The following is a 57461-nucleotide window of genomic DNA, read 5'->3' as shown; positions in this document are numbered from 1 at the left end:
AGGTGGAGGAACACGAGCTGGGAGACGTCATCGACGATCTCCTTGGAGAACTTCAGCGCCCGCAAACGTTTGCGGGCCATCCGCGCGCCGACCACCTCGTGGTGGTGGAAGCTCACGCCGCCGCCCGGCTGGAACTCCCGCGTCGCCGGCTTCCCGGCGTCGTGCAGCAGCGCCGCCAGCCGCAGGATCAGATCGGGTCCGGACGCCGGCTCGTGCGAAGTCTCCAGCTCGATCGCCTGCGCGAGCACGGTCAGCGAGTGCTGGTAGACGTCCTTGTGCTGGTGGTGCTCGTCGATGGCCAGCCGCATCCCGGGCACCTCGGGCAGCACCCGGTCGGCCAGCCCGGTGTCGACCAGCAGCTCCAGGCCCGGCCGCGGGTCGGCGGCCAGCAGCAGCTTCGACAGCTCGGCCTGCACGCGCTCGGCGGTGATCCGGTCGATCTCGCCCGCCATCGACGTCATCGCGTCGACCACCCGCGGCGCGGCGGTGAAGCCCAGCTGCGCGGCGAACCGGGCGGCCCGCAGCATCCGCAGCGGGTCGTCGGCGAACGACTCCTGCGGCGTCGCCGGCGTGTCGAGGACCTGCTCCCGCAGCGCGCTCAGCCCGTCGTGCGGGTCGATGAACGTGCCCGACGCCAGCTCGACGGCCATCGCGTTGACCGTGAAGTCGCGGCGGAGCAGGTCGCCCTCGATGCTGTCGCCGAAGGTGACCTCGGGGTTGCGGCCGACACGGTCGTAGCTGTCCGCGCGGAACGTCGTGATCTCGAGCTGCATGCCCTTCTTGGTCACGCCGATCGTGCCGAACGCGATCCCGACGTCCCAGACGGCGTCGCCCCAGCCGCTGACGATCTTCAGCACCCGGTCGGGGCGCGCGTCGGTGGTGAAGTCGAGATCGCCGGACGGCCGGTCCAGCAGCGCGTCCCGCACGCTGCCGCCGACCAGGTAGAGGCGGTGGCCCGCACTGGCGAACCTCTCCGCCAGTTCCTCGGCCAGGGGGGAGACCCGCATCAGCTCCACCACCGCGTTCTGCTTGACGACCACGTCGTTCACGAAAATCCCACTACGTTCCAGGTGCGCTTGCTCCGAGCACCGCCGGACACGGACACGGAGAGCCAGCCTACCGGGGCAACCGTTTGCTCTAGCATCGCAGCATGTCTGGATCAGCCGGCCGACCCGGCGCCTCGAAGCCGCGCAGGCGGCGCAGGCGTCAGCGCGGCAGGCGCCTGACCACGGTCGACGAGACGTCGGCCGGTGGCCTCGTGGTGGACGCGGCGCGCGAACAGGCGGTGCTGATCGGCCGGCTCGACCGGCACGGCAGACTGCTGTGGTCGCTGCCCAAGGGCCACATCGAGGACGGTGAGACGGTGGAACAGACGGCCGTGCGCGAGGTGAAGGAGGAAACCGGCATCTCCGCGCGCGTCATGCGTCCGCTGGGCACCATCGACTACTGGTTCGTGGCCGAGCGGCGGCGCATCCACAAGACCGTCCACCACTTCCTGCTCGAGGCGCTGGGCGGTGAGCTGTCCGACGAGGACGTCGAGGTCACCGAGGTGGCCTGGGTCCCGCTGGCCGAGCTGGAGACCAAACTCGCCTACTCCGACGAGCGCAAGCTCGTCCGGAAGGCCAAGGAACTTTTCGCGCGCCCGGACGTCCACGGACGAGACGAGCACGCCCCTGAGGGAGCCCCCGAGTGAAGCGGTTCGCCGCAGCCTTCCTTTCCGTCCTCTTCCTGGCCGTCCCCGCCCTCGCCGGCGCCTCGGTGGCCCAGGCGGAGGAAGGTGCCCGCCTGCGCGTCGACCTGAACGAGCTCGCCCCGCGCGTGATCACCGGGTCGACCACGACGCTGACCGTCGCGGGCACGGTGACCAACACCGGCGACCGGAAGGTCACCCGGCCGCAGGTCCGCCTGCAGGTCGGTGACCGGGTCACGACCTCGCGCGGGGTCAACGACGTGCTCTCCGGCGCCGTCCTCAAGGACAGCCCGCTGACCGACTTCGCCCCCGTCGCGGACGCGCTGGACCCGGGGCAGAGCGCGCCGCTGAACATCACGGTGAACCTGACCGGCCCCCGCGCGGAGCGGTTCAGCCGGCCCGGCGTCTACCCGCTGCTGGTGAACGTGAACGGCACGCCGGAGTTCGGCGGGCCCGCCCGGCTCGGCGCGGTCAGCATGCTGATGCCGGTGCTCACCGGGCCCGGCAAGCAGTCGAGCAGTCGCGCCGGCGCGCCGAGCATGACCATGCTCTGGCCGCTGACCAGCAGCGTCCCGCAGGTGTACGCGGCCCCGTACGGCCAGCCGCTGGTGCTGCGCGACGACCGCCTCGCCGCCGAGATCAGCGGCGACGGCCGGCTGAACGCGCTGGTCGGCGCCGCGACCACGGCCGTGCGCGGCAGCTCGAACCTCGCGAAGTCGATGTGCTTCGCCCTCGACCCGGACCTGCTGACCACCATCGACGCGATGAGCCGCGGCTACCAGGTGCACACCGACGGCGGGAACGTCGACGGCAAGGGCACCGAGGCCGCGAAGGCGTGGCTCGCCGCGCTCAAGACGCTGCTGACCGGCCGGTGCGTCGTGACACTGCCCTTCGCCGACGCCGACCTCGAGACCGTCGCCAAGATCCGCCCGGGCGACGCCACGCTGGTCACCGGCGCGGTGTCGGGCGCGGCCGCGATCCAGCAGCTGGCCGGCGTCACGCCGCAGACCGGGGTGCTCTGGCCGGGCGGCACGCCGAGCGAAGCGGTGCTCACGGCGTTGTCGCAGGCCGGCGTCCGCACGGTGCTGACCGACGCCGCCAAGCTGGCCCCCACCGCGGCCGGCGGCGGTGTCACCGTGCAGGGCAGCGCCGTACGCGCGCAGCCGACCGACTCGCTGGTCTCGGCCGCCATGACGGGCGTGCCGACCGTGCCCGACTCGGTCACCTCGCCGGTGAACACCGAGCGGGCGATTTCGAGCCAGAACGGCCTCGGCGCCCTCGCGTTCCGGGCCGGTCTCGGCCAGCCGGCCGGCCAGGAGCGGCCCGACCACCTGCTGGTCGCCCCGCCGCGGCGGTGGGACGCCCCGGTCGCCGAGCTCACCGCGTACCTCGAGCAGGTCGCCGGCTTCATCACCGCCGGCGTGGTCACCCCGATCGCCCTCCCGTCGCTGCTCTCGGCCGACCCGGCCGCCTCCGGCGCGGTCGGCGACGGCGGCCAGGACCCGAACGCGGCGGTCGACCCCCAGGTCGCCGCGACGCTCTCGGCCGTCGACGGCCAGGCCACCGGCATGGCGTCCTCGATGCAGCTCGACCCGACCAAACGGGTGAAGCCGGACGACGTCGTCGCCCCGGTCCGGCTGGCCGAGCTCCGCGGCGCCTCGACGGCGTGGCGCGGCCTGCCCGCCGACGCGGCGACCGCGAACGCCCAGGCGGAGATCGCGGCGATCAGCGACCGGGTGAGCGTCCAGCAGCCGCGGCAGACCATCGCGCTGGCGTCGGGCAACTCCCCGCTGCCGGTGTACGTGGTGAACGACCTGCCGGTGGGCATCAACGCGCGGTTCACCTTGAGCAACAACACCGGATTGCGCACGGACGACCGCAAGGAGGTGTCCTTCCCGGCGGGCGGCGGACGGCAGTACCTGCTCCCGGTGGAGGCGCTGCGGGCCGGCCGGTTCAGCGTCGATGTGTCGTTGAGCACCCCGACCGGTACCCCGCTCGGGTCATCCGCGCGCTTCGAGCTGACGTCCACGGAGTACGGCGCGATCACCATCATCGCGACCGTCGCCGCAGGTGTGGCCCTGCTTCTGCTCGCCTCGCGGCGCATCTACCGGCGGGTGAAGGACGCCCGCGCGGGACGCGATGTAGTGGACTGATCCCTCGGCCTTCGCGTGTTCCGCGCGGTTCCCGATTACCCTTGGTCCGCACGTGCGCGGCACCCGGCCGCGGCACCGGAGTAGAGCACCGAGGATTGGGCACGCGTTGGAGAGAGACCCGGGCTTACCACCCGAGCGTGCGAGTCGTCCTCGGCGCGAAGCCGCTCCGCCCCCGCAACGGGGCGACGGACCCCCGCGCGCGTCGCAACCGCCCCGCCGGCAGCAGCCGCCTCCACCACCCCCGGAGCGCGGCCGCAGGCAGCCGCCCCGCAACGGCCAAACCCGCCAGATGCCGCCCCCGGACGACGCCCCACCCCGCGCCGGCCAGCCCCGCCGCGAGCAGCCCCGCGGCGACCGGGTGCCCGGCGACGACCGTCCCCGGCGGGCCGCCCGGCCGGGTCGCGAAGAGGCCCCGCCCCGCGCGCCCCGCCGCGACCGCGACGACCGCCCCCGCGAGGACTGGCCCGCGGAGGAACGCGCCCCCCGCGCCGACCGGCCCGCTCGGGGCGACCGTCCGCGCGAAGACCGGCCCGCGGACGACCGCGGCCCCCACGGCGACCGCGCCTTCCGCGACGACCGAGCACCACGCGGCCCTCACGACGACCGCACTGTGCGCGACGAGCGGGCACCGCACGACGACCGCGCCTTCCGCGAAGACCGAGGTCCGCACGGCGACCGCGGCCCCCGCGACGACCGGGCACCCCAGGCCGACCGCGGCCGCCGGGACGACCGGGCTCCGCAGGGCGACCGCGCCCTTCGTGAGGACCGAGCACCCCAGGGCGACCGCGCCCTTCGCGACGACCGGGCACCCCACGCCGACCGCGGCCCCCGGGACGACCGGGCTCCACAAGGGGACCGTCCCCTTCGCGAGGACCGAGCAACCCAGGCCGATCGCGGCCCTCGCGACGACCGGGCTCCACAAGGGGACCGTGCCCTTCGCGAGGACCGGCCGCCCCGCCGCGTCCCGCCGCCCCAGCAGCCCCCGCCGCGCGGGGGACAACCGCCGCGGGGCGGACCCGCGCCGACGCGGGTCCAGCCCGTGCCGCCGCTTCCGCCGCTTCCCGGCGGACCGCCTCCTGGTCAGCCGCCGAGCGGTGCTCAGCCGGGTGGCCTGCCTCCGGGCGGTGCCCAGCCGGGCCCGCAACCGAGCGGCGTACCGCTGCCGGGCCAGCCCCTGAGCGGCGCCCAACCCGTCATCACACAACCGGGCGGCCCCCACCCAGGCGGTCCGCCGCCGGGTGGCCCGCAACCCGGCGGCGCCCCACCGGCGGCACCCCAGCAAGGCGGTCCCCAACCAGGCGTCGGTCAGCCGGGCGGCCCCCCAGGCGGCGCTCAGCCAGGCGGACCGCAAGGCAGCCCCCAGCAGGGCAGCCCCCAGCAGGGCAGCCCCCAGCAGGGCGGCCCCCAGCCGAGCGGCGTCCCCCTGCCCGGCCAGCCCCTGAGCGGCGCCCAGCCGGTCACCTCCCAAGCAGGCGGCCCGCCGGCCGCGCCGCCGCAAGGTGGCCCCGGCGCGCAGCAGGGACGGCTCCCGCAGCCCAGCCCGCCGTCGACCCCGCCACCCGGCATCCCGGCGGCTCCGGGCACCCCGCCGCCCGGCACGCCCGTACCGCCTCGCGGCCGCGGCACCCGTCGTCCGGCGCCGGTGCGGCCGTGGCAGGAGGAGGCCCAGCGCCCGCCCGACCCGGAGGCCACGCGGTTCATCCCGCGCACCGCCGGCGTCCCGATGAACTCGCGCTGGCCGGTCGCCGACCCCGACGTCATGCGGCCGTACGACGCGCTGGCCACCCAGGTCATGCCGGCGCTCAAGACGCCGCTCGTCAAGCCGAAGCCGGGCGAGGACGCGCCGGAGGCACCGGCCAAGGCGCCGTCGCTGGCGAAGGCGTCCGGCCGGATGGCGATCGCGTCGCTGATCAGCCGGATCACCGGCTTCCTGTGGAAGCTGCTGCTGGTCGGCGCGATCGGCCAGGGCATCGCGAACGACTCGTTCAACGTCGCCAACACGATGCCGAACATCATCTTCGAGCTGCTGATGGGTGGCGTCCTCGCCAGCGTGGTGGTGCCGCTGCTGGTGCGGGCGCAGGACGAGCCCGACGGCGGCCGCGCCTACACCCAGCGCCTGATCACCGTGGCGTTCACGCTGCTGCTGGTCGGCACGGTGGTCGCGGTGTTCGCGGCGCCGGCGTTCACGAGCCTGTACGTCGACGGTTCCGGCAAGGCCAGCTCCGGTCTGACCACGGCGTTCGCCTACCTGCTGCTGCCGGAGATCTTCTTCTACGGCGTCTTCGCGCTGCTCTCGGCGGTGCTGAACGCCAAGCAGGTCTTCGGGCCGACGGCGTGGGCACCGGTGATCAACAACCTGGTCGTCATCTTCACGATCCTGGTCGTCTGGATCATGCCGGGCGACATCGACACCGCGAACCCGTCGATCACCGACCCCAAGGTGCTGACGCTCGGCATCGGCGTGACCGGCGGCATCGTCGCGCAGGCGCTGCTGCTGGTGCCGCCGCTGCTGCGGTCCGGCTTCCGGTTCAAGTGGCGCTGGGGCATCGACAAGCAGATGAAGGAGTTCGGCGGCCTCGCCCTCTGGATCCTCGGCTACGTCGCGGTCAGCCAGATCGGCTACACGATCAACACGCGCGTGCTGACCAGCGGCTCGCCCGGCGGTGTGACGGCCTACAGCAACGCCTGGCTGCTCTTCCAGCTGCCGTACGGCGTCATCGGCGTCTCGCTGCTGACGGCGATCATGCCGCGGATGAGCCGCGCGGCCGCGGACGGCGACCACAAGAAGCTCATCGGCGACCTCTCGTACGCGTCGCGGATCTCGACGGTGATGCTCGTCCCGATCTCCGCGGTGATGACCGTGGTCGGCGGCTCGATCGGCATCGCGCTGTTCACCTTCGGCAAGGGCACGGTGGAGACCGCCGAGCGGCTCGGCGACGCGCTGGCCATCTCGGCGTTCGCCCTCTTGCCGTACGCGCTGGTCATGCTGCAGATGCGCGTCTTCTACGCGATGAAGGACGCCCGCACGCCGACGCTGATCATGATCGTGATGACGCTGGTCAAGGTGCCGCTGCTGTACCTGTGCCCGGTGCTGCTGTCGCCGGACAACGTCGTGCTCGGCGTGATGATGGTCAACGCGCTGACGTTCGTGGTCGGTGCGATCCTCGGTCAGGTGTGGCTCTGGGTGACGCTGGGCAACTTGCGGAGCAAGCGGGTGATCGGCGTGATCCTCTTCACGGTGGTGGCGAGCGTGCTCGGTGTCGCCGCGGCGTGGGTCGCGGGCAAGCTGGTACCGGACTCTTTCGGGCCTACTTTCGGGGCCTGGGCGAAACTCCTGCTCCAGAGCGTGGTGGGCATCGTGGTCTCGTTCGGCGTGCTCATGGCGCTGAAGGTGGAGGAGCTGAGGCCGGCCACTTCGAGGTTCACCCGGTTGATCAAGCGCGGGTAACGATTCCGGTACGGATGGCGACGACTCCCGCGTCGTATTCTGGGTAACCTTGGCGGGGGAGCTAACGGGAGAGAGTGCGGGTGGACACGAGGCGGAGCGAACAGGCGGGGGGTGCGAACCACGTGGGCAAGGCCCAGGTCGGATCGCTGGCCCCCGGGCGCGTGGTCGGCGACGGCCGCTACCGCCTCCTCGCGCAGTTCGGCGTGGACGAGCGGGGTGACGCGCACCTTTGGCGTGCGCGCGACGGGCAGCTGAAGCGGGACGTCGCGCTGACCCTGCTGGTCGGTGACCCGGCCGATCCCGAGGCCGCCCGGCTGGCCCGGCGCACCCTCGAACGCGCCACCCACGCGTCCAAGTTCGGCCACGGCGGCGTCGCCCGCGTGCTGGACGTGCTCGCGCTCGGCAGCGGCATCACCTCGAGCGAAGGCCTGCTCGGCGTCGTCGTCGCGGAGTGGACCAAGGGCAGCGACCTGGTCGACCTCGTCGCGCAGCGGCCGGTGGCGCCCGCCGCGGCCGCGCGCATGGTGCAGGCGCTGGCCGAAGCCGTCGAGCAGGCGCACCAGAACGGGCTCGTCCTCGGGCTCGACCACCCGCAGCGCCTCCGCCTGACGCCGAACGGCGCGCTGAAGCTCGCGTTCCCCGGCCCGCTGCCGGAAGCCACGTTGCGCGACGACGTCAAGGCGCTCGGCGCGGTCCTGTACCTGCTGCTGACCGGGCGCTGGGCGCTGCCCGGCGGCCCGCCCGCGATCCCGCCGGCACCGCTTTCGCCGCAAAACCGGATCATCCCGCCCCGCCAGCTCGTGCCGACGGTCCCGGCGGACCTGTCGTCGCTGGCCGTCCGCACCATCGAGGACGGCGGCAATGGCGGCATCCGCACCAGCGCGGCCATCCTCCGGATGCTCGACCAGGTGGCCGAGGAGGAAGAGCGCACCCAGCTGATCAAGGCCGTCGGCGGTGACCCGGCCGAAGGCGAAGGCACCGTCTGGACCACGAAGAAGCCGGTCAAGGACGTCGCCCGGCGGCGCAAGCTCGCGCTCGGCGTCACCGTGCTGGTGGTCGCGACCGTCGTCATCCTCGCCTGGGGCGGGCTGATGCTGATCAACGTCTTCCAGGGCGACTCGAAGGCGAGCGGACCGACGATCAACGTCGCCGCGCCGCCGGCGTCGAGCCAGCCCGCCGGGCAGCCGCCCGCGCCGAGCCAGCCGGCCCCGCCGCCGTCACCCACCGTCGGCGCCGCGGTGAAGCCGCAGGCCGTGGCCGTCTACAACCCCGAGGGCAAGGGCGACAACACCGCGCGGGCGAAGTACGCGATCGACGGCAAGGCCGATACGCAGTGGCGGACCGAGCAGTACAAGCAGCAGTTCCCCGCTGTGAAGCCGGGTGTCGGGCTGGTCGTCACCTTCAAGGACCCGATCACCCTCAGCCAGGTGCAGGTGTCCGGCGGCACCGCGGGCACCAAGGTCGAGATCCGCTCGGCGACCGAGAAGAACCCCGATCTGGCCGACACGAAGGTGGTCGGCAACGGCGACCTGAAGGACGGCGACACCACGATTCCGCTGGCCCAGCCGACCCAGGGTGAGTACTTCATCGTCTGGATCACTCAGCTGGGTGGCGCCGACGAGGAGTTCCAGACCGAAATCGCGGACCTGACCTTTCTGCCTGCGGGGTGACCCACCCGACAGGGTCAGTAGGCTCTCCCGGGTGACAGCTGCAGCTCCCACGGATGCGGATCTGATAGCGGCTCACGCCGCGGGGGACCCCCATGCGTTCAGCGAACTCGTCCAGCGCCATCGGGACCGCATGTGGGCCGTCGCCCTGCGCACGGTCCGCGACCCCGAAGAAGCCGCCGACGCGTTGCAGGACGCGTTCATCTCGGCGTTCCGGGCCGCCGACAAGTTCCGCGCGGAGTCGCAGGTCACGACGTGGCTGCACCGGATCGTGGTGAACGCCTGCCTCGACCGGATCCGCCGCCGCCAGGCGCGTCCGACCGTGCCGCTGCCGGAGACGGGGTTCAACGAGCCGGCGTCGCCGCGGGACTCGATGGCCGAGCGGGAGACCAGCCTGCTCGTGCGCGAGGCCCTCGAGCAGCTGCCCGAAGACCAGCGCGCCCCGATCGTGCTCGTCGACGTCGAGGGCTACTCCGTCGCCGAGACGGCGAAGCTGCTGGGCATCGCCGAAGGCACCGTGAAGAGCCGGTGCGCGCGGGGCCGCGGAAAACTCGCGAAGGTTCTCGGGCACCTGCGGAACCCCGATGCGATTGCGAACGTCCCAACTCACGAAAGCAAACGGGCCGGGCGTCAGCCGGGTAGCGGGGAGGGACGATGACGGACGAAAGCCGGGGGATCGGGGGGACCGTCGGTCCGCCCTGGTCTGTCGACGTGCTCGCCGACCTCCACGCCGGGGTGCTGGACGAAGCTCAGGCGGCCGAGTTGTGGCCGCTGGTCGACGCGGATCCGGAAGCCCGGGCGATCCTGGAGGCCCTCGACGCCACCCAGGCCGACCTGGCGGCGCTCGCCGACGCGCCGGCCCCGCCGATGCCCGCGGAGTTCGCGGCGCGGCTGGACGCGGCGCTGGCCGCCGAAGCAGCCGCCCACTTTCGTGAGACCTCGCCGGCAGCTCCGGCACCGCGGGACGCCCAGGTGGTGGACCTCGCGGCGGCCCGGCGGCGGCGGAACAAGCGGCTCGGCTGGGCCGCGGGGGTGCTGACCGCGGCCGCGGCGGCGGTCGTCGCCGTGACGGTCGCCCTCCCGGGCACGTCGCAGCAGACCGGCACCCCGAACGTCGCCGCGCCGGCGCCTTCGGGTCCGTCGGTGGGCAGCGACGGCGCCGGGGCGCAGGCCCTGGTCGGCAAGGCGATCGGCGTCCGCGACTTCGGCCCGCTGCAGAACGAGGACAAGCTGGACGCCTGCATCGCGGCCGCCGGTCTCGACCCCAAGGTGCGCCCGGAAGGCATCCGCCCGGTGAACGTCGGCGGCAAAGCCGGGGTGATGATCATCCTGACCACCGGCAAGCTCGCCCAGTTCCGCCTGGTCGCCTTCGGCGCCGACTGCGGGCCGGGTGATCCGGCTGTGTTGTTCGACAAGGTCGTTGGGGAGAAGTAGCGGCTGTCACGGCTGGGAACATGGCCACCTACCATCGTGTTGAGCCTGGTACACGGGTCACTACGAGCGGAGGTCACGGGTGGCTGCCGAGGAAATCAGGAACCTGATCATCGTCGGGTCGGGTCCTGCCGGATACACCGCTGCCGTTTATGCGGCACGGGCCCAGCTGGAACCGCTGGTGTTCGAGGGCACGCAGTTCGGCGGCGCGCTGATGACGACGACCGAGGTCGAGAACTTCCCCGGGTTCCGCGACGGCATCATGGGGCCGGACCTGATGGAGGAGATGCGCAAGCAGGCGGAGCGCTTCGGCGCCGAGTTGCGCGCGGAGGACGTCGAGTCGCTGGAGCTGACCGGGGACGTGAAGTACGTCCACGCGAACGGCAAGCGCTACGCCGCCCGCGCGGTCATCCTCGCCATGGGCGCGGCGGCGCGGTACCTGAACGTGCCGGGCGAGCAGGAGCTGCTCGGCCGCGGTGTGTCGGCCTGTGCGACCTGTGACGGTTTCTTCTTCCGGGACCACGACATCGTGGTCGCCGGCGGTGGCGACTCGGCGATGGAGGAGGCGACCTTCCTGACGAAGTTCGCGAAGTCCGTCACCCTCGTCCACCGGCGCGAAGAGTTCCGCGCGTCCAAGATCATGCTCGAGCGCGCCCGCGCGAACGAGAAGATCAAGTGGAAGCTGAACTCGCAGATCACCGGCGTGCTCGGCGACGGCAAGGTCGAAGGCCTGCGGCTGAAGGACACCAAGGACGGCAGCGAGTCGACGCTGGACGTCTCGGGCTTCTTCGTCGCGATCGGCCACGACCCCCGCAGCCAGCTGGTGAAGGGCCAGGTCGACCTGGACGAGGACGGCTACGTCATCACCCAGGGCCGCTCCTCCTACACCAACGTCGACGGCGTCTTCGCGGCCGGCGACCTGGTGGACCGCACCTACCGGCAGGCGATCACCGCCTCGGGCTCCGGGTGCAGCGCGGCGATCGACGCGGAACGATGGCTCGCGGAGCACGGCGAAGCGGACGCGCACGAGGCGGCCGAGCTCGTCGGCGGCGGCTACGGCGCGGGCACCAACTGACTTTCCGGCGTTCACCCATCCCTGAAGGAGCAAACATGACCAACACCGTGAAGGTGACCGACGCGACGTTCGTCGACGAGGTCCTGACCAGCGAAAAGCCGGTTCTCGTCGACTTCTGGGCCACCTGGTGCGGCCCGTGCAAGATGGTCGCCCCGGTGCTCGAGGAGATCGCGGCGGAAAACGGCGAGAAGCTGACCATCGCGAAGATCGACATCGACGAGAACCCGAACACGCCGCGTGACTACCAGGTGATGTCCATCCCGACGCTGATCCTGTTCCAGGGCGGCAAGCCGGTGAAGCAGATCGTCGGCGCCAAGCCGAAGGCCGCGCTGCTGTCGGACCTCGCCGACGTCCTCTGAGCGAAGACGCTCCCGGCGGACCCGGGGCCTGCGGGAATACTCCTGTGGGCCCCGGGTCTCCGTCGTTCGGGGGAATCTCACCGCCGTGGGCGAATCGAGCGTGACGAGGGCCACTAGAGGTTCACCACGAACGGGTTCTTGACGCACCTACCGGGCCTGCGCTGTCACCGAGAGTTCGCAAGGCACAATAGAGGACCTGGGCTTGTCCCAGCGAAGGTTTTCTGCCACGCACCGAGCCCCCGAATCGGTGCCTTAGGAAGAGCGAGGAGTGCATGCGGGTACTCCGCCGCGGTGACGCCGGTCCGGACGTCGCCGAGATCAGGTCCATCCTGGCCGGGATGGACCTGCTCCCGCCGGTCACCGGTACCGATGACTACGACACGTTCGACGTCGCCGTCGAGCACGCCGTCCGTGCTTTCCAGCAGCGCCGTGGGCTCATCATCGACGGCGTCGTGGGTGCAGCCACGTTCCAGGCGCTCAAGGGCGCCAGCTACCACCTGGGCAGCCGTCCGCTGTCCTACATGATCGCGTCGCCGGTCCACGGCGACGACGTCTTCACGCTCCAGGAGCGGCTCACCGAGCTGGGCTTCGACGCCGGCCGTCCCGACGGCTACTTCGGCCCGGCGACCGAGCGCGCGCTCAAGACGTTCCAACGCGACATGCGCCTGACGCCGGACGGCATGTGCGGCCCGGCGACCATCCGCGAGCTGCACCGCCTGTCCTCGCCGCGCGCCCGCGGCGGCCGCCCCGTGTTCCTGCGCGAGCAGGAGCTGGTGCGCCAGGCCGGTCCCCGGCTGCGCGGCAAGCGCATCGTGATCGACCCCGGCCACGGCGGTGACGACCTCGGTGTGGTCGCCGGCGACCTGCGCGAGGCCGACATCGCGTGGGACCTCGCGCGCCGCCTGGAGGGCCGGATGAAGGCCACCGGCATGGAGGCGCTGATCTCCCGCGGCCCGAACCACAGCCCGACCGAGCTGGAGCGCGCCAAGTTCGCCAACGACGCGGGCGCCGACCTGTTCCTCTCGCTGCACAGCGACAAGAACCCGTCGCCGCGCGCGCAGGGCGTGGCGAGCTTCCACTTCGGCACCGGCAACGGCACGACGTCGACGGTGGGCGAGCTGCTCGCCGGCTTCATCCAGCGCGAGGTCGCGGCCCGCACGGGCCTGCAGGACAACCGCACGCACTACAAGTCGTGGGACATCTTCACCCGCACCCGCTGCCCGGCGGTCCGCGTGGAGATCGGCTACCTGACGAACCCGGACGACAGCCGCAAGCTGGCCGATCCGGCGTTCCGCGACATCGTCGCGGAGGGCATCCTGATCGCCGTCAAACGTCTGTACTTGCTCGGCGAGGGCGACCAGCCGACGGGGACGTTCACGTTCGCCGACGTCCTGGCGCACGAGCTCGCGAAGGCCGAGTAGGGCCGACCACAACCCCTAGCGGCTCACCTTCACCTGCCCCACCACACCTGGGGACGCAGCCGCTGCGTCCCCAGGTTTGTGTGCGGTTCTCCACAGCTTTTCCACCGCTCCTATCTGCGCTCTGTGGATAACTCGGCACTTCTTCCACAGCCGTGCACAACGCTGTTTCGCACGTGACGAAACCCAGGCGCAAACGTTTGCGGGGTGGCTCAGGCGCGGCCGAGGCTCGGCTCGGCCGTGGTGATCGTCACCTGGCCGAGCAGGCGCTCCAGCGCCGCCTCGACGTCTTCCTTCCAGGTGATCGCCGAGCGCAGCTCCAGGCGCAGGCGCGGCCACTTGGGGTGCGGGCGGACGGTCTTGAAGCCGACGCTCTGCAGGAACGCCGCCGGCAGCACGCAGCTGTGGCCGCCGTCCGGGTCCGTCTCGTCGGGGCGGGCGTCGCCGAACGCCTCGATCGCGCGGACACCGCGCTTGGTCAGGTCCTTGGCGACCGCCTGGACCAGCATCCGGCCGAGGCCGCCACCGCGGAACTCGGGGAGGACCTGGAAGGCCGTCAGGAGGACCGCGTCCGCGCTCGGCGGGGACGTCGGGAAGGCCAACGCGCGCGGGACGGCGTTCGGCGGGGCGTACAGCACGAACCCGACCGGCAGCGTGTCGCTGTAGACGATGCGGCCGCAGGAACCCCACTCGAGCAGCACGCTCGAGACCCAGGCTTCCTTTTCGACCTCGGTGGCGCCGAACTCCTCCGCCTGGTTCTTCAGGTGGGGAGCGAGCTCCCAGTAGACGCACCGGCGACAGCTTTTCGGCAAGTGCTCGAGGTTGTCCAGTGTGACGCCCACGACGCGACGCGACACCCGCGACCTCCCTGACCTGCGCTCCCGACGGGCTGCCCGGCCGTCAAGCCGCGCGAAAAACACAGCACGGACACGGGAGCCATGGTCGAGGATAGGCCGATGTGACGAGCGCCGAAAGGCCAGGGGTCCCGGATGGGTGCACGGTTACACTCGACAGGATCTGTTAACCGAGCCACGGGTGAATCGTCGATGACCGAGAACCGCCCCAGCAAGCCGCACAGCGGCCGCCAGAACCTCGACCCGCACCTCGAGCGGTACGCCGCCCGGACCGCCGGGATGACCGCTTCGGAGATCCGAGCGCTCTTCGCGGTCGCCAGCCGGCCCGAGGTGGTTTCGCTGGCCGGCGGCATGCCGAACCTGGCCGCGCTCCCGCTCGACACGCTCTCGGCACAGGTGGCGGAGATCATCGCCGAAGACGGCCTCGTGGCGCTGCAGTACGGCTCCGCGCACGGCGTCCCGGCGCTGCGCGAGCAGATCTGCGAGATCATGGCCCTGGAGGGCATCAAGGCGCACCCGGACGACGTCGTCGTGACCGTCGGCTCCCAGATGGGCCTGGACATGGTCACGCGGCTGTTCTGCGACCCCGGTGACGTCGTGATCGCCGAAGGCCCGTCCTACGTCGGCGCGCTGGGCTCCTTCGCCGCGTACCAAGCGCAGGTCGTGCACGTGGCGATGGACGAAAACGGCCTGGTGCCGGAGCTGCTGCGCGAAGCGCTCGTCCGGACGGAGAAGGCCGGCCGCCGGGTCAAGTTCCTCTACACGATCCCGAACTTCCACAACCCCGCCGGCGTCACGCTGGCCGTCGAGCGCCGCGCGGAGATCCTCGAGATCTGCCGCGACCACGACGTGCTGGTCGTCGAAGACAACCCGTACGGGTTGCTCGGCTTCGACGGCCAGACCTACCCGGCGCTGCGCTCGACCGACCCCGAAAACGTCGTGTACCTCGGCTCGTTCTCCAAGACGTTCGCCTCCGGCCTGCGCGTCGGCTGGGTGCTCGCGCCGCACGCCGTGCGCGAGAAGCTCGTGCTGGCCGCCGAGTCGGCGACGCTGTGCCCGCCGACGTTCAACCAGATGATCGTGTCGCGCTACCTGGCCACGCACGACTGGAAGGGCCAGATCAAGAAGTTCCAGGAGAACTACCGCGACCGGCGCGACGCGATGTTGTCCGCGCTGGAGCAGCACCTGCCCCCGGGCTGTTCCTGGACCAAGCCGGACGGCGGCTTCTACGTCTGGGTGACGGTGCCGGAGGGCGTCGACACGAAGGCGATGCTGCCGCGCGCGGTGACCGCCCGGGTGGCGTACGCGTCGGGGACCGGCTTCTACGCCGACGGCTTCGGCAGCCGCCAGATGCGGCTGTCCTACTGCTACCCGACGCCGGAGCGGATCCGCGAGGGCGTCCGGCGGCTGGCCGCGGTGCTGGAGTCCGAAATGGACCTGGCCCGCACCTTCGGTAACGTGGGCTCGCGCCAGATCCAGGGGCCGCAGAACCCGTCCCCGGACACGGTCTAGTTCTTTTAGCTAAGGAGTTTCCACGGTGGTCGACCGTACCGTTGCCGTGCTCGCCGGCGGGCTTTCGCACGAACGCGACGTCTCGCTGAGGTCCGGCCGGCGGCTCTCCGCGGCGCTGAAGTCCGAGGGCCTCGGCATCGAGGAGTGGGACACCGACGCCGGGTTGCTGGAGCGCCTGCGCACCCAGCGGCCGGACGCGGTCGTCGTCGCGCTGCACGGCGGTGAGGGCGAGAACGGCTCGGTGCAGACGGTGCTGGAGATGCTGGACGTGCCGTTCGTCGGCACCGGCTCCCAGGGCTGCCGCCGCGCGTGGGACAAGCCGACGGCGAAGGCGCTCATCGAGAACGCCGGGTTCGTGACGCCGGGCTGGGTGGTGCTGCCGCACAGCACGTTCCGCGAGCTCGGCGCCCAGGCGGTGCTCGACGCGATGGTGGAGCGCCTCGGCTTGCCGCTGATCCTCAAGCCCGACCAGGGCGGCTCGGCACTCGGCACCCAGGTGGTCCGCGAGGCCGCCGAACTGCCGGCGGCGATGGTCGGCTGCTTCGCGTACGGCGACACCGTGCTCGCCGAGCGGTTCGTGGACGGCGTCGAGGTGGCCGTGACGGTCATCGAAGGCGCGGACGGCCCCGAGGCCCTCCCCGCGGTCGAGATCGTCCCGGAGAGCGGCGTGTACGACTACACGGCCCGCTACACGGCCGGCCTGACCGACTTCTTCACCCCGGCCCGCCTCGACGACGCCGCGGCCAAGGCGGCGGCCGAACTCGCCGTCGCCGCGCACCGCGTCCTCGGGCTTCGGGACATCTCGCGCACCGACGCGATCGTCGCGGCGGACGGGACGGTGCACTTCCTGGAAGTGAACCCGTCGCCGGGGCTGACCGAGACGTCGACGGTGCCGATGGCGATCGAAGCCGCGGGCAAGTCGCTCGGCACGGTGTTCGCCGAACTGATCGGACGCGCGATTTCCCGCTGACCCTTCGCACGCGAAAGGCCGCCTCGGAGCTTCCGTGGCGGCCTTTTTCGTGTCGCGATCTCATGATCACTGGATGTGGTCGTCGCGACTGCGTCGAGCAATCATCACCGTGACGAAACACCCTGGGGTGATCCCTAATCGGTTTTCGGTGTCTGATTCGCCCCATTCGCATCGATGATCGCGACGATCCGCTCGAGATCGTCGACCGACCCGAATTCGAGCGTGATCCGTCCCTTGCGCCGGCCGAGGTCGACCTTCACGCGGGTGTCGAAGCGATCCGAAAGGCGGTTCGCGAGCTCCTGCAGTCCCGGCGCCTGGATCGGCTTGCGCGCGGCGGGCTTCGGCTTGGCCGGCTTCTCGCTCTTCTTGAGCGTGACGGCTTCCTCGGTCGCCCGGACCGACATGCCCTCCGCGATGATCCGCGCGGCGAGCTCTTCCTGACTTTCGGGATCCTCCAGCGACAGCAGCGCGCGGGCGTGCCCGGCGGACAGGACGCCCGCGGCGACCCGGCGCTGGACCGGCAGGGGGAGCTTGAGGAGCCGGATCGTGTTGGTGATGACCGGGCGGCTGCGACCGATCCGGCTCGCCAGCTCTTCGTGCGTGACCGCGAACTCGTCGAGCAGCTGCTGGTACGCCGCCGCCTCTTCGAGCGGGTTCAGCTGGACGCGGTGGATGTTCTCCAGGAGCGCGTCGCGCAGCATCGACTCGTCGGCGGTCTGCCGGACGATCGCCGGGATCGCTTCGAGCTCCGCCTGCTGCGACGCGCGGAGCCGCCGCTCGCCCATGACGAGCTCGTACTCGTCGTTCCCGAGCTCGCGGACCACGATGGGCTGCATGAGCCCGAATTCGCGGATCGAGTGCTCGAGTTCGGCGAGCGCGTCCTCGTCGAATACCTGCCGCGGCTGCTTCGGGTTCGGCTTGACCGAACCGACCGGGATCTCGCGGTATACCGCGCCGGCCACCTCGCCGCTGTGCTGCTTCGCCTGACCGTTGGCCGCGAACCAGCCCTTGTCCTCGGCCGCCTTCTTGTCCGCCGCCGTGTCCCCGGCGGTGGGCAGGGGACCGCCGGTGGCGGGTCCGGTCGGGATCAGGGCGGCGAGGCCGCGCCCCAGCCCTCCTCGGCGCTCGGTCATGTCGAACTACCCCTCTCCAACTGTGCGCCGCGCTCGGCGATCTCCTTGGCCGCGTCGACGTAGCTCATCGCACCCCGCGAACCGGGATCGTAAGCGAGGACGGTCTGGCCGTAGCCAGGCGCCTCCGACACCTTCACGCTGCGGGGGATGACGGTCTTCAGCACGGTGTCGCCGAAGTGGTTGCGGACCTCGTTCGTCACCTGGTCGGCCAGCTTGGTCCGGCCGTCGTACATGGTGAGGAGGATCGTGGAGACGCGGAGCTCGCGGTTGAGGTGCTGCTGCACGAGCTCGATGTTGCTCAGCAGCTGCCCGAGACCTTCGAGCGCGTAGTACTCGCACTGGATCGGGATGAGCACCTCCTGCGCGGCGACCATCGCGTTGACCGTGAGGAGACCGAGCGACGGCGGGCAATCGATCAAGACGTAGTCGACGCCGATCTCGTTGAGGACCTCCGCGGAGATCGCTTCCTTGAGCCGGGACTCGCGGGACGCCATCGAGACGAGCTCGATCTCCGCACCGGCGAGGTCGATCGTCGCGGGAACGCAGAAGAGGTTCGGCGACTGCTCGGTCGACTGGGCGGCCTCCGCGAGCGTCACTTCACCGATCAGCACCTCGTAGATGGACGGCGTCCCGGACCGGTGGTCGACGTCGAGCGCGGTGCTCGCGTTGCCCTGCGGGTCGAGGTCGACGACGAGCGTCTTGAGCCCGTGCACGGCCAGCGCGGCCGCGAGGTTGACGGTGCTCGTGGTCTTACCGACACCGCCCTTCTGGTTGGCCACGGTCATCACCCGACGGCGGCCGGGACGCGGGAGCGTCCCTTCCTCCGGGTGCAGCAGACGCGCGGCGCGGGCGGCTTCTTCGGCGATCGGGGTCCAGCCCACGTCAGGGGTGGTCTCCGTGGAGTCGGACGGCGGGGGATTCACCGGTCTCGACACCTCCTCCATGTAGAAGTCTGGTCGGTGGTCGAGTCGCGTCGTTTCACGTGGAACATCGCGGCCCGTTAACGCTTCCTGCTCCGCGCCTTCGGCTTGCTCGTTGCTGGGAGACGACGGATCTTCACAACCGTGCTGGGGACCTCTAGTACTGCGGCACCGCACTCGACGATCAGCGGATCGGCCCCGCCGGCCTTGCGGATGGCAGCGCCGTCCCGATCGATCTCGTCCGCCGCGCTGGCGCCCTTGAGGGCAACCAGGAAGCCGTCGGGACGGACCAGCGGGAGACACCAGTCCGCGAGCCGGGCGAGCGGGGCGACCGCGCGAGCGGTGACGATGTCGGCGCCACCGAGCTGCTCACGCACAGGCCGCTCCTCCGCGCGTCCACGGACGATGGTGATCGGGAGTTCCAGCTTCTCGGCGACCTCGGCCAGCCAGTCCACCCGGCGGGCCATCGGTTCAAGCAAGACGATATCGAGGTCCGGTCGCGCGATCGCGAGCGGTACACCCGGAAGCCCCGCACCCGAACCCACATCGACAACGCGGGCGCCGTTCGCCATCTGCTCGCCGATGACCGCCGAGTTCAGAACGTGCCGCTCCCAAAGCCGCTCGACCTCCCGCGGCCCGATCAGCCCACGCTCTACCCCATGAAGCTCCAGGAGTTCGACGTACCCGGCCGCTCGGTCCAGGTGCTCACCGAACACCCGCTCCGCCGCGGCCCGCACCGCCCCCGCGGCCTGCTCCAAGCTCACTCCGTCTACTCCTCGTCCGCGCGTTTCACGTGAAACGGCGCTCGTTCGATTGTCCCTGATGTCGGAGCGAAAACGAGCCGACAGACCGCAGATGTGGACAACTCCACTCACCCGGCGTCCCCCTGTGGGCGGTTCCACGTGAAACACGGCGTCCGGCGTCAGGTGGTGGTTCCAGGGGCGCGGTCCTCTCGGCGCTGCCGCTCGGCATTCGTCGCGGCACGGCCGAGCTCCAGTAGCGAGACCGGCTCCTGGATCCGCTCGGGGGACCGCCGCGAGGGCCGGTCGCTGTCCAAGTCGAAGCGGCCAAGGCTGTCTCCTGTGTCGGAGCCAGGAGCCGGCTAGCGGGACTTCGAGTCGCCGGTGCGGTGTCGCAGGCATCGGAGGCGCGACTCCGGCACCCCCGGTTCCACGTGAAACATCACCGCTGTAATTCGCTCGGTCGCGGCGCCGCGTTCCGCAGCCGGATGCCGCTGAAGCCGAGCGAGCTCTTCGCCGCCATGTCGACGAAGCTCCACAGGTCCGGCAGCACCCGAAGCTCGATCCCCGTGCGCGTGCTCGCCGAACGACCGGAACGACGTCGCCGCGAACCGGCGGAGCGTCCACGCCAGCGCGGGGAGACACTGACGTGGGAACCAGTAGTCCGGCGCCCGCGCCGCGTCGACCGCCCACACGTACGCCTCCGGCTGCTGGGCCGTCGCGGCGACGTGGTGGTCGAAGCGGGTGGTCATCGGGTCCTCGGAGAAGTGGAGTACCTCGCCGGGTGCCGGGCGCACCAGTCACACCTAGACGAGTAATGCGTAACTCGGTCAGTGGTCGTAAGCGGTCAGGGATCGGGTGATGGGCTGCCTGGTGGCGCGGTTGTGCCAGATGGCGGCGGTAAGTGCCAGGAGGCGTTGGGCGACGCGGACACCGACGCCTTCGATGGTGCGCCCACCGTGTTGTTCGAGGTTGAGCTGGCCTTTGAGGGTGTCGTTGACCGACTCGATGAGCTGGCGGATGGACTTGAGCAACGGCTCACCGGGATGGGGCCTGCGGTCGCGGTAGGACGGCCGGATCAGCCGGACCCCGCGCTCGGTGAGGTAGTGGTCCAGTTCGCAGGAGACGGAACCTTCGTCGGCGATGATCGACAGCCCCGGGCGGTCGGTGAGCAGGTGGGGTTCGTGGCCGCAGATGGCCATGAGCACCTGCCGTTCGTCGACCTTCGGATCAGCCGGCGCCCAGACGATCGGCAGTCCGGCCGGGGTGCAGACCAGGTGCAGCCGCAGTCCCCAGAACCAGCGCGAGTGTGAGCGGCACAAGCCGTACTTGGCCCAGCCGGCCAGCTCCGAACGCATGACCGTGGGCCGGGACCGGCCGCATTCCACCGAGGTGGAATCAACGATCCAGGTGGCGTCGGTCCACAGGTCGGTATCGGCCGCCAGCCAGCGCATGACGAGCTTGATCAGCGGCAATGCGGCACGCAGGCGGCGGTTGTAGCCGGACTGGCCGGGCAGGCAGCGGAACGCGCCGGGCATCCGGGCGGGCAGGAACCGTAGCCAGCGGGCCTCGGAGGCGAACCCCAGCAGGGCCTGGGCCACGGCCAGGGTGACCAGCTCCGCGTCGGTCAGCTTCGGTGGCCGGCCTGGCCGGCGTCGGCCGCCGCGGTGGTCGGCGATCTTGACGTAGAGTGCGGTGAGAAGGGTGTTCAGGTCTGTCGTCACAAACGGATCTTGGACACCCTTCGTCCGTCTCCGGTCACCACCCACACTTACGCATTACTCGTCTAGCACAAAAAGAAGCGGCCCCACCCGGAGGTGGGGCCGCTTCGGAAAGACCGGGTCTCAGGACTCCGGGAAGATCACCACGCGGCGCTTCGGGTCTTCGCCCTCGCTCTCGCTGGTGACGCCGGCGACCGTCGCGACCGCGTCGTGGACCACCTTGCGCTCGAAGGGGCTCATCGGCTGGAGCCGTACCCGCTCGCCGCTCTGGAGGACCGATTCCGCCGTCGAGCGGCCGAGCTCGCGGAGCTCCTCGCGGCGGTCCGCGCGCCAGCCCGCGATGTCCAGCATCAGGCGGCTGCGGGAGCCCGTCTCCTGCTGGACCGCCAGGCGGGTCAGTTCCTGCAGTGCCTCGAGCACCGTGCCGCGGGGGCCGACGAGCTTCTCGAGGTCTTCGCCGCCGTCGATGCTGACGATCGCGCGGCCCGCTTCGACGTCCAAGTCGATGTCGCCGTCGTAGTCGAGCAGATCGAGCAGGCGCTCGAGGTAGTCGCCGGCGATGTCGCCCTCTTGCACGAGGACGTCGTCACCGCCGCCCGCCTTCTGCTCGCCCGCCTCGTCGGCGGCCGGCTCCGGGGTCGCGTCTTCCTGATCGGCGTCGATCGTCTCGATCGTCTCCGACATCATTCGTCTCCTCTCCGAACCGGTCGCGCCTCAGCGGCGCTTCCGGCCCGACTTCCTGGTCGAGTCTTTGAGAAGGCCCGGCACGCCGGTGCCGTTGTCCTTCGAGCCGTTCTGGCCGTTGGTCTCCGTGGGCGTCGTGGCCGGCTCCGCGGAATCGCTCGCAGGAGCCGTCTGGGCGAAGCCGTGGGCCGAGCCCGCCTTCGCGACCTTCTTCTGGGCGCCGCCCTGAGCGGGCTGGTTCTTCTTCTGCTGGACCGGCTTCTGACCGACCTTCGGCGCGGCCGGCTTCTGACCCGGCTTCGGGCCGAGCGTCGCGCGCTTCTCCGCGGCCTCCGCCTTGCGGGCCGCCTCTTCCTTGTCGATCTTCGTGTAGACGAGCCGCTGCTGCATCAGGGTCCAGCCGTTGTTCGCCAGCCAGTAGAAGAGGAGGCCGAGCGGGAACAGCGCACCGAAGACGAGCACACCGAGCGGGAAGATGTACATCGTCAGCTTGTTCATGATCGCGGTCTGCGAGGTGGCCGACGCGGCGTTCTGGCGGGCGACCGAGTGGCGCGCGGTGAGGTGCGTGGCGATCGACGCGACGATCATCAGGGGGAGCGCGACCGGGAGCACGCTCCAGTGGAAGCCGACGTTCGTGGCGCCGCCGCTGACGACACCGACACCGTTGTAGACGGCTTCACCGAGGTTGACGCCGAAGAGCTTCGCGTTGACGTAGGACTCGACGTCGTGCTGGCTGAAGAAGTAGTTCTCGGTCTTCACCCCGCCACCGGGCGGCGGCATGGTGAACGCGCGCAGGACGTGGTTCAGGCCGATGAACACCGGGATCTGGAGCAGCATCGGCAAGCAGCTGCCGAGCGGGTTGACGCCGTGCTCGCGCTGGAGCTTCTGCATCTCCTGCGCCTGACGCTGCCGGTCGTTCGCGTACTTCTTCTGGAGCTTCTTCATCTCCGGCGCGAAGTCCTGCATCTTCTTCATCGACCGGACCTGGTTCACGAACGGCTTGAACATGATGCCGCGGACCGTGAACGTCAGGAAGATGATGCCGAGGATCCAGGCCACCGCGGTCGATTCGCCGAAGACGAACCCGAAGACCTTGTGCCAACACCAGAGGATGAAGGACACGGGGTAGTAGATGAAATCGAGCACTGCTGCTACTCCTCGATCGGTGTTTCAGGTCGTCGGTGGCGCCACGAGAACTCCTCGGGCACGGGGTCGCGGCCGGGTGGCGTCCAAGGGCCGCAGCGCAGCAGCCGGCGCAGCGCGAGGTAGGAGCCGCGGCCGGCACCGTGCCGGGTGAGGGCTTCGACTGCGTACGCGCTGCAGCTCGGGTAGAACCGGCAAGCCGGCGGGAGGAAGGGCGAGATCGCCTTGCGGTAGAGCTTGACGGGGAGGAGCAGGACCCAGGCGACGGGACCGGGCTTCAGCGGCTCGGGTTCGACGTCGTGCGTGTGGTCGTGCTCGGGAGTGGCTCGCATGCCGGTCACACCGCTGATCCGTGGTCGGGGGTCGCGTCCGCGGGACGCGTCGGGCTGGGGACATCCCCGGCCGGACGGCGCGACGACAGAAGCCCCAGCCGACGCAACGCGGCGTCGAGGTCGGACCCGAGCTCGGCGCTGGACGCGGTCGACGACGGCGGCAATGCCCGTACGACCAACGAAGTGCCGGCGGGCAGTGTTCCGAGCTTGGCGGAAACGAGATGACGCAACCGGCGGGAGACGCGGTGGCGGACCACCGAGTTGCCGACGGCCTTGCTCACCACAAAACCCGCCCTGGCCGCCGACGGTACGTCGGCGGCCTCGGACGGGTCCGTGGTCAGTGCGTGGACGACGAGGCGACGCCTGCCTGCCCGGGACCCGCGACGGAGAACCACGCGGAAATCCTCGCTCCGCCGCAGACGTGCGGCAGCCGGCAGCACGGCGCGCCCCGACGTGCCGGATCAGGCGGACAGCGCGGCGCGGCCCTTGCGACGGCGGCCCGCCAGGATGGCCCGGCCGGCACGCGTACGCATGCGCAGGCGGAAGCCGTGCGTCTTCGCGCGACGGCGGTTGTTCGGCTGGAAGGTGCGCTTACCCTTGCTCACTGCTTCTCCTGTGTGTCGCGTCGGGCGGGAAGAATCTCTTCCCCCCACCTGGCGTGTCGTGCGGGCGCACGGCAGTCTCTGGTGTCTCCTACCAACGTGTGGCCTCGTCACGACGAGCGACGACAACGTGGGCACGCGAATAGCACCCGTCGCATACGGGAGACCTTACGAGGGTACGCACCCCGGTCGGGCGGGCGGTAAGCACCCCCTCGGCCACGGTACGCGACCGCTCGCGGAGCCGAGATCATCGACGCCACGGCACCGAATGGCAACACGCCGTGCACCGTGAAATGCTGGCCGCCGAGGATGCCTTGTGGCAGCGGGCGGGGCTTGTTAGCGTGCCTCTCTCGGGTCACCGGTCGAGGTGCACGAGTATCCGGGTGGTGGAGTGCCCACCGGCGTACGACGAGCCCGCAGGTGGCGTCGCCGCGGGTCGCCGTACATTAGTGCACAGCTGTGGACAACTATGTGGATATTCGCTGTGCCGGTGCACACGCGGGTCCGCTGATGAGCACGGGCCGTGTGACCAGGGGCGTTCGGCCGTCCACGCCGACGAGGGGAGGGGAGCCAGTCAGGTGTCGGAGCACCAGCACAATCTGGGTGTCATCTGGGAACAGGTGGTACGCGAACTGTCGGACGGGACCCTGTCCCCCCAGCAGCGCGCGTGGATGCGCGTCACCCGCCCGATCGGCCTGCTCGACGGCACCGCTCTGCTGGCGGCCCCCAGCGACTTCGCGAAGGAAGCGATCGAACGCGGCCTGCGCGGCGCGATCACGGACGCGCTTTCCCGGCGGCTCGGCCGCGCCATCTCGCTCGCGGTGAAGGTCGACAGCACCGAAGCCGTCGCCCCGATTCCCGGCCCCCACTACGTCCCGTCACCCGGCCGGGTGGAAAACGGCGCCGGGCCCGAGCCGGCGCCCGTGCCGCGGCCGGGTCCCGGCCCGATGCTGCCGCCGCCGCGCCCCGAGCCCACGCCGCCGCTGCCCCCGCACCAGTCCGTCGCGCCGAAGCCCGACGACGGTGACGACACGGACGAAGAAGTCGACGAAGAGGGCGAAGCGCTCGCCGCCGTCCACGAGATCTGGCCGACGTTCTCCGGCCAGCCCATCGCCGGCCAGCCCTACACCGCGCCGGCGCAGCCGCAGACGTCGAAGACGAAGCTGAACGAGAAGTACACCTTCGACACGTTCGTCATCGGCGCCTCCAACCGCTTCGCGCACGCGGCCGCGGTCGCCGTCGCCGAAGCGCCGGCCCGCGCGTACAACCCCCTCTTCATCTGGGGTGAGTCCGGGCTCGGCAAGACGCACCTGCTGCACGCGGTCGGCCACTACGCGCAACGGCTCTTCCCCGGCATGCGCGTCCGGTACGTCTCGACCGAAGAGTTCACGAACGACTTCATCAACTCGCTGCGCGACGACCGCAAAGTCGCGTTCCAGCGGCGCTACCGCGACATAGACATCCTGCTCGTCGACGACATCCAGTTCCTGGAAGGCAAAGAAGGTACGCAGGAAGAGTTCTTCCACACCTTCAACACCCTCCACAACGCGAACAAGCAGATCGTCGTCAGCTCCGACCGCCCGCCCAAGCGCCTCGAGACGCTGGAGGACCGGCTGCGGACGCGGTTCGAGTGGGGCCTGATCACCGACATCCAGCCGCCCGAGCTCGAGACCCGTATCGCGATCCTCCGCAAGAAGGCGGCTCAGGACCGGCTCGCGGTGCCGGGCGACGTCCTGGAGTTCATCGCCTCGCGCGTCGAGGCGAACATCCGGGAGCTGGAAGGCGCGCTCATCCGCGTCACCGCCTTCGCGTCGCTGAACCAGCAGCCGGTGGACGCCGCGCTCGCGGAGATCGTGCTGCGGGACCTCATCCCCGACTCGCACGCCCCGGAGATCACCGCGCCCACGATCATGGGCGTCATCTCCGAGTTCTTCGACGTCACGCTCGACGACCTGTGCGGCCCCGGCAAGACGAAGGCGCTCGCCACGTCCCGCCAGATCGCGATGTACCTCTGCCGCGAGCTGACCGACATGTCGCTCCCGAAGATCGGGCAGACGTTCGGCGGCCGCGACCACACGACCGTCATGCACGCGGACAAGAAGATCCGCAAGGAGATGGCCGAGCGCCGGCGCATCTACGACCAGGTGCAGGAGCTGACGTCGCGCATCAAGCAGCGCGCCCGCCAGTAGCAGCTCTCCCTTACCCAGCAACGACTTCGGGGCGTCCGCACACAGTGGACGCCCCGAAGTCGTGTTCGGGGTGCCCGCCCGAAATTCGTGAAACTTCTTTGTACACAGCCAAGTTTCCCCATGGTGTTGGCGGATTGCCCACAGTGCCACCAGATCTCTGATCAGCGACGACGCGGATTCCGTCCACATCCCGCCCACAGGTGATCCACAGCGCATCCACACCCTTGTCCACGCTGATTCCACAGGTTGCCCACATTCTGTGCACAGGACGTCCCGATCACCCGGTAGGGCGAACCGGACCCCGGCAGGCACCCCAGAACCTGGGGATCGATCACCCCACACCTGGGGACAACCGTGGGGACAACTGGGCCTGGCTGTGGACGAATCGGGGATCGCCCGAAACCATCCACCGATGCCCCGATCTACCCACAGGTCCACCACCATGGTTCTCCACATGCCCGCGAGCACTCCGACCTGCGCGAACGAGCTCAATCCACACAATCCACAACGCCTACTACTGCTACTGCTCTTAGATCTTTTCTAAGAGAGAACAAAACAAAAACAGGCGATGGACGAAGTTGGGGACAGCCGCGAGAACGTGTCGTCAAGTCGACAAACTCAAGGGGAGGCCGAGGTGACGGCGGCCCCCGCGACGGCCTAACGTGGACGCCTGCACCTGGTCCGCGTTCTGGCCGCTAGCGCGGAGGGCGGACCGGCCGGAGGGGGCAGCCGGTCACTGTCCTGCGAGAAGAGGCCTGGCCCGAGCCACCGCGGCTCGGTCGTCGAAAGGATGCGCGCATGAAGATCCGCGTCGAGCGTGACGGGCTCGCCGACGCCGTCGCGTGGGTGGCCAGAAGCCTCCCCTCCCGGCCTCCCGTGCCGGTACTCGGCGGTGTCCTCCTCGACGCCGGTCCGGACGGCGACACCGACGCGCTGACGGTCTCGGGCTTCGACTACGAAGTTTCGGCCACGGTCGGCGTCCCGGCGACCATCGCCGACGGCGGCCGCCTGCTGGTATCCGGCCGGCTCCTGGCCGACATCACCAAGTCCCTGCCGAACCAGCCGGTCGAGATCTCCGTCGACGGCGCCCGCGCCACCATCACGTGCGGCAGCGCGCGCTTCTCCCTGCCGACCATGCCGGTCGAGGACTACCCGCAGCTGCCGTCCCAGCCCGCCTTCGCGGGCGAGCTCGCCGGCGACGCGTTCGGCCAGGCCGTCACCCAGGTCGTCGTCGCCGCGGGCAAGGACGACACCCTGCCGATGCTGACCGGCATGCGGCTCGAGATCTCCGGCAGCTCGCTGACCCTCGTCGCGACCGACCGCTTCCGGCTCGCCATGCGCGAGTTCACCTGGCAGCCGGCCGAGGGCCTGGCCGACGCCGCGGTGCTCGTCCCGGCACGCACCCTCGCCGAAGCGGCCAAGACGCTCGGCGCGAGCGGCGCCACGATCCGCCTCGCCCTCGCCAGCGGTGAGGGCCTGCTCGGCCTCTCCGGGGCCGGGCGCTACACGACGACCCGCCTGCTCGACGCGGAATTCCCGCCGTACCGCCAGCTGCTGCCCGCGTCGCACACTTCACGCGCGGTCATCGACGTGTCCGCTCTCACCGAGTCCATCAAGCGCGTTTCACTGGTGGCGGAGCGGGGGACTCAGGTACGACTGGAGTTCGGGGACAACACGCTGCGGTTGTCCGCGGGTGGCGACGACGAGGGAAGCGCCGAAGAGGAGCTTCAGGTCGACTACGAAGGTGAGCCGGTGACGATCGCGTTCAACCCGGGTTACCTCGTCGACGGTCTCGGCGCCCTCCACAGCGACCGGGCGGAGCTGACGTTCACCACGCCGAACCGCCCCGCGCTGATCAAGCCCGCCGACGCCGAGGGCAACCTCGTCCCCGGTTACCTCTACCTCCTGATGCCGGTCCGCCTTCCCGGCTGACCCGCGACTTTCTTAGCACGTAAGGGGATCTCATGGTTCAGCTCGGTCTGGTCGGCCTGGGCAAGATGGGCTTCAACATGCGTGAGCGGCTGCGCGCGGCCGGTCACGAGGTGGTCGGGTACGACCGCAACCCGGACGTCACCGACACGACGTCGCTCGAGGACCTGGTGTCCAAACTGGACGGCCCGCGGATCGTGTGGATCATGGTGCCGGCCGGCGAGCCGACCCGGCAGACCGTCACCGAGCTCGGCAACCTGCTGTCCGCCGGCGACATGGTGATCGACGGCGGCAACTCGAAGTACACCGACGACAAGCTGAACGCCGATCTGCTGGCGGCGAAGGAAATCGGCTACGTCGACTGCGGTGTGTCCGGTGGCGTGTGGGGCAAGGACAACGGCTACGGCCTGATGGTCGGCGGCACGGCCGCCGACGTCGAGCGGGCGATGCCGATCTTCGACGCGCTGCGCCCGGAAGGCCCGCGCGAAGAAGGCTTCTCGCACGCCGGCGACGTCGGCGCGGGCCACTACGCGAAGATGATCCACAACGGCATCGAGTACGGCATGATGCAGGCCTTCGCCGAAGGCTTCGAACTGCTCGAAGCCGCGAAGGTCGTCAACGACGTGCCCGCCGTGATCAAGGGCTGGCAGCGCGGCACGGTCGTCCGGTCCTGGCTGCTCGACCTGCTCGTGCGCGCGCTCGACGAGGACCCGGAGCTGGACGACCTCGAGGGCTACGTCGAGGATTCCGGCGAAGGCCGCTGGACGCTGGAAGAGGCGATCAACAACGCGGTGCCGGCGCCGGTCATCTCGGCGGCGCTCTTCGCGCGGTTCGCTTCGCGCCAGGAGCACTCGGCCGCGATGCGCGCGGTCGCGGCGCTGCGCAACCAGTTCGGCGGGCACGCGGTCAAGAAGGTCGGCGGGTAAAGGAGTTCTGGTGCATCTGCGACACCTGCAGGTCACCGACTTCCGCTCCTGGCCGCAGGCCGATCTCGCGCTCGAACCGGGGCCGACCGTGCTGGTCGGCCAGAACGGTCGCGGCAAGACCAACCTGCTGGAAGCGATCGGGTACGTCGCGACGCTGGGTTCGCACCGCGTCGCGACGGACGCGCCGCTCATCCGGCACGGCTGCGAGCGCGCGCTGGTGCGGGTCGCGGTGGTCAACGACGACCGCGAGCTGACCGTCGAGCTCGAGATCACGGCGGGCCGCGCGAACCGCGCCCGGGTCAACCGCGGCGCGGTCGGCCGGCCGCGTGACGTGCTCGGGATCCTGCGCACGGTGCTGTTCTCCCCGGAGGACCTGGCGCTCGTGCGAGGTGACCCGGGCGAGCGACGCCGGTTCCTCGACGAGCTGCTCGTGCTGCGCGCGCCGCGGTACGCCGGGGTCCGCGCGGACTACGAGAAGGTGCTGAAGCAGCGCAACGCCCTGCTCAAGACAGCCGGGAAGCGGCGCACGGGCCGCGAAGACCCGTACGCGCTGTCGACCCTGGAAGTCTGGGACGACCACCTCTCGGTGGCGGGCGCGGAGCTGCTGGCCGCGCGCCTGAACCTCGTCGCGGACCTGGGGCCGTACGCGGCCGCGGCGTACATGGGGGTGGCGCCGGACTCCCGGCCGGCGAAGATCGTGTACCGGTCGTCGCTGGGTGCGGGCCTGCCGGAGACATACGGCGTACCGGATGGCGAACGCGCGCAACCCGCTGTCCTCAAGGACGTCCTACTCAAGGCGCTCGGTGAGGCCCGGAAGGCCGAACTCGAGCGCGGGATCAGCCTGGTCGGCCCGCACCGGGACGAACTGGAGCTGATCCTGGGCGAGGCGCCGGCCAAGGGCTACGCGAGCCACGGCGAGTCGTGGTCCTTCGCGCTGGCGCTCCGGCTCGGCAGCTACGAGCTGCTGCGCGGGGAGGCCGGCGAACCGGTGCTGCTGCTCGACGACGTGTTCGCCGAGCTGGACCGCAAGCGCCGCGCCCGGCTGGCCGAGGTGGCCGCGAGCGCCGAACAGGTGCTGGTGACCGCGGCGGTCGACGAAGACGTGCCCAGCGAGCTGGCCGGCGGCCGGTTCGTGGTGGCGGATGGTGAGATCACGCGTGGCTGAGCGGGACGGACGAGTACCCCGTGTGACGGGCGGCACAAACCGCACCCGATCTGGGGACAAACCTGTGGACAGTGTGGATAACACGGTGAATGAGTTATCGCCCCGCGTGACCGTGCGGCCAGATGGGTGGCATAAAACGCCCCGCGGCGACTCCAAGCCCACTGTCAGTACTGAGCGCGAGGGTGCCGCTGGGCCGAACGAGGCACCCCCGACCGGGCGCGACCTCGCCCACGCCGCGCTCGAAGCGGCCAAGGCGAAGGCCAAGGAGCGGGGGACTTCCCCCGGGTACCGGCGCCGCACCGTCGGCGGTGGCGGTGGCCAGAACCCCCGGCGGCGCCGCTGGTCAGGACCGGGCGCGGACGCGCGCGACCCGCAGCCGCTCGGCCGGCTCGTCTCCCGGCTGGTCGCCGACCGGGGCTGGAACGAGAGCGTCACGAGCGCCCGCGTCTTCGCCCAGTGGGCGCGGCTGGTCGGCGAAGACGTCGCGGAACACGCCCAACCGGTCGCGCTGAAAGACGGCGAACTCACCGTGCGCGCGAGCTCCACGGCGTGGGCCACCCAGCTCCGGCTGCTGCAGGGAAAACTGCTGCACAAGATCGCCGCGGGCGTCGGGAACGGCGTCGTCAAACGGATGCGGATCCAGGGTCCGACTGCCCCGAGCTGGCGGAAAGGGCCCCGGCACGTGCCGGGGCGCGGCCCTCGTGACACGTACGGCTGACCCGGGTTGCGCGTTGCTCGGTTGAATGCCCCGAGAACGCATCCAGACCTCCCGAGTTACGTCAAGACTCGGCTCGAACCGATTTCGTCCGTCTGTGACGCGTTCAGGGGTGTCCTTGCCGCATGTCAGCGGACGCGGCCAAGTACACTGGAGGTGAGCGAACGTCCGCTCGGGCGAGACGAGGAGAAACAAGGCCTGTGACCGAGAACCAGCACGAGTACAACGCGTCGTCGATCACGGTGCTCGAAGGCCTCGAAGCGGTCCGCAAGCGCCCCGGCATGTACATCGGCTCCACCGGTGAACGCGGGCTGCACCACCTCGTCCAGGAGGTCGTCGACAACTCCGTCGACGAGGCGATGGCCGGGCACGCCACCAAGGTCGAGGTTACCCTCCTCGCCGACGGCGGGGTGCGCGTCGTCGACGACGGCCGCGGCATCCCGGTCGACATGCACCCCAAGGAGAACAAGCCGACCATCGAGGTCGTGCTCACCCAGCTGCACGCGGGCGGCAAGTTCGACAGCGACTCCTACGCGGTGTCCGGCGGTCTGCACGGCGTCGGCATCTCCGTGGTGAACGCGCTGTCGACGAGGCTGCTCGCCGAGGTCAAGTACGGCGGCCGCAGCTGGCGCCAGCTCTACACCGACCAGGTCCCGGGTCCCCTCGAAGACCTCGGCCCGGCGACCGAGACCGGCACCACGATGACGTTCTGGGCCGACGGCGACATCTTCGAGACCACGACGTACAACTTCGAGACGATCTCGCGCCGGCTCCAGGAGATGGCGTTCCTCAACAAGGGGCTGACGCTGTCCCTGCGCGACGAGCGCGTCGCCGACGAGGAGACCGAGGCCGACGCGGAGGGCAAGGTCGCCCGCGTCAAGGAGAAGGTCTACTGCTACCCGGGCGGGCTCGAGGACTTCGTCAAGCACATCAACGGCAGCAAGGACCCGATCCACCCCAGCGTGATCTCCTTCGACGCGAAGGGCACCGGCCTCGAGGTCGAGGTCGCGATGCAGTGGAACACCGGGTTCACGCCGTCGGTCTACACGTTCGCCAACACGATCAACACGCACGAGGGCGGCACCCACGAAGAGGGCTTCCGCGCCGCGCTGACCCGCGTCGTCAACTCCTACGCGCGCGACAAGAAGCTGCTCAAGGAGAAGGACGCCAACCTGACCGGCGACGACGTGCGCGAGGGTCTCGCCGCGATCGTGTCCATCAAGCTGGGCGAGCCGCAGTTCGAGGGCCAGACCAAGACCAAGCTGGGCAACAGCGAGGCCAAGACGTTCGTGCAGCAGCAGTCGAACGAGTGGCTGGCCGACTGGTTCGAGCGCAACCCCACCGAGGCGAAGACGATCATCAACAAGTCGATCTCCTCGGCGCAGGCCCGGATGGCCGCCCGCAAGGCGCGCGACCTGGTCCGCCGCAAGGGCGCGCTCGACATCGGCGGCCTGCCCGGCAAGCTGAAGGACTGCCGCTCCACCAAGCCGGAGGAGTGCGAGCTCTACATCGTCGAGGGTGACTCGGCCGGCGGCTCGGCCAAGGAGGGCCGGGACTCGATGTACCAGGCGATCCTGCCGATCCGCGGCAAGATCATCAACGTCGAGAAGGCCCGCATCGACCGCGTCCTCAAGAACACCGAGGTCCAGTCGCTGATCACCGCGCTGGGCACCGGCATCCACGACGAGTTCGACCTCTCGAAGCTGCGCTACCACAAGATCGTGCTGATGGCCGACGCCGACGTCGACGGCCAGCACATCACCACGCTGCTGCTCACCCTGCTGTTCCGGTTCATGACGCCGCTGATCGAGCACGGCCACGTCTTCCTGTCGCGGCCGCCGCTGTACAAGATCAAGTGGCCGCGGACGGAGCCGGAGTACGCGTACTCCGACCGCGAGCGCGACGCCGTCATCAAGGCGGGTGTCGAGGCCGGCAAGAGGCTGCCGAAGGACGACGCGATCCAGCGCTACAAGGGTCTCGGCGAGATGAACGCCGAAGAGCTGTGGGAGACCACGATGGACCCGGCGAACCGCCTGCTGGGCCGGGTCACCATGGACGACGCCGCGCAGGCCGACGACCTCTTCTCGGTCCTGATGGGCGAGGACGTCGAGGCTCGCCGCTCGTTCATCACGCGCAACGCGAAGGACGTGCGCTTCCTGGACGTGTAGGCGTCCTCCCGCTCTCGTCCGCCGCCAGGACCACCCGCACCCGAGAAGGACCCCATGACGGAAACCCTCCCGCCGGCTCCGGAGAACGACCGGATCGAGCCGGTCGACATCCAGCAGGAGATGCAGCGCTCCTACATCGACTACGCGATGAGCGTGATCGTGTCGCGCGCGCTGCCCGACGTCCGCGACGGCCTCAAGCCGGTCGCCCGCCGGATCCTGTACTCGATGTTCGACTCCGGCTTCCGGCCGGACCGCGGGTACAACAAGTGCTCCCGCGTCGTCGGCGACGTCATGGGCAACTACCACCCGCACGGTGACTCGGCGATCTACGACGCGCTGGTGCGGCTCGCCCAGCCGTGGTCGCTGCGCTACCCGCTGATCGACGGCCAGGGCAACTTCGGCTCGTCGGGCAACGACCCCGCCGCCGCCATGCGGTACACGGAGTCGCGGCTCGCGCCGCTGGCCATGCAGATGCTGGCCGACATCGAAGAAGACACCGTCGACTTCTCCGACAACTACGACGGCCGCACGCAGGAGCCCGACGTCCTGCCGTCGCGGTTCCCGAACCTGCTGGTCAACGGCGGTTCCGGGATCGCGGTCGGGATGGCGACCAACATCCCGCCGCACAACCTGCGCGAGGTGTCCGAAGGCGTCGTCTGGGCGCTGGAGAACCCCGAGGCGACCGACGACGAGCTGCTCGCCGCGCTGCTGGTCCGCATCAAGGGGCCGGACTTCCCGACCAAGGCGATGATCCTCGGCACGGCCGGCATCGAAGACGCGTACCGCACGGGCCGCGGCTCGATCCGGATGCGCGCGGTCGTCGAGGTCGAGGAAGACGCGAAGGGCCGCACGATCCTGGTCGTGTCGGAGCTGCCGTACCAGGTCAACCCGGACAACCTGGTCGAGAACATCGCGAACCTGGTCCGCGACGGCAAGCTCACCGGCATCTCCGACATCGCCGACGAGTCCAACAGCCGCTCCGGCATGCGGATCGTCGTCACGATCAAGCGGGACGCGGTCGCGAAGGTCGTGCTGAACAACCTGTTCAAGCACACCCAGCTGCAGCAGAACTTCGGCGTCAACATGCTGGCCCTGGTCGACGGCGTGCCGCGCACGCTGCGGATCGACCAGATCATCCGCCACTACGTGAAGCACCAGGTCGAGGTCATCGTCCGGCGGACCCGCTTCCGCCTGAAGAAGGCCGAAGAGCGGGCCCACATCCTGCGCGGGTACGTCAAGGCGCTGGACATGCTCGACGAGGTCATCGCCCTCATCCGGCGGTCGCCCTCGGCGGACGAAGCCCGGCCGGCCCTGATGGAGCTGCTGGACGTCGACGAAATCCAGGCCACCGCGATCCTCGACATGCAGCTGCGGCGCCTCGCCGCACTGGAGCGCCAGCGGATCATCGACCAGCTGGCCGAGATCGAGCTGGAGATCGCGGACCTCAAGGACATCCTCGAGAAGCCGGAGCGCCAGCGCGGGATCATCCGCGACGAGCTGATGGCGATCGTCGAGAAGTACGGCGACGACCGGCGCACGCAGATCGTCGGCTTCGGCGGCGACGTCACCGACGAAGAGCTCATCGCGGTCGAGGACGTCGTCGTCACCATCACCCGCACGGGGTACGCCAAGCGAACGAAAACGGATCTGTACCGCTCGCAGAAGCGCGGCGGCAAGGGCGTGCAGGGCGCGACGCTGAAGCAGGACGACATCGTCCAGCACTTCTTCGTCTGCTCGACGCACGACTGGATCCTGTTCTTCACGAACAAGGGCCGCGTCTACCGGACCAAGACCTACGACCTGCCCGAGGCCAACCGCAACGCGCGCGGCCAGCACGTGGCGAACCTGATGGCGTTCCAGCCGGACGAGCAGATCGCCCAGGTCATCCAGATCAAGAACTACGAGGTGGCGCCGTACCTGGTGCTCGCCACCCAGCGTGGCCTCGTGAAGAAGACCAAGCTCACCGACTTCGACTCGAACCGCTCGGGCGGCCTGATCGCCATCAACCTGCGCGAGGGCGACGAGCTGGTCGGCGCGGTGCTGGCCGCGGCCGAGGACGACCTGCTGCTGGTGTCGGCCGAGGGGCAGTCGATCCGCTTCCACGCGACCGACGAGGCGCTGCGGCCGATGGGCCGCCCGACGTCCGGCGTGATGGGGATGCGCTTCAACGACGGCGACGAGCTGCTCGGCATCAGCGTCGTCAAGGAAGGCAAGTTCCTGCTGGTCGCGACGGACGGCGGCTACTCCAAGCGCACGCCGATCGAGGACTACCCGGTCCAGGGCCGCGGCGGCAAGGGCGTGCTCACCATCCAGCACGACCGCAAACGTGGCAGGCTGGTGGGTGCGCTCATCGTCGACGCCGAGGACGAGCTCTACGCGATCACCTCGAGCGGCGGCGTGATCCGGACGCCGGCGGGCGACGTGCGCAAGGCAGGACGGCAGACGAAGGGGGTCCGGCTGATGAATCTCGGCGAAGGGACGACTCTTCTCGCCGTCGCACGCAACGCGGACGAGCCCTCGGACGTCGCCAATGGTGACACCCCCGAGGACGCACCGGCGCCGGAAGCGGACGCGCCGGCTTCGGAAGCACCTGACGCGGGTGAGGAAACGACGGCCACGCCGGAGCAGTAAGTTTGCTCTCGACGGCGGCCCCACGGCACGGGTAAGGACTGACTCTTCGTGACACCATCCGAGAATCCCGACGCAGCGGGTTCGAACGGGACTCCGGCGAGCCCGCCCTGGCAGCGGGTCGACAAGGAAGGCGACTCCGAAGCGACGGTCAAGCTGGCCACGGAGGACGCCGCGCTGTACAAGCCGGAGGCACCGGCCGGGGAGACCCAGCCGGTCTCCCCGGAGCAGCGCCCGGTGGTGACCGGAAGCGCCGCCCCCCGCCTCTTCGGCGGCAGCGGCGACACCCCACCGGGCGGCGAGCAGGCGATCCCGTCGGCCTCGAGCCAGCGAGCCCGCCCGAGCGCGCTGCGTCGCCCGGGTCGCGGCCCGCGTCGCGCCTCGCTGCAGGTGAAGCGGTTCGACCCGTGGTCGGTCCTCAAGCTGAGCCTGGTCCTCGGCGTGGCGATGTTCTTCGTCTGGCTGGTCGCGGTCGGCGTCCTGTACACGGTCCTCGACGGCATGGGCGTGTGGGACAAGCTGAACGGCACGTACTCGTCCCTGGTCGGCGGCGAAGGCGCGAACGCGTCGTCGGAGCCGCTGATCAGCGCGGGCCGCGTCTTCGGCATCGCCGCCATCCTCGGCGCGATCAACATCGTCCTGGTGTCGGCGCTGGCCACGGTGAGCGCGTTCATCTACAACGTGTCCGCCGACCTGGCCGGCGGCCTCGAAGTCACCCTGTCGGAACGAGAGTGACCCGGTTACAGGACCCCTCCGGGGGTCCTGTAAAGTTCTCCTCGTTCAAGGGCCTATAGCTCAGGTGGTTAGAGCGCTTCGCTGATAACGAAGAGGTCCCAGGTTCAAGTCCTGGTAGGCCCACGCAGGTCAAAGCCCGGTTCGCATCGCGCGAGCCGGGCTTTTGCATGACCTGAGTGACAAACTGAGTGACATGCGGAGTTTCTGTCAGCCCGGCGGAGCCTCGGCGTCACCAGTCGTCTGCTCGGCTACGAACCGCTCCCAATGCGGCCCACCGTATTCGCGGAGCCAGTCCACGAGTTGCTGACGATCTGGATGCTCTTCGAGCGCATCCATCAACTTGCCACGGCTCGTCAAGCCCTTGGAGTCCGCGAAGGTCAGGTACTCGTTGAGAGCGGCTCGAACGTCTGAGGCGAACTGCTGAACGTCCGCCCAGCTCACATCCGGCATGCTCGAACCGTGAACTGCGTTGTTTCGGACGTCTTCGTACAGCCACAGGGCAGCTGCCGGATGACGGAATCCTCCGGTTACTGCGTGGCTCAGCGTCGCACGACGGAAGGCGAGTTGCTCGCCCTTCAAGCCGCTGGACTTGTCACCGAGGATCGCTTCGAGCGCGAAGAACTGGTAGAGCATCGCTACCAAGGGATCGTCCGCGAACATCGCACGTTCGATCCAGCGCAAGGCGACGATGGCCTTCACATCGATAGGGCTGGTCGTATCACCAGCCAGTCTGGCCGTTGGCCGATCAGCGAGAGCCTCGACCGTGGGTCTGTTGACGGTTAGCTCACTCGCACCGTTGGCCATAGCGCGCCACTCGCCAGCGCCGTTTTCCAACTCGGCGACGGCACCGACTCGGAACCGCAGCTGCACGGCGCGCACGCTGTAGTTGTCGAGGAAGGCCACGCGCAGAACCCGTAGAGCACGCTCGACCTGGGAGCGCGCTCGTTCCCGCATCAGCTCCAGGTTGGTGCCGGTGACCTCGACCTCAGCCAAACAGCCTGAATGAGTGCCTAGGTTGGGCGCCTGGCGTCGGATGATCGGGACCATGTCTACGGGCGTGAGCCGGATTCCGAAAATATCGACCGGCTGCTCAACCTTCAAGTAGTCGACCTCGACCCGACACATGGTGGTGAAGGGAGTGCGAGAGTGCACCTCAAGAAAGTCGTGCACGTGGTCGGCTTGGCGGTTGACCTGACATTGATCAACAAGTGCCCAAAGCTCATCCTGCGGCTGGTCGAGGTGCTCGAAACGTAGATCAGCAGCGAGCAGCGCAGCAGCGGCCTCAACGGCCTGCACGACACTCTGCCCGTAGCTGACGTACGCACCGCGTTGGCCAGGCACGACTCGCGTCATGCCGTGTGGCTCTCCGGCCTGGCGTGTGCGGGCGACGTTCTGCACCCTCTTCAGGGCTTTCACCGCCGCTCGCTCAGAGATTGTCACCCGGCCAGTTTCGGTCGTGACGCAAGTCACGTCGACTGAATATCCAGGCGTATCACCCACTCTGGTGGCGGGACGTGGGGCTAGGGCGCGTCTAACGAGGTCGTGATCCAGTTGCCCAAGCCCTCTAGCCGCAATTTGGTCAGTGCTGAAGGAACTGCTGGCCTGCCGAGTCGGTCGAGCTGCCTTCTGGCTGGCCATCGCTTGGCGTGGTACCGACGGGTGATCGACGGCCGGCCGTCTCCGTAACGGAAGATCGGCCGGCCGCGTCTTCTCGCGGTCAAAGGATGAACGTGTGCAGGAGCCAGTCGAGCAAGGTGCGGGTGATCCCGGAGAGAACTCCGCGGAGGATGGTGTGAATCAGCGGGCGGGGTCGGTAGTGGCGGGTGCGGGGCATGGTGTGTGCTCCTTCGTGGTTACGGGAGGTCGTGCGGAGCAGGCCTGCTGGTGACCACGATGAGCTTCTGGGCCGATCGGGTGGGCGTTGCGGGTGAAGGTGGGATATCCCGCGCTGTTTTCCCTGTTCAGGGTAGTTTTAACGAGTCGTGAACGGGTGAATCTTGGACCGGTGGCAAGGGGAGGGACAGCTTAGGTGGAGCCGGATCCGCGAGCTCGGTTCGTCGATGAGCTCAAGCAGTTACGCGCGCAAGCTGGCCAACCGACGCTGGACGCGCTGCAGAAGCAGGACCCCACCTGGCTTGTGCAGCAGACTGTGTCTAGGTTGCTCGCCGGAGGATTCATCCTGGTTCCACCCTGGGAGCGGATCGCGGCGTTCGTGGCTGCTTGCGTGCAGATCGGCAACGACAAGAAGCTGACCATGCCGCCCGGGGACGTGCTACTCGACCAATGGCGACACCGGTACGAAGCCCTCACCCTCACCCTCGAGCAGGGCAGGCCCTGTGACTCACGCCCGCCCGCCGATAGCAAGTTCGGCACCGCGACGCGGCGACAGCAGCGTCGTTTCGGGTCGGTGCCGTCACGGGTTGGCGGGTTCCAGCACCGCACCATTGCAGCGACGTTAGCCCGCTCGGTCGAAGGCGGCGGTACCGCCGTGCTCACCGGCGCTGCAACCGCGACGCCGACGAGTGTGCTCACGGGGTTGGGCGGGGTCGGCAAAACCCAGCTGGCCGCCGACCACGCCCACACCGTGTGGGACGAGCGGCAGGTCGAGCTGCTGGTGTGGATTTCCGCCCGAACTCGGGACGCCATTACCGCTCGCTACGCCGAAGTCGCCGTCGAGCTGCTCGGGGAGGACCCGGCCACACCGGAGCGGGCGTGGCGGCGGCTGCTGGAATGGCTGGCCGAAACGCCCGACCGGTGGTTGGTCGTCCTCGATGACGTGCAGCGCCCCTCCGATCTGGCCGGCTTGTGGCCGCCGCACTCGGCAAGCGGCCAGGTGGTAGTGACCACCCGCTGCCGCGACGCCGGGTTGCGTGGCGATCGACGGCGGATCATCGAGGTCGATTTATTCACGCCCGCCGAAGCGTTTGCCTACCTCGAGGAGAAACTCCTCGACCGCGCTGACACTGGCGCTGACGATCTCGCGGGGCTCGCCGAAGATTTGGGGTGGTTACCGCTGGCGTTGGCCCAGGCCGCCGCCTACCTGATCAACAAACCGTTGCTCACGGTCGCGGACTACCGCGCGCGGCTGGCCAACCGACGCGTCAAGCTGCGGGACCTGCTGCCGAAGCACCAGGAATTGCCTGATGAGCACGAGCAGACGGTGGCCGCGACCTGGTCATTGTCGATCGAGGCCGCCGACCAGCTCGATCCCGCCGGCCTAGCCCGGCCGGTGTTCGAGTTGGCATCGCTGCTCGACTCGGCTGGCATCCCAGCCGCGCTGTTCTCCGACGACGCCACCGCAAACTACCTCATGGCTCGGCTAGACCGTGAGATCACCACCGACGAGGTCTTAGGCGGGCTGGAGGCCCTGCACAGGTTCAGTCTGCTCACGCTCGCCCCGGCCCAGCCCGCTCGCGCGGTCCGCGTGCACACCGTGGTCCAACGCGTCGTCCGCGATACTCTCTCTGCCGATGCTCTGAGCGATCTTGCCTGGGCCGCCGCGGATGCGCTTCTGGGGGCGTGGCCGCAGGTCGAGCACAGTCAGGAACTGACCCAAGCGCTGCGGTCGAACGTCGTCACACTGCAGGACATCACCGAGGATTACCTCTGGCAGACCGACGGCGGGCACCGTGTCCTGTTTCGTCTCGGGTCTAGCCTAGGGGAAGCTGGGCTGCTGGACGGGGCTCTGGCGGCTACGAGACGTTTACACCACCAGGCATCCGCCCGACTCGGACCTGACCACGCCGCGACCCGCGCCACCCGCAACGACCTCGCCCAATGGCGCGGGATGACCGGGGACGCGGCGGGAGCTGTCGCCGACTACCAGCAGTTGCTCACCGACGCCTTGAGAGTCCTTGAACCCGACCACCCCGACACTCTCGCCATTCGCAGCAACCTCGCCCAATGGCGCGGGACGGCCGGGGACGCGGCGGGAGCTGTCGCCGACTACCAGCAGCTGCTCACCGACGCCTTGCGGGTCTGGGGACCCGACCACCCCGGTACCCTCGCCATTCGCGGCAACCTCGCCAGGTGCCGCGGGATGGCCGGGGACGCGGCAGGGGCCGATACCGACCAACAGCAGCTGCTAACCGAGGCCTTGCGGGTCTTGGGACCCGACCACCCCGAAATCTTCAACATCCGCTCCAACCTGGCGCACCGGCGTGGTGAAGTCGGGGACGTGGCAGGAGCCGCCGACGACTACCAGCAGCTGCTCACCGAGGCCTTGCAGGTCCTGGGACCCGACCATCCCTACACTTTCACCATTCGCAGCAACCTCGCCCAATGGCGCGGGATAGCCGGCGACGTGGCGGGAGCCATCGCTGACTACCAGCAGCTGCTCACCGACATCGTGCGGGTCCCGGGGCTCGACCATCCCGATATTTTCACCATTCGCAGCAACCTCGCCAGGTGGCGCGGGATGGCGGGGGATGTGGCAGGAGCCGTCGCCGACCAACAGCAGCTGCTCACCGAGGCCTTGCAGGTCCTGGGACCCGACCACCCCGATATCCTTACGTGCCGCAGCAACCTCGCCCAATGTCGCGGAATGGCTGGGGACGCGGCAGGAGCCGCCGACGACCAACAGAAGGTGCTTACCGACGCCGTTCGGATCCTCGGACCCGACCACCCGGACATCCGTAACATTCGCGCCAACCTCGCGGGCTGGCGTAGGGCGTCGGGGGCTGGCTGAAGACTTCCCGGCATCGACGCGGAACCGGTGCTAGGTCAATCTGGCCGAGGGCCAGTCCGCGGATTGCGAACCGGCCCTTTCGTGACCTACGTGACTATGCAACCGAGTTCGGGAAGATCGCGTCCATGGTTTTCGCCCCGCCTTGGATCACCGGCCGCAGCTGGTGCCGGTAGACCAGCTCGGTCACCTTCGTATCGGAGTGCCCCACGAGCCGTGAGATCTCCTCGATTGTGAGTCCGTTGTCGGAGAGAAGCGACCTCATCCAGGCCGTGAAGGCTTAACTTGGTGTCTGCTGCTATCGTTACTGAAGACTGGATCGTGCGCAAAGTTCGCTTCTCGTCGGGGCTGGATATTTCCAAGGAGACCCTTACCTCCACGGCGTGCAAACGCCATAGTCCGATCCAATGTCGAAGTGATTCGACCGACTTGGTGTCTACTGCGCGATCTACTTCGGCTTCGATCTAGTTCAGTTGCGGTAGAAGTGCAGTCAAATTTATAGATCGAACTTGATTCTTGATTTCAATTGTTGCGCTAGTCGCTGCCTCGGCGACACTTTTCGTCTTTCGTAGTTGCCATATGGTTATCCCAAATCCGACCAAGGCTAACGGTATCGAGAGATTCGTCGCAAGGTGGTCAACCCACCAATAGACATCTGATCAATTCAGAAACCCTCATTCCTCTCAACGCCTTGACAGTGATGGCTGAAGAATACTGACCGTGAGCTGCGTAAGCAACGGGTCCCATCTCTTCGGGTGCTCGCAGCTAAGGTGCGATGACCCAAAGGAGTGAAAGGATCACCGCATCCGTGCTGTCTTTGTGGGACGACTGCGGCAGTCGTCATCGAAGCGACATCTAACACGTGCCGAGATCCGGGCATGCTGAGCTTTGTCCGGGTGAAGGATCCTGATCGATTCCTGCGATGGTGCGCATGCTGAAGAGGGGGCCGCATGGTGAGATCAAGCCCCCGCTTCGGGGTCCCGCCGTTCGCGCGGTCCGTGTCGACCGTTCTCAGATAGGGTCGGGCAGAGTCATATGCGAGATCTCGCTCAAAGTGGGTTTCCCGGCAGCCGCAGCGTGAAGTCCTCCCACGCCGCGCGGGCGGTTTTTGCGCGGCCGGTGAAGCTGCTGATCTGCCCGGCAAACCACATGTCTTTCTCTTCGGCCAGGTCCTCAGCGAGGTAGAGGTAGATCTGCTTGCCCAGGCCGCGAGCGAAGCCGAGCTCGACGAGACTGCCGAAGGCGTCACCCTTGTCGATCCATGCGAACACGTGCGTGGCTTGCTCGATCGCTGTCAGGCACCGCTTGGCGACGTCAGGGCGGGAAAGCCCAACGTACGCACCACCACAGGCCGCGTCGCCGGCAGCCACGCCGTGGGTGTTCTGGCCGTGAAAGCAGCCGTGATCGTCGCCCAGAAAGTGCGGTCCCACATAGAGCGCACCCGGAAGGTCGACGATCGGGTTCACCGGCCACGGCGGTTGAATCCCGGTCTGATCGTTGCTGTAGTCGTAGTCCTTACAGACCGGCAGCAGCTGCGTACGCCAGCCGTTATGTTCGATCTTCCCGACTGCGTAGATCTCAATCCCCTGGTATTCCGGCATTCCCGGCCTCCTCATCGTGTGAGGAGCCGAATGGTAGTCGGGGCTCCGGTCACCGCGCCTGCCCAGACTCCGACGTGTCCTCGATCGCGGCACGGCGACCCCGGCCGCGCTCGGACCAACAGCGAGGCGCTGCCGCGTCGACGTTGCTGGCGGTGATGTCGCAGCTGGGCGAGTATGCCGGCGGTCCTGCTCCAGGCCCGGTGAGTGGCATTGTGAGTGACAATCGAGGCGTCAGACTGAGGACTTCCACGGACGTTCGTGGACTGCTTCACCGCAGGCAGGCGCATTGAACCCAAGGTCAAAACGGCCGATCTTGCCCTGATAACGAAGAGGTCCCAGGTTCAAGTCCTGGTAGGCCCACTCGAACAGAACCCGGTTCGCCACTGTGCGAGCCGGGTTTCGTCGTTTCCGCTCCTTAATTCTCGATCAAGCGCGGGTTCTCTTCGCAGCCAACGGGTTTACCGTCGAAGCAGACGAAGGGGGCCGGACATGGGGTGGATCATCGCGGGAATCGTGCTCGTCGTACTGCAGGCGATAGCTGTGGTCGTCGACCTGCGGGACCGGGGGCGCCAGGGGAAGCGGATCGCCGGCGGGCTGCGGCAAGCGCGGCAGGACGACATCGTGCCGAACCCGCAGGTCGGCGACCAGGGCAACTACCTGGGCAGCTGGTAGCGCCTCAGTCCCGCTCCATCGAAAGGACCGCGCCCGTCTGCTGGGCGACGTCGACCTCGACCGAGTGCGCGGGCGGCGTCGAGGAGCTGCCCGAACTCGCGCTGTCCCGGATACAGGTCAGCCCTGCCGGGAAGAGAAGGCCGGCAGGGCTGAGCAGTCACGGTCGGCACGCACCACGGTCGCCTCTCGGCGAGGTGGCGCTTCGCGGCTCCAGCCGGACGGAACTCCGCGAAGGCAGTGGTTGAGGCCCGGGGGACACGGTGGGCGAACCGACCAATGGGTACAACAGGACGCCCGGCCGCGGTATTTCCGTGGGCGTGTGACGTCGATTACCCGTGGTTCCACGTGGAACCACCGGCACCCGGCAACCACGCCGAGCCGGTGCAGTAACATCGCGGGGTAAGGGAAGCAAGCTGAGAAGGGGGCTTCGGTGAAGAAGCTGCTGGCACTCGCGGTCATCGCGGGCGGCGTCCTGTTCGTCGTGAAGCGCAACAAGGCGGCCAAGGCGGAAGCCGACCTCTGGCGCGAGGCGACCGCGCCGGTCCCCTCGAGCAACGGCACCACGCCGGCCAAGCCGGCGGGCGCGTCCCACAACTGACGCTGTGCGCGGGCGGCCGTGCGCCGCTCGCGTCCGGGGGCTGTAGCTCAATTGGTAGAGCACCGCCTTTGCAAGGCGGGGGTCAGGGGTTCGATTCCCCTCAGCTCCACATCACGTCCGACGAAGGCCAGGTCCGCGAGACCTGGCCTTCGTCGTCCCGGGAGGTTGTCGAAATCCCGGAGCCGGCTCCGTCCCAGGGGTGTGAGCGGCTGCGGAGGCCGCCTGACTCGGGAGGCAATCATGGCGATCCACCGGCTGGACCACACCGGTTACGTGGTCGAGGACCTCGCGGCCGCTGTCGCGTTCTTCGTCGAGCTCGGGATGGAGCTCGAAGGCGAAGCCACCGTCGAGGGGGACTGGGCCGACAAGCTCATCGGGCTCGACGACGTCCGCGCGGACATCGCGTTCCTGAAGACGCCCGACGGCCACGGCCGGGTCGAGTTGTCGACCTTCGAGAAGCCCACGGCCACCGGGGCCGCGCCGTGGGCGCCCGTCAACACGCCGGGCATTCCGCGGATCACCTTCGTCATCGATGACGTCGACGACCTCGTCAAGCGCCTGCGCGAGCACGGCGGCGAGCTCGTCGGCGAAATCGCGCGGTACCAGGACTACTGCCGGTACGCCTACGTCCGCGGGCCCGCCGGCGTCATCGTCGGGCTCGTCGAAGAACTCAGCTGAAGGGAACTGCCATGGCCGTCGCCGATGACCTCGACCGCGCCACCGACTCGGCTTGGGACTGGGTCGCCGAGCAAACCCGCACCTACCTGGACTCCGGGGGAACCGAAGGGCACGAGTCGAACGGTCTGCACACGCTGATCCTCGCCACCACCGGCCGCCGGACCGGGACCCCGCGACGTTGTTGCCTGATCTACGGGACCTCGGGGGACGACTTCGTCGTCGTCGCCTCGAAGGCCGGGGCCGACGAGGATCCGGCGTGGTTCAAAAACCTCGAGGCGAACCCGAGCGTCGGCGTCCAGGCCGGGACGCGCCGGTTCACCGCCCGTGCGCGGGTGGCGTCCGCGGCCGAGCGCGAAACGCTCTGGCCGATGATGGCCGGCATCTTCCCGCTGTACGACGAATACGCGCGGAAGACCGAGCGCGTGATCCCGATCGTGCTGCTCACGCCACAGGACTGACGTGACAGCGCCCGTGTCAGGGTGAGGTCAGGTCGGTGTCAGGCCGGCCGAACACAGTGCTCCCATGACAGAAATGGCGATCACGGCTTCCGGGCTTCGGAAGGCCTACCAGGACAAAGTCGTGCTCGACGGCATCGACTTGCAGGTACCCGCGGGGACGATCTTCGCCCTCCTCGGCCCGAACGGCGCCGGGAAGACGACGATGGTGAACGTCCTGACCACGCTGCTCAAGGCGGACGGCGGCGCGATCAGCGTCGCCGGTCACGACATCGCGGCCGAGACCAAGAAGGTCCGGTCCGCGATCGGGGTCACCGGGCAGTTCGCGGCCGTCGACGAGCTCCTCACCGGCGAAGAGAACCTCCAGCTGATGGTGGACCTCAGCGGGGCCAAGGACGGTAAGCGGGTCGTGGCCGACCTGCTCGAGCGCTTCGAACTCACGGAGTCGGCGCACAAGCCGGCGTCGACCTACTCCGGGGGCATGCGCCGGAAGCTCGACCTGGCGATGACGCTCGTCGGCCACCCGCGGATCATCTTCCTCGACGAGCCGACGACCGGCCTGGACCCGCGCAGCCGCCGGACGATGTGGGCGATCATCCGCGACCTCGTCGCCGACGGCGTCACCATCTTCCTCACCACGCAGTACCTCGAGGAAGCCGATCAGCTGGCCGACCGGATCGCCGTGCTCGACCAGGGCCGGCTCGTCGCGGAAGGCACCGCCGACGAGCTCAAGCGCCGGCTGCCCGGCACCCACGTCCGGCTCCGGTTCGCCACCGCCGCCGAGCTCGACGCCGCCGCGCGCGTCCTCGTCGACGGCACCCGCGACGACGAAGCACTCGCTCTGCGCGTTCCCGGCGACGGCAGCTCGAAGTCGTTGCGCACCTTGCTCGACCGGCTCGACGAATACGCGCTCACCGCCGAAGAGTTTTCCGTGCACACCCCCGATCTCGACGACGTCTTCCTCGCCCTCACCGGCCACGCCACGGAGGTTGTTTCCCGATGAGCACCCACGCCACGGTCATGCTTCGCCGCAATTTCAAGCACATCGCCCGGAACCCGACGTCGGTCTTCAACGCCGTCCTGATGCCGATCGTGATCATGCTGATGTTCGTCTACATGCTCGGAGACGCGTTCGACGTCGGCGTCGATTACGTCGACTACGCCACGCCGGGCCTGATGCTCCTCGCGATTTGCTACGGCCTCGGCGCCACGGCGACGTCGGTGAACTCCGACATGACGAAGGGGATCATCAACCGCTTCAAGGTCATGGACGTCTCGCGCGGCGCGGTGCTGACCGGGCACGTCGTCGCGAGCGTGCTGACCAACCTGATCGCCATCGCCGCGCTCGTCGGCGTCGCTTTCCTGCTCGGCTTCAGCCCGTCCGCGGGTTTCCTCGACTGGCTCGGCGTGGTCGGCATGATCGTGCTGCTCGGTTTCGCGGCCGGCTGGTTCACCGTCGCGCTGGGACTGGCCGCGAAAACGCCGGAAACGGCGGGGATGGCCGCCGTGCCGCTGGTGATGCTGCCGTTCTTCAGCAGCGCCATCGTGCCCGCCGAAAAGATGGGACCCGGCCTCCGGGAATTCGCCGAGTACCAGCCGTTCACGCCGATCATCGAAACCGTGCGCGGACTGCTCACCGGCACTCCGTCCACCGGCTACGCGATCGCCGCGGTCGCCTGGTGCGTCGGGATCGCCGTGGTCGGTTACGTGTGGGCGCGGGCGAAGTTCACGAAGCGAGCGTGACGCCCGCCAGCTCGTCCCAGCTCGCCGCCGTTCCCTCCCGCGTCGCCTCGGTGAACCCCTCGTCACCGAGGCGATTCCGGGTGTCCGCTTCGATCCGGGCGAAGTCCGGGTGGGAGCGGTCCGCCAGTCCGCGCAGGCCGGCGCTCGCCGCGAGCAGGCGGGCGGCCTGCGCGGGTTCTTCGGTGCGCAGCGCCAGATCCGCGATTCCCACGAGGACCTGCGCGAGCACGAGCGGGTGGCCCGTCTCGGACGCCGCGGCGAACGCCGCGGCCCGGTGTTCACGGGATTCGCCGACGTCCGTGGCCAGGTAGCCGAGCAGGTCGCCGGTCACCGCGCGGACGGTCGGCAGCCCGGCGCCGTCGCCCAGCATCGTCGTCGCGACGTCGAGCTGGCGGCGGGCCTGCTCGAAATCACCGCGCCAGCGCGCGAGTTCCGCCTTCGACAGCGCCAGCTCGGCCAGCGCGTTCGGCCAGGCGACGCGTTCCGCGGCTCGCTGCGCTTCGGCCAGCGCCACCGCGCTCGCGTCCTCGTCGCCGAGCAGCCAGTACAGCTGGGCCTGCCGCATCCGCATCCGGACGACGTCCTCGATGGCCCCGACCTCGGTGACCACCACGACGGCTTCTTCGTAGTACGCGCAGGCGCCGGCGAACTCGCCGCGCACGGCGATGCGGTCGGCCAGCTCGGTCAGCGCGAACGACGTACCCCACCGTTCGCCGATCGCGCGGAACTCGGCGAGCGCCGTCTCGAGGTGCGCGTCCGCCTCGCGATCGCCGTGGCCGAACTGGATCCGCATCTTGCCGAGCTGCAGCCGGGCCACCGCGCGAGCCCACGGGTCTTCGTCGGCGAGCAGCGGTTCGAACGCGGTCAGTGCCGCGTCCGGCCCGTGCAGCAGGCGTTCGAGCGCGGGGGCGAACCGCAGCTCCAGGTCGCCGTCCGGGGTCTGGAGGCTGATTTCGTAGGCCTTCCGGATCCAGTCCACCGCCTGGGACTCGTCGCTCTGCTGCCCGGACGTCACGAACTGGACGACGAACGAATAGACGACGCCGCGGAGCTCGTCCGGCACGTCGCCGGGCACGGCCGTGGCCGCCAGGACCAGCTCGTTGCCCTCCGCCCGGTGCCCGCCGAGCCACCAGTACCAGGCGGCACCGGCCGCCAGGCGCATCGCGGGCTCGGCTTCGGCGGCCGCGAGCGCACCGCGCATCGCCGCCGCGATGTTCTCGTGCTCGGCTTCGAGCTTGGCCAGCCAGTCCAGCTGTTCGCCGCCGCGCAGGTGCGGCTTCGCGGTCTCGGCCAGTTCGGTGAAGTACGCGAGGTGCGCGTGCCGAGCCCACGTCGTTTCCTCGGCCTCGGCGAGCCGCTGCTCGGCGTACTCCTTGATCGTGCCGAGCATCCGGTACCGCTGCGCGCCGTCGCGCTCGCTGACCACCACCAGCGACTTCTCGGTCAGCGCCGTCAGCAGTTCGAGGACTTCCCACTCCTCGACGACGTCGCCGCCGCACACCCGCTCGGCCGCTTCCAGGCTCGCGCCGCCGGCGAAGACCGACAGCCGGCGCAGCACGACGCGTTCGGCGTCGGTGAGCAGTTCCCAGCTCCAGTCGATGACCGCGCGCAGCGTCCGGTGCCGGGGCAGCGCGGTGCGGCTGCCGCCGGTCAGCAGGCGGAAGCGGTCGTCGAGCCGGTGGGCGAGCTGGTCGAGCGACATGGTGCGCAGCCGCGCGGCGGCGAGTTCGATCGCCAGCGGCATCCCGTCCAGCGCGCGGCAGACGCGCGCCAACGTCGGCAGCGCGGTGTCGTCGGTCGCGAGCTCCTTGCGCACCGCGCCGGCCCGGTCGCGCAGCAGCCGGACGGCCGGGGCGGCCTCGATTTCGGCGGGATCGGCGTCCGGCGCGGGCAGGACCAGCGGCGCGAGCTGCCACAGCGCCTCGCCGGTGATGCCGAGCGGTTCCCGGCTCGTCGCCAGGATCCGCAGCCGACGGCACTCGCCGAGGACGCGGTGGGCGAACGCCGCCGCGGACTCGATGACGTGCTCGCAGTTGTCCAGCACCAGCAGCATCGACCGCTCGCGCAGCGCCGCGATGACCCGGTCCGTCGGCTCCGCGTCCGGTGCCTCGCCGAGGAGCGCGTCCCGCAGCTTGAGCGCGCCGAGCGTGGCTTGCGCGACGTCGCCGTCGGCGCCGATGGCCGCGAGCTCGACCACCCAGGCGCCGTCCGGCAGGTCGCCGAGCAGGTGCCGCGCGGTTTCCGTGGCCAGCCGGGTCTTCCCCGAGCCGCCCGGGCCGATCACGGTGGTGAGCCGGTGGCCGGAGCTGAGTTCGCTGACCGCGGTGACGTCGGCGTCCTTGCCGACGTAGCTGGTGAGCTCGGCCCGTAGGTTGGTCTTCCGGTCCGCTTCCGGCCGCGCCAGCTCGCCCCGCAGCAGCGCGACGTGCAGCGCCGAGAGTTCCGGCGAAGGATCGACGCCCAGCGAATCGGCGAGCGCGTCCTTCGTGCGCTGGTACAGGAGCAGCGCTTCGGAGTCGCGGCCGCTGGCGACGAGGGCGCGCATCAACGCGGCGACGAGCCGTTCGCGCATCGGGTTGGCGGCGACCAGATCGGTCAGCTCGGTGACGACCTTCGCGCCGTGACCGAGGTTCAGCTCGGCGTCGAAGTACTCCTCCACGGCCGTCAGGCGCAGGGCTTCGAGTCGGGTGACGGCGGCTTCGAGGGCCGCGCTTTCGGGCAGGTCGACGTCCTGCATGGCCGGACCGCGCCACAGCTCGAGCGCTTCCCGGAGCCGGCCCGGTTCGCCGGCGAGCCGTTCGAACCGCACGGCGTCGACGTCGTCGGGGCCGAGCAGCAGCCGGTAGCCGGTCGGCTGCCCGTCGACGGACCCTTCCGGCAGCGCTTTCCGCAGCCGGGAAACCAGGCGTTGCAACGCGTTCGCGGCATCGGCGGGCGGGTGCTCACCCCAGATCCAGTCGACCAGCGTCGCCTTCGGGACGACGTGTCCCGGGTCGAGCGCGAGGGCGGCCAGCAGGCCGCGCAACCGGGCGCCCGGCACGTCGGCCAGTGCGCCGTCGTCCGTCCGGACCTCGAAGGGGCCCAGTATCCCGATCTGCACCAGGCCGATCTTGCCACGGACGCCGGTGTCCGAGCGGTGTCAGGCCCGTGTCAGCCGGCCCGGCCATCGTGGCGGCAACCACCACGAAAGGAAATCCGATGAGCCAGAAGGTCGACGTCCCGCACGGTCTGCCCATGGAGCGCGACGCGGGCCCCTTCGACCCGCCGAGCGGGATCAGCCGGCTGCGCGACGCGCGCCCGGTCAGCCCGCTCGTGTTCCCCGACGGGCACGAGGGCTGGCTCGTCACCGGCTACGAAGAGGTCCGGCAGCTGATGGCCGACACGCGGTTCAGCTCGCGGCTGGACCTCGACGTCATCCACGTGCCGTACGAGACGGGCATGCCCGCCGCGACGGAGCCGTCCCCGCAGCTGCCGGGCATGTTCATCGCAATGGACCCGCCGGACCACGGCCGGCTGCGGCGCAAGCTCACCGGCGCCTTCACCGTCAAGCGGATGAAGACGCTGGAGGACCACATCGTCGACATCGTCGAGCGGCAGCTGGACCACCTCGCACAGCTGACGCCGCCGATCGACCTGGTGAAGGAGTTCGCGCTCCCGGTGCCGTCGCTGGTGATCTGCGAACTGCTCGGCGTGCCGTACGAGGACCGCGAAAGCTTCCAGGCCGACTCGGCGCAGTTCATGGTCCGCGACCAGCCGCTCGAGACGAAGATGGGCGCGTACATCGCGCTGAACACGTACCTCACCGAGCTGGTCACGAGCAAGCGCGCCGAGCCCGGCGACGACATCCTGTCCGACCTGGCCCGCCACGAGGACCTGACCGTCGAGGAGCTGACCGGCGCCGCGTTCCTGCTGCTGCTCGCCGGCCACGAGACGACCGCGAACATGCTGTCGCTGGGCACTTTTGCGCTCCTGGAGCACCCGGAGCAGGCCGCCGAGGTTCGTGCGAACCCGGACCTGCTGCCGGGCGCGGTCGAGGAACTCCTGCGCTACCTGTCGGTGGCCGACATCTTCTTCCGCTACGCCACCGAAGACCTGGAGCTGGGCGGCGAAACGATCCCGCGGGGGTCGACGGTCGTGGTTTCGCTGCTGGCCGCCAACCACGACCCCCGCCGCTTCGAAAACCCGGACACCCTCGACGTCCACCGCAACGCCCGCGGCCTCCTCTCCTTCGGCCACGGCGTCCACCAGTGCCTCGGCCAGCAGCTGGCCCGCATCGAGATGCGCGCCGGCTTCGAGGCCCTGCTGCGGCGCTTCCCGACGCTGGCGCTCGCGGTGCCCGCGGGGGAGGTGAAGCTGAGGACGGACATGAACATCTACGGCGTCCACGAGCTGCCGGTCACCTGGACGGCTACCGCAGGAAGCTGATCACCGCGTCCCGGCCCGCGTGGCCGCGCTCGCGGTTCTGGATCGAGTGGGACTCGCCCGGGACGATCACCAGCTGACCACGCGGAGCCTGCGCCGCTTCCTCCCGAGCCCACTCCAGTGGCGTCGACAGGTCGCGGTCGCCGTTCACCAGCAGCACCGGGACGTTCGGCAGCCGGCCGGCCGGGTTCGAAGCGGGGCGCTCGGCCGGCCACGGGAGGCAGCTCTGGATGAAGCCCTGCTGCGTAGCCACTTCCGTCGTGTACGGCCAGGTCGCGCGAGCCGGCAGCGTGCGGGCGGCCAGCGATAGCAGTGGTTGGCGCAGTGACACCGGCGTCGCCGCGGAGCCCCACGGGAAGCGCTGGTCCGCGCACAGCGTCGCCGCGTGGAGGCCGGCGCTGAACGATGCCGGGTCGTCGCCGCCGGACTTGTACGCCTCCAGCAGGCCGTCCAGGTCAGCCGGGGCGCCCGCGCGGGCCTCGTGGACGGCGCCGACGAGGTCGCCCGCCGCCGCGTTGCGGTACGTCGGGTCGACGAACTCGTACGTGACGACCAGGTCGAAGATCCGCACGCCGTCGGCCGGACTGCGGTGGCGGACCACCCACGCCAGGTCGTCGGCCGGGTCGTAGCCGCACGCGGGAGCTACCGCGCACGCCGCTCGCAGCACCCGCGCTTCGGCCGTCAGCCCCGTCAGGTACAGCGAGGCCGATGCCGAAGCGTGGTGCGGCAGCACCGAATCGAGGACGACCTTGCTGACGTTGCCCGGGTGCGCGAGCGCGTACCGGGCCGCCGTGAAGGAGCCGTACGAGACGCCGTCGACCACCATCTTCGGCACGTCGAGCGCGCGCCGGAGCTGGTCGAAGTCCGCGACCGTCTGGTCGGTCGAGTACAGCGGTGCCGTGTCGCCGAGGATGTGTGCGCATTCGAGCACCGCGTCGCGGGAAGGCGTCGCGATGTCCGAGCTGCCCATCTGCGCCTGCAGCCCGGGGCACTTCAGCGCGCCGGACGGGCCGGTGCCGCGCTGGTCGAGCATGACGAACCGGTAGTCCTTCGCGACTTCCGGCAGCCGCTGCTTCGCGATCCGCGTGATGGTGCCGACGCCACCCTGGCCGGGGCCGCCGGTCAGGAACAGCAGGACGCCCTTGGGCGCGTCGGCGTTGTCGGCGGTCGCCACGGCGAGGTCGAGCGTGCCCGGCACGCGGCCGGTGTGGTCGAGCGGCACGGTCAACGTCGAGCAGGTGAAACCCGGTTGGCCCGGGCACGGGTGCGGATCCGTCAGCTTCGGTCGTCCCCCAGGACGCGCGTCGGCCGAGGCCACACCCCCGAGTGCGGCGGTCAGCGCCAGGACGAGCCCGGCGGTCAGGAGCTTCGAACGCATGGGTGCATCATGCGCACAGCCGCCCGGGCCGCGGCTACCCCCGATCAGGGCTTCTCAGGGCCAGAGGCGTTCGCGGACCCAGCCGCCGCCGGTCTTGCGGTACCGCAACCGGACGTGCCGGCGGTCGTGGCTCGCCTGCCAGAACTCGACGACGTCCGGGTCCACGAAGTACCGCGTCCACGTTTCCGGGGCGGTGCCGGGGTTTTCCTCGACCCAGCGCTCCGCTTCCGCGGCCGCGGCGACGAGGTCCGCCGGGTCGGCCAGCACCTGGGACTGGCGCCCGATGAACGCCTCGACGCGGGACGCCGGCGGCCGGGCGAGGAAGTCCTCCGCCGAAACTTCGGGCGCGGCCGGGGAAACCGGCCCGCGCAGCCGGACCTGGCGGCCGCGGCCGGGCCAGAAGAACGTCAGCGCGGCCCGCGGGTCCTTGCTCAGCTGCAGGCCCTTCGGGCTTTCGGAGCTGGTCGCGACCGCCCAGCCGGCCGGGCCGACGTCCTTGAGGATCACGACGCGGGCGTCGGGCGCACCATCGGCGTCCACTGTGGACAGTGTGACGGCGTGCGGCGCGAGCACGTGCTCGCCGGCTTCGGTCAGCCAGTCCAGGAACAGCGCCCGCGGGTCCGGCGGCGCCGTTTCCGGCGTGAACACAGGGAGTTCTTCGGGGAACGACGGCCACCCGCGCAGCTGCACCATGTCAACGACCGTACGGCTGGTGCCCCGGCGGCGGGTAGACGGGCGGCTGGGGACCGCCCGGGCCGACGGCCGGCGGGGGCGGCACCTGCGGCATCGGCGCCTGCTGCTGCCAGCCCGGCGGCGGCTGCTGCGCGGGCGGTTGCTGCTGGACCGGTGGTTGCTGCTGCTGGTGCTGGGCCTGCTGCCACTGCACCTGCTGGTAGACCTCGGCGGGCTGCGGGAAGCAGTACGTCAGCTTGGCGTTGACCGAACCCTGCACCGCGGCGCCCCAGAACTTCCCGCCGACGAACGCGAACATCTGCCCGGCCGAGAGGTCCACCGCGACCATCCGCGTCTCGCCGCCGAACTGGTTGCCCGACTTCGCGGACGCGGCCTGAGCGGCGTCCGGGTACACGCGCTGGCCGACCAGCCCGGCGATGACCACCGACGCCGCGGTCCAGCCCATGGTGCCGATGAGGTTCGCGCGAGCGTGCTGCGTGGCGCGGCCGGTGAAGTCGTACAGCGCCGCGGCGCTGACCTCGGGCACGGCCGCGGCGATGACGCAGTAGTTCATCGTCGAGAGCATCACCGACTCGGTGAACAGGCCGACGACGGCCGTCGCGGGCCCGATCTGCACGGAGTTCAGCCGGCCGCCCGAGCGCTGGATGCGCTCGGCCACCGCGCCGAGGTACTGCTCGGGGGTGAGCACGCCGGACCTCCTCGGGTCGTGAACCGGACCACTCGCCGCCATCGTCGCACGCCTCGGCGTCCCGGCGTCTTCAGCCAGCGGTTTTCACACACGCCGCATGGTTGACTGTGCGCGCTATGCGACGACTCGTACTTCTCGCGCCCGCCGCGGTCCTCCTGGCCGGCTGCGGCCCCGCCATCGTGTCCGGCACCGCGACGCCCAGTTCGCCGTCCGCCTCCTCCGCCGCGGCCGCCGGGCTGCCGCCGGAGCCGCAACCCGGTGCGACCGAGGACTGCCCGTACCTCGGCAGCGAATTCGTGGCCGACTCGAACGGCCAGCACGTGTCGAAGGTGCGCGTGTCCGCCGACCAGCCCCACCCGGCGTGCTTCTTCTATCGCCCGGACGGGAAGGTCCAGCTCACCGTCCGGGTGTACGTCGGGGACGCGAAAACGGCGACGGCGCTGGTCAACCAAGCGGCGCCGGTGGACTCGTCGAACCCGGCGAGCGACCCTTCCGGCTGGAAGGGCGGCTATTTGTCCACCGACGACGGCGCTGTCTACGCTGTCGCCAAGGGCTCCGCGGCGGTCATCGCGACCACGAACCAGAAGCAAAGCGTGAAGGCACGCACAGTGGTCAAGAAGGCTATCGCTGCCCTGAAGCTCTAGGTAGCGGGCTCCACACGGGTGAGTGATGTTGATCTTGTATTACCCTGTGCGTCACGCGCAGGCTTCGTGGACTCGCGCACCGCAGCCACCGGGGCATCCCCACCCCGGGGCGGGGCACCAACTCTGCAACGACAAAGGACAAGATTCGTGGCTGACACCCTCAAGGAAATCCTGCTCGACTCCAGCCGTCGCCCGGCGGTCGTGACCGACTTCGAGACCCTCGTCGACGCCGAGGTCTCGGACAAGGGCGGCGTTTCGGGTGCCGTTGTGAAGACCGGCTTCGCGGCCGTCAAGAAGATCAAGCCGGGCATCATCCCCTCGGCCGTCGACACCCTGCTCCCCGACTTCGTGGTCGCGCTCGAGCCGTTCTACGGCGACTACCGCGCCAAGGGTGGCAACGACTTCGGCGCCTACCTGACCAGCCGCTCGGACGAGGCTTCCGACGCGCTGCTGAGCGTCACCGACTCGCGCGCGGAGCGCAGCAGCCGTGACAGCATCAAGAAGGTCTACGGCAAGCTGCGCCCGAACGGCAAGAAGAACGTCGAGGAGGCGCTGCCGCGGCTCGGCGCGCTGGTCGACAAGCACGCCGCCAACGCGTGAGCTAGCTCGGAGCACGACTGAAGAGGCCCCCGGTGCACCCCCGGGGGCCTCTTCGCGTCGCTATCAGTTCTTCTTTTCGGCGGGCGCCGCGGAGGGCGCCTTGCCGTTCGCCTGCGGGGTCGGCTTCGCCGCTTCGGCGGGCTTCGGCGCGGGCGGGGTGGCCTTCGGCGGCGCGGGCGCGACCGGCGGCTCCTGCTTCGAACGGAGGGCGTAGGCGGCGCCGGCGCCGACCACGACCAGGCCGAGCAGCCACGGCCACTTGCGACGGCTGCGGGTGCCCTTCGCGGCCGACTTGGCCTCGGTCACGGCAGCGTAGAAGTCCTTCTTCGCCGCCTTGAAGTCCTTCTTGCCGCGGCGCTTCGAGTCGCCGGCCGCTTTCGCGGCCTTGATGGCGGCCTTCTTCGCCTTGCGACCCGGCTTGCGCAGCTCGGACAGGCGCGCGAGCGCCTCCTGGCGAGCGGCCTTCGAGCTCTTCTTGAGCTCCTTGCGGGTCAGTTCCGTCTTCTTCGCGAGCTTCTTCTGCGCGCGCCGCCCCTGCTTGACACCCTCGGTGACGAGTTTGTCGGCGGTCTCGACGGCCTGGGCTGTCGCCCGGGACATGGGCTTCACCTCATCATTCGTTTTGACACTGCTCTGTTACCCGTAACCTATCGTGCCCCTTTTCCGCGCCGCCCGCCGCAGATGGCACGATGAGTCTCGTGAAAGCTACGCTGCACACCAACCAGGGTGACATCCACCTGAACCTGCTCCCCGACCACGCGCCGAAGACGGTCGCGAACTTCGTCGGGCTCGCGGAAGGCACCAAGGAGTACACCCAGCCCAACGCGGCGGGCACGAACTCCGGGCCCTTCTACGACGGTTCGATCTTCCACCGGGTCATCGACGGCTTCATGCTGCAGGGCGGCGACCCGACCGGCACCGGCCGCGGCGGCCCCGGCTACAAGTTCGGCGACGAGTTCCACCCGGAGCTGCAGTTCAGCAAGCCGTACCTGCTGGCCATGGCGAACGCCGGGCCGGGCACCAACGGCTCGCAGTTCTTCATCACCGTGGCGCCGACCGCCCACCTGAACTTCCGCCACACGATCTTCGGCGAGGTGGCCGACCAGGAGTCGCGCAACGTCGTCGACGCGATCGCGCGCACCGCGACCGGCCCGGCGGACCGCCCGCTGACCGACGTCGTGATCGAGAAGGTCACCGTCGAGCACTGACGGCTGACTCGGCGAGGTTTCGGTAGGTTGGTCACATCGTGAACCAACCGCCGAACCCCGCCGCCGAACAAGCCGCGCTCCCCGGGTGCTGGTGGCACCCGAACCGCCCGACCGGATTGAGCTGTTCCCGGTGCGGGCGTCCGGCGTGCCCGGATTGTCTCCGCGAAGCGCCCGTCGGCTTCCAGTGCACCGACTGCGTGCACGCCGGGGGCCAGCAGCAGCGCCGTCAGCACCGCGAACACCAGGAAGCCGGCTTCGGCCAGCGGACGGTCTTCGGTGCGCGCCTGTCGAAGTCCGTGCTCGTCACCCAGGTCATCCTCGCGGTGAACGTCCTGGTCTACCTCTTCACGGCGTTCCAGGCGCAGAGCCTCAACGACAACGACACCTCGGCCGTCTTCCAGCGCGGCAGCCTCTACGTCGCCGCGACCCTGGGCAACGACGAGTGGTGGCGGGTCCTGACCAACGGGTTCCTGCACTACGGGCTCATCCACATCGCGGTGAACTCGTTCTCGCTGTGGATGATGGGCCGGGCCCTGGAGCAGGTGTGCGGCCGCGGCCGCTACCTCGCCCTCTACTTCACCTCGATGCTCGGCGCGTCCGCCGCCGTCCTGATCTTCGACCAGAACGGTCCGCCGACGGTCGGCGCGTCCGGCGCGCTGTTCGGCCTGATGGGCGCCTACGCGGTGCTCGTGCTGAAGCTGCGGCTGAACCCGACCGGGCTGATCATCACCCTCGCCCTGAACGCCTTCATCACGTTCGGCATCCCGGGCATCTCGATCTGGGCCCACGTCGGCGGCCTGGTGACCGGGGCGGTGGTCACCGTCGCGCTGCTCTACGCCCCGCAGGAGGGCCAGGCGCGCTGGCAGGCCATCGGCATCGCGATCATCGTGGTCGCCATCGTCGGCCTGCTGGCCTACCAAGCCACCCGGTTCGGGACGGCGACCTGCGGTTTCCTCCCGTACCGCGGCGTCCAGACCTACGTCTGCGCGGCCTAGCCGCGCGCACGCAGCGTGCTGAGGACGTCCAGGACGTCCCGCGGGTCCTCGCCGAGGTCCAGCCACCCGAAGACGTAGAGCTGCTCGTCGTGCTC

General features: G+C 69.7%; 52 protein-coding genes, 2 tRNA genes and 1 pseudogene (2 of these 55 cut by a window edge). 33 read left to right on the top strand and 22 right to left on the bottom strand.

Annotated elements, in window-relative coordinates:
* On the bottom strand, window positions 1–1049 hold the 5' portion of the coding sequence (locus tag AB0B33_RS23905; protein WP_247016313.1) for a CCA tRNA nucleotidyltransferase. The gene continues 394 nt to the left of window position 1, outside the view; only the first 1049 of its 1443 coding nucleotides appear in the window; it begins with the start codon at window positions 1047–1049; its stop codon lies beyond the left edge, outside the window.
* Between the two features lie 101 nt (window positions 1050–1150).
* Between AB0B33_RS23905 and AB0B33_RS23900 the strand changes: the two genes are divergently transcribed.
* Together AB0B33_RS23900 and AB0B33_RS23895 are read left to right on the top strand one after the other, a co-directional pair.
* The gene (locus AB0B33_RS23900) at window positions 1151–1693 is read left to right on the top strand and encodes an NUDIX hydrolase (RefSeq protein ID WP_163046934.1); all 543 of its coding nucleotides are present in this window, start codon (window positions 1151–1153) and stop codon (window positions 1691–1693) included.
* The gene (locus AB0B33_RS23895; protein WP_360775420.1) at window positions 1690–3843 is read left to right on the top strand and encodes a DUF6049 family protein; all 2154 of its coding nucleotides are present in this window, start codon (window positions 1690–1692) and stop codon (window positions 3841–3843) included. The genes AB0B33_RS23900 and AB0B33_RS23895 overlap by 4 nt, the downstream gene beginning before the upstream one ends.
* Before the next feature lie 124 nt (window positions 3844–3967).
* Here AB0B33_RS23895 and AB0B33_RS23890 read toward each other — a convergent pair whose 3' ends face one another.
* A complete protein-coding gene (locus AB0B33_RS23890) occupies window positions 3968–5311 on the bottom strand; it encodes a hypothetical protein (RefSeq protein ID WP_360775417.1) in 1344 nt (447 codons plus the stop codon).
* Between the two features lie 174 nt (window positions 5312–5485).
* Between AB0B33_RS23890 and murJ the strand changes: the two genes are divergently transcribed.
* The 7 genes from murJ (at window position 5486) to AB0B33_RS23855 (ending at window position 13244) form a co-directional block, all read left to right on the top strand.
* Window positions 5486–7291, top strand: a complete 1806-nt coding sequence (murJ, locus tag AB0B33_RS23885; RefSeq protein WP_247016307.1) for a murein biosynthesis integral membrane protein MurJ — start codon at window positions 5486–5488, stop codon at window positions 7289–7291.
* 80 nt (window positions 7292–7371) lie between these two features.
* Window positions 7372–8961: a protein kinase family protein gene (locus AB0B33_RS23880; protein ID WP_360775414.1), complete on the top strand. Its 1590-nt coding sequence runs from the start codon at window positions 7372–7374 to the stop codon at window positions 8959–8961.
* A 31-nt stretch (window positions 8962–8992) separates the two neighbouring features.
* Window positions 8993–9616, top strand: a complete 624-nt coding sequence (gene sigM / locus AB0B33_RS23875; RefSeq protein ID WP_125309327.1) for an RNA polymerase sigma factor SigM — start codon at window positions 8993–8995, stop codon at window positions 9614–9616.
* The gene (locus tag AB0B33_RS23870) at window positions 9613–10392 is read left to right on the top strand and encodes a hypothetical protein (protein ID WP_360775410.1); all 780 of its coding nucleotides are present in this window, start codon (window positions 9613–9615) and stop codon (window positions 10390–10392) included. The genes sigM and AB0B33_RS23870 overlap by 4 nt, the downstream gene beginning before the upstream one ends.
* 79 nt (window positions 10393–10471) lie before the next feature.
* Window positions 10472–11464, top strand: coding sequence for a thioredoxin-disulfide reductase (gene trxB / locus AB0B33_RS23865; RefSeq protein ID WP_360775407.1), 993 nt, complete (start codon window positions 10472–10474; stop codon window positions 11462–11464).
* A 35-nt stretch (window positions 11465–11499) separates the two neighbouring features.
* Window positions 11500–11823 carry a thioredoxin gene (gene trxA, locus AB0B33_RS23860; protein ID WP_247016298.1) on the top strand — a complete coding sequence of 108 codons (324 nt, stop codon included), beginning with the start codon at window positions 11500–11502 and terminating at the stop codon, window positions 11821–11823.
* Between the two features lie 272 nt (window positions 11824–12095).
* The gene (locus AB0B33_RS23855) at window positions 12096–13244 is read left to right on the top strand and encodes an N-acetylmuramoyl-L-alanine amidase (RefSeq protein WP_360775404.1); all 1149 of its coding nucleotides are present in this window, start codon (window positions 12096–12098) and stop codon (window positions 13242–13244) included.
* Between the two features lie 209 nt (window positions 13245–13453).
* On the opposite strand, the gene AB0B33_RS23850 is transcribed toward AB0B33_RS23855, so the two are convergent.
* A complete protein-coding gene (locus AB0B33_RS23850; protein WP_247016295.1) occupies window positions 13454–14098 on the bottom strand; it encodes a GNAT family N-acetyltransferase in 645 nt (214 codons plus the stop codon).
* 189 nt (window positions 14099–14287) lie between these two features.
* On the opposite strand from AB0B33_RS23850, the gene AB0B33_RS23845 reads away from it, so the two are divergent.
* Together AB0B33_RS23845 and AB0B33_RS23840 are read left to right on the top strand one after the other, a co-directional pair.
* Window positions 14288–15607, top strand: coding sequence for a PLP-dependent aminotransferase family protein (locus tag AB0B33_RS23845; protein ID WP_360775401.1), 1320 nt, complete (start codon window positions 14288–14290; stop codon window positions 15605–15607).
* A 25-nt stretch (window positions 15608–15632) separates the two neighbouring features.
* Window positions 15633–16577 carry a D-alanine--D-alanine ligase gene (locus tag AB0B33_RS23840; protein ID WP_247016291.1) on the top strand — a complete coding sequence of 315 codons (945 nt, stop codon included), beginning with the start codon at window positions 15633–15635 and terminating at the stop codon, window positions 16575–16577.
* 134 nt (window positions 16578–16711) lie between these two features.
* On the opposite strand, the gene AB0B33_RS23835 is transcribed toward AB0B33_RS23840, so the two are convergent.
* From AB0B33_RS23835 to rpmH, 11 genes and pseudogenes are all read right to left on the bottom strand, one after another.
* Window positions 16712–17710 (bottom strand): ParB/RepB/Spo0J family partition protein, encoded by a 999-nt coding sequence (locus AB0B33_RS23835; protein WP_247016289.1) that lies wholly within the window; start codon window positions 17708–17710, stop codon window positions 16712–16714.
* The gene (locus tag AB0B33_RS23830; RefSeq protein WP_360775396.1) at window positions 17707–18654 is read right to left on the bottom strand and encodes a ParA family protein; all 948 of its coding nucleotides are present in this window, start codon (window positions 18652–18654) and stop codon (window positions 17707–17709) included. Before AB0B33_RS23830 ends, AB0B33_RS23835 begins: the two co-directional genes overlap by 4 nt.
* Window positions 18655–18710: 56 nt before the next feature.
* On the bottom strand, window positions 18711–19394 hold the full coding sequence (gene rsmG, locus AB0B33_RS23825; RefSeq protein ID WP_247016285.1) for a 16S rRNA (guanine(527)-N(7))-methyltransferase RsmG: 684 nt from the start codon (window positions 19392–19394) through the stop codon (window positions 18711–18713).
* Between the two features lie 418 nt (window positions 19395–19812).
* Window positions 19813–19923: a hypothetical protein gene (locus AB0B33_RS23820; RefSeq protein WP_360775393.1), complete on the bottom strand. Its 111-nt coding sequence runs from the start codon at window positions 19921–19923 to the stop codon at window positions 19813–19815.
* Window positions 19924–20013: 90 nt separating this feature from the next.
* Window positions 20014–20122: pseudogene (locus tag AB0B33_RS23815) on the bottom strand (DUF6886 family protein); the annotation flags it as partial.
* 78 nt (window positions 20123–20200) lie between these two features.
* Window positions 20201–21094, bottom strand: a complete 894-nt coding sequence (locus AB0B33_RS23810) for an IS982 family transposase (RefSeq protein ID WP_360775483.1) — start codon at window positions 21092–21094, stop codon at window positions 20201–20203.
* A 120-nt stretch (window positions 21095–21214) separates the two neighbouring features.
* Window positions 21215–21775 carry a R3H domain-containing nucleic acid-binding protein gene (locus tag AB0B33_RS23805; RefSeq protein ID WP_247025430.1) on the bottom strand — a complete coding sequence of 187 codons (561 nt, stop codon included), beginning with the start codon at window positions 21773–21775 and terminating at the stop codon, window positions 21215–21217.
* Window positions 21776–21805: 30 nt separating this feature from the next.
* Window positions 21806–22921, bottom strand: a complete 1116-nt coding sequence (yidC, locus tag AB0B33_RS23800; protein ID WP_247016281.1) for a membrane protein insertase YidC — start codon at window positions 22919–22921, stop codon at window positions 21806–21808.
* Window positions 22922–22926: 5 nt separating this feature from the next.
* Window positions 22927–23250 (bottom strand): membrane protein insertion efficiency factor YidD, encoded by a 324-nt coding sequence (gene yidD / locus AB0B33_RS23795; protein WP_360775389.1) that lies wholly within the window; start codon window positions 23248–23250, stop codon window positions 22927–22929.
* A 5-nt stretch (window positions 23251–23255) separates the two neighbouring features.
* A complete protein-coding gene (rnpA, locus tag AB0B33_RS23790; protein WP_360775386.1) occupies window positions 23256–23690 on the bottom strand; it encodes a ribonuclease P protein component in 435 nt (144 codons plus the stop codon).
* A 21-nt stretch (window positions 23691–23711) separates the two neighbouring features.
* Window positions 23712–23855 (bottom strand): 50S ribosomal protein L34, encoded by a 144-nt coding sequence (gene rpmH / locus AB0B33_RS23785; RefSeq protein ID WP_003082934.1) that lies wholly within the window; start codon window positions 23853–23855, stop codon window positions 23712–23714.
* Between the two features lie 575 nt (window positions 23856–24430).
* On the opposite strand from rpmH, the gene dnaA reads away from it, so the two are divergent.
* From dnaA to AB0B33_RS23740, 9 genes are all read left to right on the top strand, one after another.
* Entirely contained in the window at window positions 24431–26041 is a 1611-nt protein-coding gene (gene dnaA / locus AB0B33_RS23780) for a chromosomal replication initiator protein DnaA (protein ID WP_360775384.1), read from the top strand.
* Between the two features lie 798 nt (window positions 26042–26839).
* Window positions 26840–27973 carry a DNA polymerase III subunit beta gene (dnaN, locus tag AB0B33_RS23775; RefSeq protein ID WP_247016273.1) on the top strand — a complete coding sequence of 378 codons (1134 nt, stop codon included), beginning with the start codon at window positions 26840–26842 and terminating at the stop codon, window positions 27971–27973.
* A gap of 32 nt (window positions 27974–28005) precedes the next feature.
* On the top strand, window positions 28006–28896 hold the full coding sequence (gene gnd, locus AB0B33_RS23770; RefSeq protein WP_247016271.1) for a phosphogluconate dehydrogenase (NAD(+)-dependent, decarboxylating): 891 nt from the start codon (window positions 28006–28008) through the stop codon (window positions 28894–28896).
* A 10-nt stretch (window positions 28897–28906) separates the two neighbouring features.
* Window positions 28907–30061 (top strand): DNA replication/repair protein RecF, encoded by a 1155-nt coding sequence (recF, locus tag AB0B33_RS23765; RefSeq protein WP_360775380.1) that lies wholly within the window; start codon window positions 28907–28909, stop codon window positions 30059–30061.
* A 106-nt stretch (window positions 30062–30167) separates the two neighbouring features.
* Window positions 30168–30779 (top strand): DciA family protein, encoded by a 612-nt coding sequence (locus tag AB0B33_RS23760; protein ID WP_360775377.1) that lies wholly within the window; start codon window positions 30168–30170, stop codon window positions 30777–30779.
* Between the two features lie 197 nt (window positions 30780–30976).
* A complete protein-coding gene (gene gyrB / locus AB0B33_RS23755; protein WP_247016263.1) occupies window positions 30977–32944 on the top strand; it encodes a DNA topoisomerase (ATP-hydrolyzing) subunit B in 1968 nt (655 codons plus the stop codon).
* A gap of 54 nt (window positions 32945–32998) precedes the next feature.
* Window positions 32999–35575 (top strand): DNA gyrase subunit A, encoded by a 2577-nt coding sequence (gene gyrA, locus AB0B33_RS23750; RefSeq protein ID WP_247016261.1) that lies wholly within the window; start codon window positions 32999–33001, stop codon window positions 35573–35575.
* A 48-nt stretch (window positions 35576–35623) separates the two neighbouring features.
* Complete coding sequence (locus AB0B33_RS23745; protein ID WP_247016259.1) at window positions 35624–36307, top strand: DUF3566 domain-containing protein; 684 nt, start codon at window positions 35624–35626, stop codon at window positions 36305–36307.
* A 49-nt stretch (window positions 36308–36356) separates the two neighbouring features.
* A tRNA-Ile gene (locus AB0B33_RS23740) sits at window positions 36357–36430 on the top strand.
* Window positions 36431–36514: 84 nt separating this feature from the next.
* Here AB0B33_RS23740 and AB0B33_RS23735 read toward each other — a convergent pair.
* A complete protein-coding gene (locus AB0B33_RS23735) occupies window positions 36515–37723 on the bottom strand; it encodes a hypothetical protein (protein WP_360775372.1) in 1209 nt (402 codons plus the stop codon).
* Window positions 37724–38336: 613 nt separating this feature from the next.
* Between AB0B33_RS23735 and AB0B33_RS23730 the strand changes: the two genes are divergently transcribed.
* Window positions 38337–40994 carry a tetratricopeptide repeat protein gene (locus AB0B33_RS23730; RefSeq protein ID WP_360775370.1) on the top strand — a complete coding sequence of 886 codons (2658 nt, stop codon included), beginning with the start codon at window positions 38337–38339 and terminating at the stop codon, window positions 40992–40994.
* 1046 nt (window positions 40995–42040) lie between these two features.
* On the opposite strand, the gene AB0B33_RS23725 is transcribed toward AB0B33_RS23730, so the two are convergent.
* The gene (locus AB0B33_RS23725) at window positions 42041–42592 is read right to left on the bottom strand and encodes a hypothetical protein (RefSeq protein WP_360775367.1); all 552 of its coding nucleotides are present in this window, start codon (window positions 42590–42592) and stop codon (window positions 42041–42043) included.
* Between the two features lie 489 nt (window positions 42593–43081).
* Between AB0B33_RS23725 and AB0B33_RS23720 the strand changes: the two genes are divergently transcribed.
* The 7 genes from AB0B33_RS23720 to AB0B33_RS23690 all read left to right on the top strand — a co-directional run bounded on the left by AB0B33_RS23720 (window position 43082) and on the right by AB0B33_RS23690 (window position 46738).
* Window positions 43082–43264, top strand: a complete 183-nt coding sequence (locus AB0B33_RS23720; protein WP_360775365.1) for a hypothetical protein — start codon at window positions 43082–43084, stop codon at window positions 43262–43264.
* Window positions 43265–43694: 430 nt separating this feature from the next.
* Entirely contained in the window at window positions 43695–43862 is a 168-nt protein-coding gene (locus AB0B33_RS23715; RefSeq protein ID WP_020642567.1) for a DLW-39 family protein, read from the top strand.
* 36 nt (window positions 43863–43898) lie between these two features.
* Window positions 43899–43971 (top strand) — tRNA-Ala (locus tag AB0B33_RS23710).
* A gap of 131 nt (window positions 43972–44102) precedes the next feature.
* On the top strand, window positions 44103–44540 hold the full coding sequence (locus AB0B33_RS23705; RefSeq protein ID WP_360775361.1) for a VOC family protein: 438 nt from the start codon (window positions 44103–44105) through the stop codon (window positions 44538–44540).
* 11 nt (window positions 44541–44551) lie between these two features.
* Window positions 44552–44998 carry a nitroreductase family deazaflavin-dependent oxidoreductase gene (locus AB0B33_RS23700; RefSeq protein WP_360775358.1) on the top strand — a complete coding sequence of 149 codons (447 nt, stop codon included), beginning with the start codon at window positions 44552–44554 and terminating at the stop codon, window positions 44996–44998.
* A 64-nt stretch (window positions 44999–45062) separates the two neighbouring features.
* Window positions 45063–45998 carry an ATP-binding cassette domain-containing protein gene (locus tag AB0B33_RS23695; protein WP_360775355.1) on the top strand — a complete coding sequence of 312 codons (936 nt, stop codon included), beginning with the start codon at window positions 45063–45065 and terminating at the stop codon, window positions 45996–45998.
* Window positions 45995–46738: an ABC transporter permease gene (locus tag AB0B33_RS23690; RefSeq protein ID WP_247016214.1), complete on the top strand. Its 744-nt coding sequence runs from the start codon at window positions 45995–45997 to the stop codon at window positions 46736–46738. Before AB0B33_RS23695 ends, AB0B33_RS23690 begins: the two co-directional genes overlap by 4 nt.
* On the opposite strand, the gene AB0B33_RS23685 is transcribed toward AB0B33_RS23690, so the two are convergent.
* Window positions 46722–49838, bottom strand: coding sequence for a BTAD domain-containing putative transcriptional regulator (locus tag AB0B33_RS23685; protein ID WP_360775352.1), 3117 nt, complete (start codon window positions 49836–49838; stop codon window positions 46722–46724). The genes AB0B33_RS23690 and AB0B33_RS23685 overlap by 17 nt on opposite strands.
* A gap of 98 nt (window positions 49839–49936) precedes the next feature.
* Between AB0B33_RS23685 and AB0B33_RS23680 the strand changes: the two genes are divergently transcribed.
* Window positions 49937–51163, top strand: a complete 1227-nt coding sequence (locus tag AB0B33_RS23680; RefSeq protein ID WP_360775349.1) for a cytochrome P450 — start codon at window positions 49937–49939, stop codon at window positions 51161–51163.
* Here the strand turns inward: AB0B33_RS23680 and AB0B33_RS23675 are convergent.
* From AB0B33_RS23675 to AB0B33_RS23665, 3 genes are read right to left on the bottom strand one after another with little or no spacing between them, the layout of a single operon-like run.
* Window positions 51147–52538, bottom strand: coding sequence for an alpha/beta fold hydrolase (locus AB0B33_RS23675; protein ID WP_360775346.1), 1392 nt, complete (start codon window positions 52536–52538; stop codon window positions 51147–51149). The two genes, AB0B33_RS23680 and AB0B33_RS23675, sit on opposite strands and share 17 nt — an antisense overlap.
* 54 nt (window positions 52539–52592) lie before the next feature.
* Complete coding sequence (locus tag AB0B33_RS23670; protein ID WP_360775343.1) at window positions 52593–53231, bottom strand: pyridoxal 5'-phosphate synthase; 639 nt, start codon at window positions 53229–53231, stop codon at window positions 52593–52595.
* Window position 53232: 1 nt separating this feature from the next.
* Window positions 53233–53919 (bottom strand): hypothetical protein, encoded by a 687-nt coding sequence (locus AB0B33_RS23665; protein WP_360775340.1) that lies wholly within the window; start codon window positions 53917–53919, stop codon window positions 53233–53235.
* Between the two features lie 116 nt (window positions 53920–54035).
* On the opposite strand from AB0B33_RS23665, the gene AB0B33_RS23660 reads away from it, so the two are divergent.
* Both AB0B33_RS23660 and AB0B33_RS23655 read left to right on the top strand, forming a co-directional pair.
* Window positions 54036–54563, top strand: a complete 528-nt coding sequence (locus AB0B33_RS23660) for a DUF2020 domain-containing protein (protein ID WP_247016201.1) — start codon at window positions 54036–54038, stop codon at window positions 54561–54563.
* A gap of 147 nt (window positions 54564–54710) precedes the next feature.
* Window positions 54711–55163, top strand: a complete 453-nt coding sequence (locus AB0B33_RS23655; protein ID WP_247016199.1) for a hypothetical protein — start codon at window positions 54711–54713, stop codon at window positions 55161–55163.
* A gap of 63 nt (window positions 55164–55226) precedes the next feature.
* Here the strand turns inward: AB0B33_RS23655 and AB0B33_RS23650 are convergent, their stop codons facing one another.
* Window positions 55227–55763, bottom strand: a complete 537-nt coding sequence (locus AB0B33_RS23650; RefSeq protein ID WP_360775336.1) for a hypothetical protein — start codon at window positions 55761–55763, stop codon at window positions 55227–55229.
* A gap of 89 nt (window positions 55764–55852) precedes the next feature.
* Between AB0B33_RS23650 and AB0B33_RS23645 the strand changes: the two genes are divergently transcribed.
* Entirely contained in the window at window positions 55853–56371 is a 519-nt protein-coding gene (locus AB0B33_RS23645) for a peptidylprolyl isomerase (RefSeq protein ID WP_247016195.1), read from the top strand.
* A gap of 197 nt (window positions 56372–56568) precedes the next feature.
* Window positions 56569–57366 carry a rhomboid family intramembrane serine protease gene (locus AB0B33_RS23640; protein WP_247016193.1) on the top strand — a complete coding sequence of 266 codons (798 nt, stop codon included), beginning with the start codon at window positions 56569–56571 and terminating at the stop codon, window positions 57364–57366.
* Here AB0B33_RS23640 and AB0B33_RS23635 read toward each other — a convergent pair.
* On the bottom strand, window positions 57363–57461 hold the final stretch of the coding sequence (locus AB0B33_RS23635) for a PH domain-containing protein (protein WP_360775331.1). Its footprint extends 279 nt past the window's final position; the window shows 99 of its 378 coding nt (coding positions 280–378); its start codon lies beyond the right edge, outside the window; its stop codon occupies window positions 57363–57365. The two genes, AB0B33_RS23640 and AB0B33_RS23635, sit on opposite strands and share 4 nt — an antisense overlap.

The sequence above is a fragment of the Amycolatopsis sp. NPDC049159 genome (assembly GCF_040648295.1).
Lineage (GTDB): Bacteria > Actinomycetota > Actinomycetes > Mycobacteriales > Pseudonocardiaceae > Amycolatopsis > Amycolatopsis pretoriensis_A.
The sequence above is the reverse complement of the archived record's forward strand: the minus strand, read 5'-3'. Positions and strand labels throughout refer to the sequence as shown.

What these genes read in the sequence shown, in the direction of transcription:
- dnaN (WP_247016273.1), top strand. Translation starts at nt 26,840, where the DNA reads ATGAAGATCCGCGTCGAGCGTGACGGGCTCGCCGACGCCGTCGCGTGG.
- AB0B33_RS23680 (WP_360775349.1), top strand. Translation starts at nt 49,937, where the DNA reads ATGAGCCAGAAGGTCGACGTCCCGCACGGTCTGCCCATGGAGCGCGAC.
- AB0B33_RS23700 (WP_360775358.1), top strand. Translation starts at nt 44,552, where the DNA reads ATGGCCGTCGCCGATGACCTCGACCGCGCCACCGACTCGGCTTGGGAC.
- AB0B33_RS23870 (WP_360775410.1), top strand. Translation starts at nt 9,613, where the DNA reads ATGACGGACGAAAGCCGGGGGATCGGGGGGACCGTCGGTCCGCCCTGG.
- AB0B33_RS23675 (WP_360775346.1), bottom strand. Translation starts at nt 52,538, where the DNA reads ATGCGTTCGAAGCTCCTGACCGCCGGGCTCGTCCTGGCGCTGACCGCC.
- gyrA (WP_247016261.1), top strand. Translation starts at nt 32,999, where the DNA reads ATGACGGAAACCCTCCCGCCGGCTCCGGAGAACGACCGGATCGAGCCG.
- AB0B33_RS23650 (WP_360775336.1), bottom strand. Translation starts at nt 55,763, where the DNA reads ATGTCCCGGGCGACAGCCCAGGCCGTCGAGACCGCCGACAAACTCGTC.
- AB0B33_RS23830 (WP_360775396.1), bottom strand. Translation starts at nt 18,654, where the DNA reads ATGGAGGAGGTGTCGAGACCGGTGAATCCCCCGCCGTCCGACTCCACG.
- AB0B33_RS23660 (WP_247016201.1), top strand. Translation starts at nt 54,036, where the DNA reads ATGCGACGACTCGTACTTCTCGCGCCCGCCGCGGTCCTCCTGGCCGGC.
- AB0B33_RS23690 (WP_247016214.1), top strand. Translation starts at nt 45,995, where the DNA reads ATGAGCACCCACGCCACGGTCATGCTTCGCCGCAATTTCAAGCACATC.
- yidD (WP_360775389.1), bottom strand. Translation starts at nt 23,250, where the DNA reads ATGCGAGCCACTCCCGAGCACGACCACACGCACGACGTCGAACCCGAG.
- trxA (WP_247016298.1), top strand. Translation starts at nt 11,500, where the DNA reads ATGACCAACACCGTGAAGGTGACCGACGCGACGTTCGTCGACGAGGTC.
- AB0B33_RS23855 (WP_360775404.1), top strand. Translation starts at nt 12,096, where the DNA reads ATGCGGGTACTCCGCCGCGGTGACGCCGGTCCGGACGTCGCCGAGATC.
- gnd (WP_247016271.1), top strand. Translation starts at nt 28,006, where the DNA reads ATGGTTCAGCTCGGTCTGGTCGGCCTGGGCAAGATGGGCTTCAACATG.
- AB0B33_RS23835 (WP_247016289.1), bottom strand. Translation starts at nt 17,710, where the DNA reads ATGACCGAGCGCCGAGGAGGGCTGGGGCGCGGCCTCGCCGCCCTGATC.
- AB0B33_RS23900 (WP_163046934.1), top strand. Translation starts at nt 1,151, where the DNA reads ATGTCTGGATCAGCCGGCCGACCCGGCGCCTCGAAGCCGCGCAGGCGG.
- AB0B33_RS23670 (WP_360775343.1), bottom strand. Translation starts at nt 53,231, where the DNA reads ATGGTGCAGCTGCGCGGGTGGCCGTCGTTCCCCGAAGAACTCCCTGTG.
- AB0B33_RS23695 (WP_360775355.1), top strand. Translation starts at nt 45,063, where the DNA reads ATGACAGAAATGGCGATCACGGCTTCCGGGCTTCGGAAGGCCTACCAG.
- AB0B33_RS23720 (WP_360775365.1), top strand. Translation starts at nt 43,082, where the DNA reads ATGGGGTGGATCATCGCGGGAATCGTGCTCGTCGTACTGCAGGCGATA.
- AB0B33_RS23645 (WP_247016195.1), top strand. Translation starts at nt 55,853, where the DNA reads ATGAGTCTCGTGAAAGCTACGCTGCACACCAACCAGGGTGACATCCAC.
- AB0B33_RS23705 (WP_360775361.1), top strand. Translation starts at nt 44,103, where the DNA reads ATGGCGATCCACCGGCTGGACCACACCGGTTACGTGGTCGAGGACCTC.
- AB0B33_RS23805 (WP_247025430.1), bottom strand. Translation starts at nt 21,775, where the DNA reads ATGTCGGAGACGATCGAGACGATCGACGCCGATCAGGAAGACGCGACC.
- AB0B33_RS23845 (WP_360775401.1), top strand. Translation starts at nt 14,288, where the DNA reads ATGACCGAGAACCGCCCCAGCAAGCCGCACAGCGGCCGCCAGAACCTC.
- AB0B33_RS23725 (WP_360775367.1), bottom strand. Translation starts at nt 42,592, where the DNA reads ATGCCGGAATACCAGGGGATTGAGATCTACGCAGTCGGGAAGATCGAA.